Source organism: Micromonospora qiuiae (assembly GCF_016863555.1).
Lineage (GTDB): Bacteria > Actinomycetota > Actinomycetes > Mycobacteriales > Micromonosporaceae > Micromonospora > Micromonospora qiuiae.
The window spans coordinates 1-56338 of record NZ_BOPC01000014.1 but is presented as its reverse complement, the minus strand read 5'-3'; the positions used below and the strand labels follow the sequence as shown (position 1 = coordinate 56338).

The window sequence follows — 56338 nt, the reverse complement described above, 5'->3', positions numbered from 1 at the left end:
TCACCAGCCGCGAACAGGACGGCCGGCCCCGCATCGGCATCGAGATCGAGCAGCAGCAGCCGCACCCGTTCACCCTCTCCTTCGACCTCAAGGACATCGGTGGCCCCAGCGCGGGTCTGATGTTCGCTCTGGGCATCATCGACAAGCTGACCCCGGAGGACCTCACCGGTGGCCGGGTCATCGCGGGCACCGGCACCATCGACGACCTCGGTCGGGTCGGCCCGATCGGGGGCATCCCGCAGAAGCTGGTCGGGGCGAAGCAGGCCGGCGCGACGGTCTTCCTGGTGCCGGCGGCCAACTGCGCCGAGGCGGTACGCAACCGGCAGCCCGACCTGCCGTTGGTGAAGGTGGGTTCGCTCGACGAGGCGCTGGCCGCGCTGGAGACGTTGCGTTCCGGCGGCGAGCCGAACAGCTGCTGAACCCGGGTTGGCGGGGGCCGTACGGTCGAGGCACGGCCGGGCCCCCGAAGGTGCCGCGACACCTTGCGCGGACGCTTTCAGAAACACCCCGTACTCTGGGTGCCTGGTCGGTGCCGATCGAACGAGCGTGCGGAGCCAACAGTGGTCATGCGTAGCAGCAGCCCCCTGCCCAGGATGAGCCGACGCGGACGCGTCACGATCGGTGTCCTGATCGGGGTGTTCGTCCTGTTCACCCTACTCGGCTGGGGTGTTCAGGCCTGGACGGACTGGCTCTGGTTCTCCGAGGTCGACTACACCGAGGTCTTCCGCGGGGTGCTCGTCACCCGGCTGCTGCTCTTCCTGGCCGCCGCGCTGGCGATGGCGGCGATCGTGGGCGGCAACCTCTGGCTCGCGCAGCGGCTGCGGCCCCGCAACCGGCTGCACTCCCCGGAGCAGGCGACCCTGGAGCGTTACCGGATGCTGCTCGGCCCCCGGCTCGGGCTGTGGATCACGCTGGCTGCCGCGATCGTCGGTCTCTTCGCCGGGCTGTCGACGCAGAGCCGATGGAACCAGTGGCTGCTCTTCCTGCACGGCGGCGACTTCGGCGTCAACGACCCGGAGTTCGGCGTCGACGTCGGCTTCTACGTCTTCCAGTTGCCGTTCTGGCGGTTCCTGCTCGGCCTCGGCTTCACTGCCGTCGTCCTGGCCCTGATCGGCTCGCTGGCCATGCACTACCTCTTCGGCGGAGTGCGCCTGCAGGGCGTGGGTGACCGGATGAGCAACGCCGCCCGGGCCCACCTGAGCACGCTGGTTGCGGTCTTCGTCCTGCTCAAGGCAGTCGCGTACGTGCTCGACCGGCGGTCGATGCTGCTCGAGTTCAACGACGGCGTGAACGTCTTCGGCGCCGGGTACGCCGACATCAACGCGCTGCTGCCGGCCAAGGAGATCCTCGCCTACATCTCCGTGGTGGTGGCGATCGCGATCATCGTGTTCTCCAACGCATGGATGCGGAACCTGGTCTGGCCGGGCATCTCCCTGGCGTTGCTCGGCGTCTCCGCGGTGGCGATCGGTGGGATCTACCCCTGGGCGGTGCAGACCTTCGAGGTCAAGCCCAGCGCCCGGGACAAGGAGGCGCCGTACATCCAGCGCAGCATCGACGCCACCCGAGCCTCGTTCGGGCTCGACATCGCCCAGAACTCGGCGTACGCGGCCAGCAACCTGACCCCGCCGGCGAGCCTGGCCACCGACACCTCCGTGGTGCCGAACGCCCGGCTGCTCGACCCGCAACTGGTCAGCGAGACCTACACCCAGCTTCAGCAGGTCCGCGGCTTCTACGACTTCGGGCCGAAGCTCGACATCGACCGGTACACCGTCGACGGCGAGACCCAGGACTACGTGGTCGGCGTACGCGAAATCAACTACGGCGAGCTGACCGCCCAGCAGAGCAACTGGATCAACCGGCACACCGTCTACACCCACGGGTACGGGGTGGTGGCCGCCCCCGCCAACCAGGTGGTCTGCGGCGGGCAGCCGTACTTCGTCTCCGGTTTCCTCGGCGAGCGGGCGCAGGAATCCTGCTCGTCGCCCGCCGACCAGATCCCGGCGAGCCAGCCCCGGATCTACTACGGCGAGCGGATGGAGCCCGGCGACTACGCCATCGTCGGAAAGCCCAGCCCGGACGCCAACCCGGCCGAGTTCGACCGGCCCGCCGGCGAGAGCGGCGAGGGACGCGAGTCGTACTACACCTACACCGGCGAAGGTGGCGTCGAGATCGGATCCTTCACCCGCCGGCTGCTCTACGCGATCAAGGAGCAGGAGGCGAACTTCCTGCTCTCCGAGGCGGTCAACGAGAACTCCAAGCTGCTCTACGTGCGCAACCCCCGGGACCGGGTGGAGAAGGTCGCGCCGTTCCTCACCCTCGACGGTGACCCGTACCCGGCGATCGTCGACGGGCGGGTGCTGTGGATCGTGGACGGCTACACCACCGCCGCCACGTACCCCTACGCCGAGCGGGTCAACCTCCAGCAGGAGACGACCGACGAACTGACCGGCCGGGGCACCATCCAGCTGGCCCGGGAGAACGTCAACTACATCCGCAACTCGGTCAAGGCGACCGTCGACGCGTACGACGGCACGGTCACCCTCTACGAGTTCGACGAGAACGACCCGGTGCTCAAGGCGTGGAACAAGGCGTTCGGCGGTGACCTGATCAAGTCACGCGCAGAGATCCCGCCGTCGCTGGTCGAGCATTTCCGCTACCCGGCGGACCTTTTCAAGGTGCAGCGCAACCTGCTGATCCGGTTCCACGTCACCGCCCCCGGCGACTTCTACTCGGGCCAGGATTTCTGGCAGGTGCCGAACGTCCCGGACGCGCCGGACAGCGGGGTGAAGCAGCCGCCGTACTACCTCTACACCCAGTTCCCCGGTCAGGATGAGCCGCGCTTCCAACTGACCAGTGCGGTCACCCCGAACGGCCGGCAGAACCTGGCCGCGCTCATCTCCGGGTCGTACCAGGACGGGCGGCCGACGTTGCAGGTGCTGGAGCTGCCTGACCAGACCCGGGTCTCCGGCCCGGTGCAGGTGCACCAACAGATGACCAACAACGCCAACATCCGGCAGCAGTTGAACCTGCTCTCCTCGAACCAGGCCCAAGTGCAGTACGGCAACCTGCTCTCCCTGCCGTTCGGCAACGGCATGCTCTACGTGGAGCCGGTCTACGTGAAGAGCAACCAGCAGGACGCGTACCCGCTGTTGCAGAAGGTGCTGCTGTCGTACGGCGATGGTGGTTCGTTCGTGGTGTTGGCCGACAACCCGGCGGACGGGATCAAACAGCTCGTCGAGCAGGGCAAGCGGGCCGCCGCCGGCAACCCACCGCCGGCCACGGAGGAACCGCCGGCTGACGGTGAAAAGCCGAAGGCCAGCCCATCGGCCTCGCCGCCGGCGGACGACGCGCCGCCGCTCGCCGGCGAGCTGGCGGTGGCCGCGAACCAGGTGCAGGCCGCGATCACGGAGGTGCGAGCCGCGCAGGCGTCCGGCGACTTCGAGCGGTACGGTCGCGCGCTGAAGGCGTTGGACGAGGCGCTCACCGCTTTCCAGCAGGCTCAGCAGGCATCGAACGCTGGCGGGGGATCGAGTGCCGCTCCGACTCCAGCGGCCAGTCCGAGCTCCGCTGGTTAGCGATACGGTAATTCCGGCGCAGTTGGGATCTGATACGTAGTCCGGTCCTGATCCCGCGAAAACGGTGGGCCCTCGTTGTCAAACGAGGGCCCACCGATCTTTGCGAGTGCTGATCGAGCTGTCGCCGGGGTGGCCTGCGGGTCAATTGCAAGCGGATAGAACGGATCAGGCAGGAATGCGGCATTGTCCGGATTCCTCTTTCTGCCGGCGGCGCCGCTCGCTGACCAGCCGCGATGCAACGGTCGCGTATTTCCAACCGTCCGGCCCCTTGTATAGAACGGGGCGGATTTGTAGACAGATCCGGTGTCCGATCTCACCGGGGCCTATCGCCCTTTCCTTGTAGTCGTCTCCACCGGTCCTCGGCGCTATCGCGAGTACCTGTTCGCGGCGATGGCACCGCACTACCGAATTCACCTGGTCAACACAATGGAACCAACCTGGGAGCGGCGCTATCTCGTCGGACATACCGTCGTACCCAGCACCGACCTGGACCATGTGCGCGCCGCAGTCGACGGCCTGACCGACGTAGGCCCGATAGACGGGGTGTTGAGCTGGGACGAGGCGCGGGTGTACCAGGCCGCCGCTGTGGCGGAGGCACTCGGCCTGCCGACAACCCCGGCCAAGGCGGTGTGGCGGTGCCGCGACAAACACCAGTCGCGGACGGCGCTGGCCGCCGCAGGCCTGCCCCAACCAGGGTTCGCCCTGGTGGGAACAGTCGACCAGGCCGCCACCGCCGCGGCCGGCATCGGCTACCCGGTCGTGGTCAAGCCGCGCGCGGCAGCAGCCAGTTACGGCGTCGCCCTGGTCGCTGAGCCGGCCCGCCTGGCCGAACACTTCGCCTTCGCCGACACCGCGACCGTGCCGCACATGCCCGACTACGACCAGGCGGTGCTGGTCGAGGAGTACCTGGCGGGACCCGAGGTCAGTGTGGACTCGGTGGTGGTCGGCGGACGCGTCGAGCCGCTCTTCGTCGGGCACAAGGAAACCGGGTACCCGCCGTACTTCGAGGAAACCGGACATCTGGTGTCGCACGGGGATCCGCTGCTGTCGGATCCGGGATTCCGGGCTCTGGTGCAGGACACACACACCGCGCTCGGCTTCACCAACGGCTGGACGCACGCCGAGTTCAAGCTCACCCCGGACGGGCCGAAGGTCATCGAGGTCAATGCCCGGCTGGGCGGCGACCTGATCCCGTACCTGGGCATGGTCGCCTCCGGCCTGAACCCCGGACTGATCGCCGCGGCGGTGGCCTGCGGTCGGGATCCGCTGATCGAGGCCACCCGCGATCTGGTCGCCGGGATCCGGTTCTTCTACGTCGACGCTGACGACACCCCGGTGGACCGGGTGGAGTTCGACCCGACCGCGCTGCCGGCGGAGCTCGACTCCACGGTCGTCCTGGCCGAGCACGGCGCGGTGTTCTCCCCGCCGCCGCGCGGGCTGCTCTCGGGCCGCATCGCGTTCGCCACCGTCGCCGCGCCCACCGCGCAACAGTGCCGGGCGGCGTTGGATCAGGTGGGTGCAGCGCTGCGGGTGTTCCCGCTCATGACGGCGAACGCCCCGTGACCGGCGTGGCTGACCCGAATGCCGGCATCCTGCGCACGTACGCGGAGTCGCCGTTCGCGGTGAAGGCCGTCCTGCTGGGCGTGCTGGTGAACAAGCTGGGTGCCTTCCTGCAGGTGTTCCTGGTGCTCTTCATGACCACCCGAGGATTCACCGACGTGCAGGGCGGCATCGCGCTGGGTGTCTACGGCGTCGGTTCGGTGTTGGGCGTGCTGCTGGGCGGGTCGTTCACCGACCGCTTCGGAGCGCGCTGGACGATCGTGCTCGGCATGGCCGGGACGGCGGTGCTGTTGGTGGCGATGCTCTACCTGAGCATCTACCCACTGTTGCTGGCCGCCGTGCTGCTGGTCGGCGGGATCAGCCAGGCATATCGGCCCGCCGCGGCCGCGATCATAGCCGAGCTGACCCCCCGGGACCGGCAGGTGATGGTCTTCGCCATGTATCGGCTGGCTCTCAACCTGGGCACCACGGCCGCGCCGCTGCTCGGCGCGGTGCTGCTGTCGATCTCCTACGACCTGCTCTTCTGGGGCGAGGCGGTCGCCGCACTCGGGTACGCGGCGATCGCTCTGGTCGCACTGCCCCGCCGCCGGGTCGCGGTGCCCGGCAAGGAGCAGCCGAAGGGGGGGTACCGCGCGGTTCTGCGGGACCGACGGTACTTCGCGTACCTGGTGGCGATGCTGCTGAACGCGGCGGTGTACGTGCAGTACCTCAGCACCCTGCCGCTGGCCATGCGCGACGCCGGTTTCGAGACCTTCTGGTACGGCGTCATGGTCGCGATCAACGGCGCGGTGGTCATCGGATTCGAACTGCTGATGACCAAGGTGGTGCAGAACTGGCGGATACGAAGCGTCCTGACCGTCGGGTTCATTCTGCTGGGCAGCGGGATGGCGCTCTACGCACTCCCCGGCGGCCTGGCGGTGTTCGTCGTGGCGACGTTGCTGTGGACCCTCGCAGAGATCATCGAGGGTCCCACCATGTTCGCCTATCCGGCGATGGCGGGCCCGGAGGAGACGCGCGGCCGGTACATCGCTGCGGCACACGCCATGTTCGGCATTGGCTCTGCCCTGGGTCCGGTCGCGGGCGTGGCGCTCTGGACCGGTATCGGGAACCCTGCCTGGTTGTTGTTCGGCCTTGTCTCCGTGCTGGCACTGGCACCCGCGTGGTACGGCGTCTCGCGGCTCGGATCGGGCGTCTCGGTCGTCCAGGCGACCACCTGAGCCTGAATCACCGATTCTGGGCTTGGATCGCGGGCGTGTCGGGGGCCGGACCAACCGTCGGCCTCGAAATGAGTGCAACCCCTCGACCGTGTCCGACAGGGCGCGGACCGGCTGCCCTGGTCAGAGAGCGGCCGACCGGTGTGAGGTGCGTGTCTGACGGGGTCGTTTTGCAGCAGGCGGCGGTGGTGCGATACGGTGGTTCTACCGACGCGGGGTGGAGCAGCTCGGTAGCTCGCTGGGCTCATAACCCAGAGGTCGCAGGTTCAAATCCTGTCCCCGCTACTACCGCAACAAAGGCCCCGGATCAGTCCGGGGCCTTTGGCCGTTTCTCAGAGGGATCCTGGTGTGGGCTCGTTTCTCGCTGGGGCCCACCCACACCGGGGGTGGGCGATGGGGATGTCGGTGGGTAGGGTAGAGTGGATCTACCGACGCGGGGTGGAGCAGCTCGGTAGCTCGCTGGGCTCATAACCCAGAGGTCGCAGGTTCAAATCCTGTCCCCGCTACTACCGCAACAAAGGCCCCGGTTTCGATCGGGGCCTTTGTTGCGTCCGAGGCATCTCCGGGGCCTTTGTTTCTGTTCGTCCCTGGAGCTCTGATTCCTCGACAGCGTGCGTAACGCCTGTGGACGTTCGCGGCCTGGTCGTCCCGGGCGCGCTCGCCACCCGGCGTCTCGCGCCAGACGATCAACCGCTGAACTCTCCGCCCCCGACCTGCCGAAGTCGGCTCGTGACACGATGCCCGTTCGCCGTTCCGGGTTGCCTCGGTCGGCGAGGATGATCCCATGTCTTCCTTCGGTAAGTGGTGGGGGCGGCTCAGCGCGCTCCTGGGTACGGTCGTGTTGTCGGTGTTCGTGCCGGTCGCCGCGTGGGCCTCGACCGGCACCGGGGAACTGGTTGTCGAGGCCGCCCGGCGACGCGGGCGCGGTTTCGGGTTCTTCGGTTTCCTGAGCATGCTCTGCTGCCTACTGGTGGTGGCCGTGATCGTCCTCCTGCTGATCCGGCTGACCCGCGGCCGCCGGCGCTGATCCAGCCTTCGGTGTTAAAAGGGGGCCCTTCCTCTACCGCAGGCGTTAACAAGGGGCCCTTCCTTGCTCCGGCAGGGGTGGTGTGTACTTGTGGCCGTGGAACTTCTGCACTCTGGCAAGGTCAGGGATCTCTACGCCGACGGGGACGACCTGATCCTGGTCGCTTCGGACCGCGTCTCCGTCTACGACGTGGTGCTGCCGACCCCGATCCCGGACAAGGGCAAGGTGCTCACCGCGCTGTCGCTGTGGTGGTTCGAACAGCTCGCCGACCTGGTGCCGAACCACGTCATCTCCGCCACCGACGTGCCGGCGGAGTTCGCCGGGCGGGCGATCCGCTGCCGCCGGCTGGAGATGGTTCCCGTCGAGTGTGTCGCCCGGGGCTACCTCACCGGCGGTGGCCTGAAGGAGTACGAGAGAACGGGCGCAGTGTCCGGCGTCGAGCTGCCGCGCGGCCTGGTCGAGGCGGCCATCCTTCCGGAGCCGATCTTCACCCCGTCGACCAAGGCACCGCTGGGTGAGCACGACCAGCCGATGACCTTCGACGAGGTGGTGGACAAGGTCGGCGCCCAGATTGCCGAGCGGCTGCGGCAGATGACCATCGACATCTACTGCCGGGGCGCCGAACTCGCCGCCGACCGGGGAGTCCTGGTCGCCGACACGAAGATCGAACTGGGCTGGGCGGCCGATGGGACACTGGTCCTCGGCGACGAGGTGCTCACCCCGGACTCGTCCCGGTTCTGGCCGGCCGAGTCGTACCAGCCGGGGCGCGCGCAGTTCTCCTACGACAAGCAGTACGTGCGGGACTGGGTCGCCGCCAGCGGCTGGGACCGGCGGAACTCCGCGCCCGAGCTGCCCGCCGAGGTGGTGGCGGCCACCCGGGCCCGCTACGTCGAGGTCTACGAGAAGATCACCGGCAACAGCTGGGAATGACCCGCTCACTCCTGCCGGTGCCGGCCGATGTGCTGCTCGGTGGGGACAGTGGCGGAGATGAGGCGCACCGTGGTGCCGGCGGAACCGGTCTCCACCTCCATCGCGTCGGTCAGCTCGCGGGCCAGCCACAGGCCCCAGCCGCCGGCGACGTCGGGCGCCGGCCGGTCGCGGTCTTCGAGGCGCTGGAGGCTGATGCCCGTTCCGTGGTCGGAGACCTCGCAGAGCACCAGCCCGGGCTCCTGCCACAATCGCAACCAACCCTGACCGCCGCCGTGCCGCACGGCGTTGGTGATCAGCTCGTTGACCGCGAGCACGAAGTCGTCGAGGCGATCGTCGCGCAGCCCGGCGGAGCGTGCGTGGGAGGCGACCGAGTGTCGAAGCTCGGTCACCTGGGCCTGGTCGAAGGCGTCGGCGATCAGGAGGGCGTGTTCGATGGGCACCACCGTACGCGGTCTGCGGGGTTGTGCGTTCCTCATGGCCCCGTCCCGACGGAAGATCGCGGAGGTTTACGCGGCATTTTCCACCGTACGTCAGGGTTCCCTCGCACGCGCGGCGGAGGGTGCCGAGAGGGCCTGTGGCATGGTGGCGCACGTGTCCGCGCCCGGTGGTTTCGAGGTCCCGCTCTGGCGGGCCGTCGCGGTGTACCGGGTCGCCTCCCTGGCGTACGTCTGCGTGGTGGTGGCCCGCGACGCGGGCCGATACGCCCACCCGCTCGTCGCCGGTGCGCTGGTGCTGCTGATGGCGGTCTGGACCGCCGTCACCGCGATCGGTTACGCCGTCCCGGCCCGCCGTGGCTGGCCGTTGCTACTGGCCGATCTGGCGGTCGTCCTGGCGATCCTGCTGGTCACCCCCGTGGTGATGGGCCGGGCCGCGCTCGCCGCCGACCTACCGACCCTGTCGGTGGCCTGGCTGGGCGGGCCGGTACTGGCCTGGGCCGTCTCGGGCGGTCGGCGGCGCGGCGCGACGGCCGCGCTCGTGCTCGGCGCGGCCGACCTCGCCACCCGGGGCTTGCTCACCCCGAGCGCGCTCAACGGCGCGATCCTCATGCTGCTCGCTGGTGTGGTGGTCGGGCATGTCGCCCGGCTGGCGGTGACCGCCGGGGAACGGTTGCAGCGGGCCGTCGAGTTGGAGGCCGCCACCCGGGAGCGGGAACGGCTGGCCCGTGACATCCACGACTCGGTGCTCCAGGTGCTCGCCCTGGTGCAGCGGCGGGGCGAGCACCTGGACGGTACGGCCGGCGAACTCGCCCGGTTGGCCGGCGAGCAGGAGGCCGCGCTGCGCGCGCTGATCTCCGATGCCGGGCCGGCCCCCGCCACCGACGCTCCGGTCGACCTGCGCGGACTGCTCGGCCGGTACGCCTCGGCCACCGTCTCGCTGTCCACCCCGGCGACCCCGGTTCCGCTGCCCCCGGTGGTCGCTCGCGAACTGGCCGCCGCGGCCGGCGCGGCGCTGGACAACGCGGCCCGGCACGGCGGTGGGCGCGCCTGGGTGCTGCTGGAGGACGAAGGTTCGGCGGTCACCGTCTCGATCCGGGACTCCGGGCCCGGATTCGCGCCGGACCGACTCGCCGAGGCCGCGGCCCAGGGGCGGCTCGGCGTGGCCCAGGCGATCCGGGGCCGCATGGCCGACCTCGGCGGCACCGCCCGGATCAGCTCCACCCCGGGCAGTGGCACCGAGGTCGAACTCACCGTGCCGAGGAGATGAGGATGAGCGGCGTACGTGTGATGGTGGTCGACGACCACCCGATGTGGCGGGAGGGCGTGGCCCGCGATCTCACCGAGGCCGGCTACCACGTGGTGGCCAGTTGCGGCCAGGGGCGCCAGGCGGTCCGGGTGGTCGCCGCGACCGTTCCCGACGTGGTGGTGCTCGATCTGCAACTGCCGGACATCTCCGGGGTCGAGGTGATCCGGGGGCTGCGCGCGGCGCGGCCCGAGGTCCGGGTGCTGATGCTCTCGGCCAGCGGCGAACAGCAGGACGTGCTGGACGCGGTGAAGGCCGGAGCCACCGGCTACCTGTTGAAGTCCGCCGCGCTGGCGGAGTTCCTGGAGGCGGTGCGGCGCACCGCTGCGGGGGAGCCGGTCTTCACGCCCGGGCTGGCCGGACTGGTCCTCGGCGAGTACCGCCGGCTGGCCGCCGTCGGGCAACCCCGCTCGACCGGGCGCGGAAGCCCGCCGCCCCGGCTCACCGAGCGGGAGACCGAGGTGCTGCGGCTGGTGGCCAAGGGGATGTCCTACAAGCAGATCGCCGAACGCCTCGGCCTGTCCCACCGGACGGTGCAGAACCACGTGCAGCACACGCTCAACAAGCTCCAGCTGCACAACCGGGTCGAACTCACCCGGTACGCGATCGAACGCGGCCTCGACGACTGAACCGCGTCACACCGAGTGCGGCGGTCGGGTCTCGTGGATGGCGAGTTCCTCGGCGCTGGCGCCGCCACCGGCCGCCCCGGCGTCGTACGCGATGGCATCGGTCTCCTGGTTGGTGTGCGCACCTTCGTCCGGTTCGACGAGCCGGCCGACCGTGGCCTCCGCGGTGCCGCCCAGTTGGCCGTGGTCGTAGATCGAGACCGGGGACTTCGGGTCGGAGGTCGGGCCCGGATCGATCACGTCGGCGTCGAGTTGGGCCTGCGCCGCCTGCTCGCGGCTGTCCGCCTCGGCCGCGATGTCCGGGTCGACCGGGCCGGCGAGCGGATCGTCGACCGCCGGCTCGAGCCGCTCCCGGCTCAGCTTGTAGTCCAGCGACTCGCCGTCGAGCTGCTCGTCGGCCGTGGTGCCGAAATGGTCGACGGCCACCGTCGTCGCCCGGTCGCCGGGCAGTTGCGCCGGTGCCGGCCCGTCCGCCTCCCGCCCGGTCAGCACGTCGTCCCCGGCCGTCGAGTCGTCGTCGGCGGTGTCGGGCAGGCCGTCGGCCTCAGGATCGGACACGGGGGTGGGGTACTCGTCCTCGCGCATGCCTGACCACTACCCGCTGCCCTCCCGGCGTAACCGCCGCCGCCCCGGCCGATCGGCGACCAGCAACTGCCGGGCCCCCGGTGGGAGCGTGGACCGTGAGCCACCGGCGGTGGGTCCCCGGTTGCCGTTCCTGCGGGCCCGGCGGGTGATCGCGGCGACCGTACCCACCGCCGTGCCGTCGGCGGCCAGCCCGAAGGCGGCGGACCCGGATCAGATGTCGGCGCCGGCCGTGCCGTTCGGGTCAGGAGAATTCCACACCGGTACCCCGCTGTGCTGGGGGACATGCCGCCAGTCACATGTCGATCTGCCAGGTTTCGGCTCCTCCGGGCCGGGTTAATGGGACGCTCTGACCGGAGGACCACCGCCCTATACGCATGGAGGTGACCCATGCGCGTCGGCCTCGTCTGCGCCCACGCCGCTGCGCCGCCGTCCGGCGACAGCACCGTCGTCGGCACCTACCAGCACATCGCACGGGTGGCCGCCGAACTGGCCGGGCGAGGCCACGACGTCCGGGTGTACACCCGGCGTGACGATCCGGAGGCGGCCGAGAGTGTCGTCGTGGACGGCTACCGGCTGCACCGGGCGCCGGTCGGACCGGTCGCCCCGATACCCACCGCCGAGCTGGTGCCGTACGTGGCCGAGTTGGGCCAGTGGCTGGCCGACCAGTGGACCGGCGACTGGACTCCGGAGGTGGTGCACGGCCACTACTGGATCGGCGGGCTGGCCGCCGCGCACGCCGTCCGGCAGACCGACATCCCGGTGGTGCAGACGTTCCACTCGATCGGCATGGAACAGTTGCGGCACCTCGGCCCGCAGTACGACGGTCCGGGTGCCCGCATCCCGCTGGAGCGCGCGCTGACCAGGGCGATCGACGTCGCGGTCGCCCAGTGCAACGACGAGGTGGACGAGTTGACCCGGATGGGCCTGCAACGTACCTCGGTCGCGATGGTCCCGACCGGCGTGGACACCGATCAGTTCCATCCCGACGGCGAGGCCGCCCCGCGCGAGCAACGGCCGCGAATCCTCTCGGTGGGCGGGCTCTCCCGGGGCCACGGTCAGGACGACCTGATCCGGGCCATGCGGCTGGTCGGCGACGCGGAGCTGGTGATCGCCGGTGGGCCGCCGGCCGACCGGCTGGCCAACCACGCCGAGGCTCGCCGGCTGCGCGAGTTGGCCGAGCGCGCGGGCGTGGCCGACCAGGTGCAACTGGTGGGCGCGGTGCCGCACGATCAGATGGCCACCTGGTACCGCTCGGCCGACGTGGTCGCCTGCACCCCGCGCTACTCGTCGGCCGGGCGGGTGTCGCTGGAGGCGATGGCCTGCGGTGTCCCGGTGGTCGGCTACGCCATGGGTGGCATCGCCGACGCCGTGGTCGACGAGGTCACCGGGAAGCTGGTTCCGCCGGGCGACGTACGCGCCCTCGGGATGACGCTGCGCCGGCTGCTCACCGACAACGCGGGCCGGTTCGCGTACGGGCACGCGGCGGTGGACCGGGTGCGGTGCAGCTACACCTGGGAACGGACGGCGGCCGCACTGGAGCGGCTGTACGAGCGGGTGGTCGGCCGGCGGAAACCGGTCGAGGCGGCTTGAACGTGCCGGGTGTTTGAAAGCCGGGTGTTAAAAAGGGGCCCTTCCTCTACACGAGGCGTTAAAAAGGGGCCCTTCCTTACACCTTGCCGGCGGCGACGACGGTGCGGGTGGCCTCCTGGGCGACGGCGTGGTGGTGCTGCGGTTCGGCGTACCGGGTGAGCCCGATGACCGAGGCGAGGGTGACCAGGAAGCCGATGCCGGCGAGCCACTCCCGGCCCGGCCAGATCTTGTCGTTGAGCAGCAACAGGCCGATGATCGCGGCGGGCACCGCGCCGGCGGCGTCCATGGCGGCCACTGCGGCGGTGGTGGAACCGCGCTGCATCGCCAGCCCGAGCAGGAGCTGGCCGACGACGGAGTGCCCGACGAGCAGGTAGAGCAGCGGGTCGGTGAGGAATGCCTCCCAGCTCGGCGCGGAGGCCAACGGCCGGGCGGCCACCGCGGCGGCGGAGAAGCCCAGCCCGGCCAGCGAGCCGAGGGCCACCGAGCCGGGGGCGCCGCGCAGCCGGACCGCGAAGAAGCCCAGCATCGCGATCACCACCAGGGTCACCAGCAGGGCCAGCATGCCCGCCGTACCCAGCGGCTTCGACGGTGCCGGCTGGGCGGCCAGCACCAGCGCGCTGATCCCGGCGAAGAGCAGCAGGAGCAGCACTATCTCCGCCGCCGGCAGCCGCCACTTCAACACGACCACGCCGAGGATGGCGGTGACTCCCAGCCCCGCCGCCACGCTCGCCTGCACCAGGAACAGCGGCAGGTCCCGACGGGCCAGGAAGGCCAGCACGAACCCGCCCACCTGGCAGACCAGGCCGACCAGGTAGGTGCGGTGCCCGGCCAGGCGCAGCAGCAACCCGGGATCGAAGGAGTGGTGCACGGTGGTCCGGGCGGCGGCGACCGACTGCAACAGGTTGGCGACGCCGTACGCGACGATCATCGCCGCCAGGAAACACCAACCAGCGGTAGCCACCTGGCGAGGATAGAGGTTACCGGGCGTCAGTGCGCGATCGGCCGACCCAGCCTTCCGAGGATGTCGGAATGCAAGGCACCGTTGCTGGCCGCGGCGCTGCTCTCGGCTCCCGCAGGCGCCGGTCGGCCGGCCAGGTCGGTGAAGGTTCCCCCGGCCTCGGTCACGATGGGTACCAGCGCGGCCACGTCCCAGAGCGACAGTTCGGGTTCGACCATCACGTCCAGCGCGCCCTCGGCCAACAGCATGTAGCCGTAGAAGTCGCCGTAGGCCCGGCTACGCCAGGTGTCCCGCATCAGCTGGAGCATCGGCTCCAGCCTCCCGGCCTGCTCCCAGCCGTCAAGCGAGGAGTAACAGAGGCTCGCGTCGGCCAGTTCGCGTACCCGGGAGACCCGGATCTGCTCGCCCCGGCCGGCGTCGGGGCCCGCGTACGCGCCGGTGCCGTGCGCCGCCCACCAGCGTCGGCCCAGCGCCGGCGCGGAGACCACCCCGACGACCGGCCGGCCGTCGACCAGCAGCGCGATCAGGGTGGCCCAGATCGGCACGCCCCGCACGAAGTTCTTGGTGCCGTCGATCGGGTCCACCACCCACTGCCGCGCTCCGGCGGCCGGCGTGGCGCCGAACTCCTCGCCGAGCAGCCCGTCGCCGGAGCGCTCGGCGGCGAGCAGAGCGCGGATCTCCCGTTCCACGGCGGTGTCCGCGTCGGAGACCGGGGTCAGGTCGGGTTTCGACTCGACCCGCAGGTCGAGCGCGCGGAAACGGGCCGTGGAGATGGCGTCGGCGGCATCGGCGAGCCGATGGGCGAGGGCGAGGTCGTCGGCGTATCCGGTCATGCCGGACACGGTAGCGACGCGCCGGCCGACGGGGGCCGCCGACCGCCTCCACTTCGCGCGTCCGCGCGGGTCAACTCGTCTTGCGTGGGTCGGTCTGTCCGCGCGTGTCGGTGTCGCCGCGCGGGTCGGGCTCGCCCGCCCGGGAGGCCAGCAATCGGCGGTACGAGGCCAGCCGGCGCGGATCGGCCCGGCCCTCGGCGACCCAGGCGTCCAGCGCGCAGTCGGCCTCGTCGGCGGTGTGCGGGCAGTTCGCCGGGCAGTCGACGGTGGCCGCCACGAGATCCGGGAAGCCGTGCAGCAGGCTCTCGGCCGAGACGTGTGCCAGCCCGAAACTGCGTACGCCGGGGGTGTCCACGATCCACCCGGGGTCGTCGGCGGCACCGGGCAGGGCGGGCAGCCGCAGCGCCACCGCGCTGGTGGAGGTGTGCCGACCCCGACCGATCGCGCTGACCGCACCGACCGCCCGGTCGGCCTCCGGCACCAGGCGGTTGACCAGCGTCGACTTGCCCACCCCGGAGTGGCCGACGAGCACCGAGAGCCGACCGGCGAGCAGGTCGCGCAGCGCGTCCAGCGGCGAGTCCGGCCGGATCAGCACGTACGGCAGCTCCAGCTCGGTGTAGTAGTCGAGCACCGCCTCCGGGCCGGCCAGGTCGGCCTTGGTCAGGCAGAGCAACGGCTCGATGTCCGCGTCGTACGCGGCCACCAGGCAGCGGTCGATGAACCCGGTGCGCGGCGGCGGGTCGGCCAGCGCGCTGACGATCACGAGCTGGTCGGCGTTGGCGACCACCACCCGTTCCAGCCGCCCTTCGGCGGTGCTGGCGTCGTCCTCGGCGGTGCGGCGCAGCACCGAACGGCGCGGCTCGATCCGGACGATGCGGGCCAGCGTGCCGGACGCTCCCGAGGTGTCACCGACCAGGCCGACCCGGTCGCCGACCACCACCGACTTGCGTCCCAGCTCGCGGGCGCGCATCGCGGTGACCGTCGGTTCGTCCGCCCCGGCGCCGGCCAGCACGCAGGTGTAGCGTCCCCGGTCCACGGCGATGACGAAGGCGTCCCTCGCGTCGGCGTGCCGGGGGCGGGTGCGGGTACGCGGACGCGAGGACCTGCCGGGCCGGACCCGGACATCGTCCTCGTCGTACTCTCGCCGCCTGGTCGCCAGCGCCGCTCCTAACCTGGTCGCTCAGCTCTTGCCGGTCACCATCGCCGACCATAGCGTCGGGAACTCGGGCATGGTCTTCGAGGTGCACGCCACGTCGTCCAACTCGATGCCGGGCACGGCGAGGCCGGCCACCGCCGCCGCGTGCGCCATTCGATGGTCGTCGTACGTCCGGAACATCCCGCCGCGCAGCGGGCGGGGCCGGATCTGAAGCCCGTCGGGCGACTCGGTCACGTCCGCGCCGAGCGCGGTGAACTCGCGGGTCAGCGCCGCCAGCCGGTCGGTCTCGTGACCACGGATGTGGCCCACCCCGGTGAGCGTCGAGGGGGAGTCGGCGAGCATCGCCAGCGCGGTCAGCACCGGGGTCAGCTCACTGACGTCCGACAGGTCGGCGTGCAGGCCGTGCACCCGGCCGCTGCCCCGCACGGTCAGCCCTTCGGTGGTCAGCGTCACCTCGGCGCCCATCTGCTGCAACAGCGGCCGGAGCAGCTCGACCGGCTGGGCGCTGCCGCGCGGCCAGCCCTGGAGCGTCACCTCGCCGCCGGTGACCAGGGCGGCGGCGAAGAACGGCACCGCGCCGGAGAGGTCCGGCTCGATCTCCCAACCGCGTCCGGTCAGCGGGCCCGGCTCGACCACCCAGACGTCGGGCGTGCTGTCGTCGACCGCCGCGCCGGCGGCCCGCAGCATGCGTACGGTCATCCGCAGGTGGGGCGCGGACGGCACGGGCGGGCCGACGTGCCGGACCACCAGGCCCCGGTCGAAGCGCGGCGCGGCCAGCAGCAGCCCCGAGACGAGCTGGCTGGAGGCCGAGGCGTCGATCACCACCTCGCCGCCGGTGACCCGGCCGGTGCCCTGGACCACCAACGGCAGGCTGCCGGGACCGGTGGTGTCGATGCGCACCCCGAGCGAGCGCAGTGCCTCGATCAGCGGCCCGAGCGGCCGGGTGCGCGCGTGCGGATCGCCGTCGAAGGTGACCTGCCCGTTGGCCAGCCCCGCGACGGGCGGCACGAATCGCATGATCGTGCCGGCGAGCCCGACGTCGACGTGCGCCGGGCCGACGAGCGGGTGCGGCCGGACCAGCCAGCGCTCGTCGTCGGCGATCGACACGTGGGCGCCCATCGCGCGCAGCCCCGCGGCCATCAGCTCGGTGTCCCGGGCGCGCAGCGGTTTGGCCAGCGTCGAGGGGCCGGTGGCCAGCGCGCTGAGCACCAGCGCCCGGTTGGTCATCGACTTGGAGCCGGGCAGGCGTAGCGACGCCGACACCGGGTCATTGGCGGTCGGAGCGGTCCACGGCTGTGGCGGCCGGGTCGCGGTCAGATTCCCCACGCCCCCCATTCTGCCGTGTCGCGCGCGGTGCCGGTCGTGTCCCGCGCCACCCCTCCCGGTGGACGGGACATCGCGACGGCCGGTGGCGCGCTAGCGTGTGCGACATGTGCGGGAGGTACGCCACGACCCGGAGCGCCGGCGACCTGAGCAGCCTTTTCGAGGCCGTCGACGAGACCGGCGGCAAGCTCGTCGCCGACTACAACGTCGCGCCGACCGACCCGGTGCCGCTGGTCCGGGTCAGCGCCGAGGGGCACCGGACGCTCTCGCGCGGCCGCTGGGGGCTGGTGCCCGCCTGGTCCCGCTCACCCGCCGGGGCCGCCCGGATGATCAACGCTCGGGCCGAGACGGTCGCGACCAGCCGGGCGTACGCTTCCGCCTTCGCCCGTCGCCGCTGTCTGATCCCTGCGGACGGCTGGTACGAGTGGGTCCGCCGGCCGGGCGGAGCGAAACAGCCGTACTACCTGACCCCGGCAGACGGGTCGGTGCTCGCCTTCGCCGGCATCTGGTCGGTCTGGGGCGGCTCCGATGCTCCGCTGCTGACCTGCAGCGTGTTGACCACCGCTGCGCTCGGCGAGTTGGCCGAGGTGCACGACCGGATGCCCCTGCTCCTGCCGCCGCAGCAGTGGGCGAGCTGGCTGGGCACGGGCGGCGACCCGACCGGGTTGCTCGCACCCCCGCCGCTGGACTGGCTCGCCGGGTTGGAGATCCGGCCGGTGGGGTCGGCGGTGGGCGATGTCCGCAACGACGGTCCGCAACTCACCGCCCGGGTGCCCTCGCCGCAGCCCACGGTGCCGGAGGACATGACGCTGTTCTGATTACCGGGTGCGCATTGTCGGGAGTGATTTGCCGCGGTTACGGGCGAATCGTCGCACAACCGTTTTGGCAACTTCCCGGCAGAGTCTTGTCCTCGCATCGGTAAATGCGATAGAACACAGCGCCGGTGGCGGTGTCGTTCGCGTCCTGTGAACACCCTCCATCGATATCTCTGATCCCACGGGGGAGGTGGGTGGATGACCCGGGCGCGTATGCCCCGTCCGCACGAGGTGGCCGCCGCGCGACGTGATCCGCGACTGCTGCGTGCCCTGCAGGAACGTCGACAGGACGAGGCTTGGCGCACCAGAGGCACGTGCCAGAGCGTCGACCCGGAGACGTTCTTTCCGGCACCGAACGAGCCGGCCGACGCCGCGGTGGCACTGTGCCGCAGCTGCGATGTGCAGGGCTCCTGCCTGGCCTGGGCGCTGGAGGTCGGTGACTGCCACGGCGTGTGGGGCGGCACCACCCCGCGCGAGCGGCGGGCGATGCTGGTCGCCTGGCGCAGCGAGGTGCAGCCCGATCCGGATGCCGTGGCCGAGGCGGGCCCGCCGGTGCGCGACCGGCTGCTCACCCTGGTGCCGTTGAGCTGACCGCAGCACCGTCCGAGCCCGGATCGGGTGGTGGTGCCCGCCGCACCGGGTGCCGGTGGGGCCGTAGGGGCGGTGTGGGGCCGTAGGGACGGCGCGGGGTGGGCGGGCGCGGGTCGCAGAATGGGCCCGTGCCGCACGACGATCTCCTGGACACCCCGCGCGGTCCCGCGCGGGTCGACACCGGCCTGCCCGCCGAAGCCGCCCGGGCGCTGCTGGTCCTCGGCCACGGCGCGGGTGGCGATGTCGACGCCCCCGACCTGCGCGCGCTCGGCGACGCGGCGGTGGCCGCCGGGTTGGCCGTGGCCCGGGTGACCCAGCCCTATCGGGTCGCCGGTCGCCGGGCACCGGCTCCCGCCGGGCATCTCGACGAGGCGTGGACCGCCGTGCTGAGCGTGTTGCGCGACCGGCATCCGGGCGTACCGCTGCTGGTCGGCGGCCGGTCCAGCGGGGCCCGGGTGGCCTGCCGGACCGCGACCGCCGTGGACGCCGCCGGGGTTGTCGCGCTCGCCTTCCCGCTGCATCCGCCGGGGCGGCCGGAGCGCAGCCGGGCCGGTGAGTTGGCGACCGGCGTGCCGACGCTGGTGGTCAACGGCGACCGTGATCCGTTCGGCGTGCCGGAACCGGCCCCGGGGGTGCGGGTGGTGATCCGGCCGGGCGAGCGGCACGACCTACGCGTCGATCCGGCCGCAACGGCCGCCGTGATGATCGACTGGCTGCGCGAGCACGGCTGGGCCCGGGCCTGATCACGTTGACGGGAGCGCGGCGCGGCGCCCCGGTGCCGTTTCCGTCGGTCGGGGCGGGTCGTTGCATCCGTTGGTGTCGCCGTACCCCGCTCCGGGCGGCGGTTGCACCGGGCTCCCAGGCCCTTCCTGGTCCCAGCCCCGGCGCACGGCCGTGGGCGGGACCAGGAACGGGGCCGGAATGCCGCGACCCGCAGTGGGTGTTGAACCTCTCGGACCATCACTGTGCGAGGGGGGTGACCGGTGCCGACCGAGATCCGGAGCCGGGAACGCGACGAGCGGGAGGCGTGGCAGCTCAGGCAGCTGCTCGCCGGCCCGGACTGGCCGGCGACGGTGTCGCCGACCGAGGTGGCGACGGGCACACCCGTCGGAACCGAAACTACTGGTGGGTCGGGACGCGTATCCTCGGCGGGGAAGCATCCGACCCGAGGGGATGTGCGGTTGACCACCGAGAAGACGGACGAGCGCAGGGCCCGGTTCGAGCGGGACGCGATGCCCTTCGTCGATCAGCTGTACGCGGCTGGCCTACGGATGACGCGTAACCCGGCGGATGCCGAGGACCTGGTCCAGGAGACCTACCTCAAGGCGTACGCGGCCTTCCACCAGTTCGAGCAGGGCACCAACTTGAAGGCCTGGCTCTACCGGATTCTGACCAACACCTACATCAACTCATACCGGAAACGGCAGCGGCAGCCGGTGCAGGCGCCCACCGAGGAGATCACCGACTGGCAGCTCGCCGCGGCGGAGTCACACACCTCCAGCGGGCTGCGGTCCGCGGAGACCGAGGCACTCGACCGGCTTCCCGACACCGACGTCAAGGAAGCGCTCCAGCAGTTGCCGGAGGAGTTCCGGCTGGCGGTCTACCTGACTGATGTCGAGGGCTTCTCCTACAAGGAGGTCGCCGAGATCATGGGTACGCCGATCGGCACCGTGATGTCGCGGTTGCACCGCGGGCGTCGTAATCTGCGCAAGCTGCTTGAGGGTTACGCCGCGGAGCGTGGCTTCACCGCCGCGTCGTCGGCCCGGAGTTCGACCGCCGCCAGTGGCCGGGAGGTGTGACGTGAGCTGTGGAGACCCGCACGAGACGGATTGCCGTGAGGTTCTCGCCGAGGTCTACCTCTACCTCGACCTGGAGTGTGAGCAGGAGCGCCGGACGCTGATCCGCCAGCACCTCGACGAGTGCGGCCCGTGTCTGCGGGAGTACGGCATCGAGCAGGAGGTCAAAGCGCTGGTGGCCCGCTGCTGCGGCAACGAGTCCGCACCGGACGAGCTGCGCGAGCGGCTGCGGGTACGCCTCAGCGAGCTGGTCGTGTTCGAAGGCGTCGAGTCGCGCGAACTGGCCGACTGAGCGCACGCCGACAACGACGACGCCGGTGGCCGACGGGCCACCGGCGTCCTGCTGTCCGGTCCGCGGCGCGGACCGGTTCACATGCTCAGGAGTTGGGGCGCTTGCCGTGGTTGGCGGCGCTCTTCCTGCGGGCCTTCTTCTTACGGGCCTTCTTCGCCATGCTGACCTCCTCGTGATGATCGCCTGCCCGGACGTCGGGCCCGGGGCACGCACCGGTCGTCCCTGGGTCGCCGGTCCGACCCGTTGATGCTAGACAACACCCACCGGCATTCTCGGTGAACGTTAGTGGACACCGCACATGATTTGATACGGCGCAGACAGTCGCGAGAGAAGGGGCCCGGAGATGGCCGAGGAGATCCGCGCAGAGATGGTGGCGAACGTCTGGAGGGTCGTCGCGTCGGCCGGGGACACCGTGTCCGAGGGGGACACCCTGGTGATCCTGGAGTCGATGAAGATGGAGATCCCGGTGGTGGCCGAGTCCGACGGCGTCGTGCAGCAGCTCGCGGTGAACGAGGGCGACGTGGTGCAGGACGGTGATCTGATCGCGGTGATCGGTTGAACCGGCGAGGCGGAGTTCCGGATGCTGGCGGTGGACCCGGCGGCGCAGGGCCGCGGTGCGGGCGCGGCGTTGGTCGAGGCGTGCGTCGCGCGGGCGACCGAGCTGGGTTGCACCGCCCTGGCGATCTGCGTACGCGACGGCTACGCCGAGGCGGCCCACCGGCTCTACCGGCGGCGCGGGTTCGTCCGCGTACCGGAGTCGGCGTCGGTGATGCCCGGGGTGCGCTCGACCGGCGGAGAAGCTCTTCAGCGCCGTCTGGTTCTGCTCGGAGAAGCGCATCACCGAGGGCTTCTCGCCACCGACCCCGAGCCGCTCGGCCACCTCGCGTAGGGAGGTGGCCTCGTAGCCCTGCTCCGTGGAGAGTTTGGTGCGGCGGGGCGCACCCGAACGCCTGCGCCAACGCGGTGTGCTGAGCGGCGTCCGGATTCGTGGTGCGGGGTTTGGCGCCGGGGTGGTGATAGCGCAGACGGGTCAGCTCGACAGCGGCCGGCAGCGACATCATCTGGCCCGGGACATCCGCCCCCGGGGGTCAGGGTGGCCGGCAGTCAGGTTGCCCGCATTCCGGTAGCGGAAGGACTCCTACCTCAGGGCGGTGGCGGTGGGCCGGGCAGGCGCGGTCGCAGCGCGCGCACGAGGCGACGTAGCAGGGTACGTAGCCGCTCGCGGGGTCGGACGGTCCGCACTCCGGCCAGCGCCCGGGCCAGCGCGGCGGTGTCCTTGTCCAGGCCGGGGGTGGCCAGGGCCAGGTGGGCCAGCGACAGGGCGGCTGGCGTCGGTCGCTCCCGGGCTGCCCCGGTCGCCGCCGACAGCCGGCCGGCGACCAGTCGGGCCACGTCGGCTCGTACGGACGGATCCACCCAGGCAGCGGTCACCAGTGCGAACAGAGCCGCCTCGGCGAGTTCCTCGACGCCCTCGGCCAGCTCCACCAGCACGCGGCGCCGGGTCGAGTCCGCCCAGGGTTCGTCGGTGCGGTGATGCAGCAGACCGAGGCAGGTCCACACCTGCACGCACCGTATCCACAGCGAAGGGTCCTGACCGGACAGCACCCGACCCAGCGCGGTCTGCGGTGTCTCCGGCGGGTGGGCCAGCAGGCCGAGCAGGTCGGTCAGGTCCAGGGTGGCCAGAGCGACCGCGGTGTCGTACGCCGCCGGCGGGTGCGGCCAGGCCGGATGGGCGAGCTCGCGGAGCCGGCGGGCCGCCTCGGCCGAGGGCGGCGACGCGGCCGGGCGTACCGCCGAAGCCACCGGATCGAGCCCGACGGGGCCGGCGGTCCCGGAAGGATCGGCGGACCGTGCCGGATCGGCGGACCGTGCTGGATCGGGAGCCGGTGCGGGCGGGGTCAGCTGCCCGAGCCAGGGGCGACCGCGGCAGCACTCGGCCAGATCACCGTGCTCGTGTGAGTCGTCCGGGTGGTCCCGGATGAAGTCGGCCAGCTCGACCAGGTGACGTACGTCTCCGTCGCGCTGGAACCGCAGCCGGTGGGCGGTGTGCACGGTGCAGTCGAAGGACGGGTTACGGGCCAACGCGTGCTCGATCCAGCCCAGCGCCTCCTCCAGTCGGCCGTGGTCGGCCAACGTGCCGGCGATGTCGGCGTACACCGCCAGGTCGTCCGGGTCGTGGTCGACGGCGCGGCGGAGCGCGGCCAGCGCCTCCCGGGTCCGCCCGGCGCTGCGCAGCGCGTACCCGAGCCAGACCTCGCCCAGCTTCGACGGCGCTGCGCGTACGCCCTGGGTGGCCCAGCGGACCGCGAGCGTGACCTCGCCCACCCGTCGGGCCAGCGCGGACGCCGTGCCCAGCAGCAGGCCGTGCTCGGGGTGGACGGTGATCGCGTTGCGGGCCAGCGTCAGGTAGGCGGCCAGTGCCGGTCGGTCGGCTGCCGGCACGGGGTCCGGGGCAGCGGCGCAGACCTGCATGATGACCTGGGCCGCCCGATCCGGGCCGATCCGCTCGGCCAACTCGGGAGAGGTGACCCACGGCACTCCCGCCCAGTCCGCCCGCGGCGTGTGGGCGGTGGCGGCGACCAACAGGTCTAGACCCTCGGCGGGATGGCCGGCCGCGGCAAGCAGGTGTGCCCGGGCGACCACCGCACCCACGAAGGTGTGATGTTGCAGCGGAAAGAGGTCCAGCCCGCCGTTTCCGCCGGCCGCGGCGAGTCGGGCGAGGGTTTCGTGCACCTCGGGCAGGGTCGGGGCCCGGACCAGCGCACTCGCGACATGGTTGGCGGCGTGCGCCAGTTCGCCGGCGTCCAGGGCCCGCCGGGCCAAAGCCAGTTCCTCCGTCGCCGGCAACGCCCGGCCGTCCGTTCCCTCGGCCACGTCATCCTCTCGCTGTCGGTACGGGTTGGGCGGTGAGGTCGGGTCAGCGTAGGTGACGGCATCGAGTTTTGGTGATCGTCTGCGCGATGCTGATCGTTAGATTGCTCAATTCGGATCAACGATGCAAGATTGAGCAGTAAATGCGCGGAGATCGCGCAGGGGAGGAGCTTCCGTGACGCGCCCAGGGGGCGGCATGGCCGCCGACATCGACGAGCAGCCGGCGGGTTACGAACGACTGCTCTCCGCTGACCACGCCGATCCGATCGCCCGGGTCGCCGCGGCCGTCGCCGAGCGTCGGCCACGGCACGTGGTGTTCACCGCGCGGGGCACCTCCGACCACGCCGCGCTGTACGGGACGTATCTCACCGAGATCCGTCTCGGCCTGCCGGCCGGCCTCGCCTCACCGAGCGCGATCACCCTCTTCGGTGCCCGCCCGGACTTCTCCGACGCCCTGGTCGTCGCCGTCAGCCAGAGCGGTGGCTCGCCTGACCTGGCCGAGGTGCTCCGGGTCGCCCGGGACGCCGGCGCGCTCACCCTCGCGGTGACCAACGCACCGGACTCGCCGCTGGCGCAGGCCGCCGAGCTTTCCATCGACATCGCCGCCGGGCACGAGCGGGCGGTGGCGGCCACCAAGACGTACACCGCCGAGCTGCTCGCCCTGCTGCTGCTGGTGGAAGGGATCCGGGCCGGGGACGGCGCGCTGCCGGCCGAGGAGCGTCGTGCCCTGGCGCTGCTGCCCGAGCTGGCCGCCCGTACGCTGGCCGACACCACGCCGGCCCAGCTCGCTCCGCGCTACCGGTTCGCCGCCCAGCTGGTCACCACCGGCCGGGGGTACGCGTACCCGACCGCCCGGGAGGCGGCGCTGAAGCTGATGGAAACGTCGTACCTGCCGGCGCTGGCCTTCTCCGGCGCCGACCTGCTGCACGGTCCGCTGGCCATGACCGATCCGGACGTGCCGGTGCTGGCGGTGGTCGGGGCGGGGCCGGGCGGGCGGTCGATGGGCGACGTGCTGCCCCGGCTCGGCGAGCGCCGCGCCGACGTGGTGGTGATCGGCTCCGCCGAGGTGGAGGCAGCCATCCGCCTCGCCGTGCCACCGGTCGACGAGCGGTACGCCCCGCTGCTGGACATCCTGCCGCTGCAGCGGCTCGCCCTCGCCCTGGCCCTGGCCCGGGGCGAGGATCCGGACGCGCCACGAGGGTTGAAGAAGGTCACCGCGACGATGTGACCGGCCGCGTGGCACCCTGGTCGGCGTGTCCACGCTGCGTGACCTTGCCGAGGAGCACACCCGTCTGCGCCCGGCCGACATCGACCACCTGCACCGCCTCGCCGGTGACTGGCAACTGCTGTCCGACCTCTCCTTCGCCGACCTGCTGCTCTGGGCGCCGGTGAACGGCGAGGGGAGCTTCCTCTGCGTCGCCCAGGTCCGCCCCACCACCGCGCCCACCGCGTATCAGGACGACCAGGTCGGACGGATCGTCGGCGGCCCGGAAGTGGCGCACCTGGAGGTCGCGTACCGGCAGGGGCGGATCTGGCGGGAGGGCGACCCGGTGTGGTACGGCGACGTGCCCGCCCGCCACGAGGCGATCCCGGTGCTGCTGCGGGCCGCCGACGGCGAGTCCGGCGAGGTGATCGCCGTGGTGGGCCGGGACACCAACCTGTCCACCGCCCGCACCCCCAGCCAGCTGGAGCTGAACTACCTGACCACGGCCGACGACCTGGCTCAGATGATCGCCGACGGCACCTTCCCGCCGCCTCGGCACCCCGGCGAGACCACCTCGGCGCCGCGGGTCGGTGACGGCCTGATGCGACTGGACGCGAGCGGCAAGGTCACTTATGCCAGCCCGAACGCCCAGTCGGCGTACCGGCGGCTGGGCTACGCCGCCCACCTGGTCGGCGAAGATCTCGCGGTGCTGCACCGCCGGCTCGCCGGCGATCCGCTGGAGGGCACCGACGCCGCGAACGGCATCCTCGCTGCGCTGCGCGGCGAGGCGCCGCCGCGACGGGAGATCGACGCGCGCGGCGCGACCATGCTCACCCGGGCCCTGCCGCTGATGCCCGCCGGAGTGCCGATCGGCGTGCTGGTGCTGGTCCGCGACATCACCGAGGTACGCCGTCGGGACCGAGCCCTGATCACCAAGGACGCCACCATCCGGGAGATCCACCACCGGGTGAAGAACAACCTCCAGACCGTGGCCGCGCTCCTGCGCCTGCAGGCCCGTCGGGTCGGCATACCCGAGGCGCGGGTGGCGTTGGAGGAGTCCGTACGCCGGGTGGCGTCCATTGCCCTGGTGCACGAGACGCTCTCCATGTCCAGCGACGAGGCGGTCGAGTTCGACGGCATCGTCGACCGGGTGGCCAGCGCGGCGACCGAGGTGGCGGCGACCGAGGTGAGCGTCGGAATGCGGCGCAAGGGCAGCTTCGGCGTACTGCCCGCCGAGATCGCCACCTCGCTGGTGATGGTCCTCAACGAATTGCTGCTCAACGCCGTCGAACACGGTTTCCCGCCGGCCGATGAGGATCTCCCGGCGCCGGTGGCGGAGTCGGCGGTGGTGCCCGAGGTGGTGGTCTCCGCGCACCGGTCCCGAAGGACGCTGCACGTCACGGTCGCCGACAACGGGCGCGGGCTGCCGCCCGACTTCGACGCCGACGGTGGACGCAAGCTCGGCCTCCAGATCGTCCGTGCCCTGGTCACCGGCGAACTGCGCGGCAGCATCGAGCTGCGTCCCGGGGCCACCGGTGGCACCGAGGCCCTGCTGACCGTTCCTCTCACCCGTCCCACCCCCTGACCCCACGGCGGATCGTCCGCGTCGCGCCGGAGCGCGGCCTGCCCTTGCAGGGTGGGGGGTCAGGGGGTCAGCGAATCAGGAGGGTGATGGTGAGGTTGGGGCGGAGCCAGATCTGGGTCACGTGGTAGTTCGCGCGTAGGGCGTCGCCCTTGAGGGCGGGGACGGCGGCTAGGGGGTCGCGGTGGTGCCCGGCCAGCACCAGCCAGACCCGGTCGGTGCCGGCGAGACACTCGGCCGGTCGATCGCATTCGGTGGCCCACAGATCGCCCCGGCGATCCTGGTCCGCAACCAGCAGGACGTCCCGGGGCATCTGCTCGCCCAGGTGGTACCGGAGACCGAGGTCGAGGAAGAGCCAGTTGTCCCGGGGCGAGTAGACGACCGCGTCGCCGGCGCGCTGACCCGCCGCGACGATCCGGGCCGCGCCCCGGTAGTCCACCGTCACGGTCCGGGGCCACTCGTGGCTGCGGCGCAGCGCGGCCTGGTCGGGGAGGCCGAGCAGTCCGGCCAGGGCCACCACGACCAGTGCGCCCGGCAATCGCGCGGACGCCAGTGCCCCGCCGGCCAGCAGGCAGGCGAAGGGCACCACGAAGATCAGGTAGCGAGGAACCCACAGCGGTACGACCAGCCCGGCGAGGAAGAGCAGCGACACCGGGAGTACGACGCAACTCGCCGGCAGCACCATCCGCCGACCGGCCCGGACCAGGCCGAACGCGGCGAGCCCGATCAGCACTCCGCCGACCACGCCGCTCTGTGCCACCCCACCCGGCAGCGCCGCCAGGTCCGCGGGGCGGCTGCCGTCCACCCAGTCCAGTTGCCGGGCCCGCTGACCGGAGGCCAGCAGCGCCAGCGGCGCCACGGCGAGCGCCACCGGCACCAGGGCGGCGAGCCATGGCCAGGCCGCCCGCCACCGGTCCGACCGTCCTCGGTCTGGTGGTCCCTGATCCGACTGTGGCCGGTCTGGGCCGGAGACGGTGCCGAGCACCGCTACGGCGTGGGCGGCGAGCACGGTGAGGGCGATCAGGTGGGTCAGTCCCAGGGCGGTGGTGGCGGCGGCGTACGCGGCCCAGCGGCCCCAGCCGGGACGGCGCAGCGCGTCGACCAGCAGCAGGGTGCTCAGCACGGCCAGAGCGGTGGCCAGGGCGTACGGTCGGGCTTCCTGGGCGTACCGGGCGGTGCCGGGTAGCACTGCGAACAGCAGGCCGGCGAGGGTGCCGACGCGGCTGTCGCAGAGCCGTTGCCCGAGCCCGGCGGTCAGCCCGGCCGCCGCCGCCATCGCCAGCGCCGACGGCAGGCGCAGCGCGGCCACCGAGTCGCCGGCGACCGCCACCCAGGCGTGCATGAGCAGGTAGTACGGCACGGTGGCGGCGTCGATGGTGCCGGCCAGCCGGAGCAGTCCGCTCACCGGCCGGCTGGCGGCGCTCCAGGTGGCCAGCTCGTCCCGCCACAGTTGGGCGGCGTCCAACCCGGCCAGCGCCACGACCAGGGTGACGCCGGCCGGCACCAGCCACACCGGGGAGCGCAGGCGCAATCCGCCAACTCGGACGCCCGTTCCGGCAGCTGGGACCGACCTACCGGGCAAATCACCCATGCCGCGAGCCTGCCACAGGGCGGGCTCGCGGGTGCGTCAGCCGTCGCCCGTGATGTGGGATCGCCCACGCGCTCATTGGCCGGGCCGGCCGGGATGTGGGAGCATTCGTGCATGGCTGCCGCCCTAGTCCTTCGCCTTGTGGCCCGTCGCCACGTGGACTACGGCCGCGTGTTCAGCGCCATTTGTCCGGCTCACTGACGACGCCCGACCAATCCTGCCTCGGGCACGCAGCGCGCCGGCCGCCCATGACACCGTTGTTCACGGCCCCCATCGGGAGCCGGCGTGCCGTGCTACCCGACCGAGGCACCGCAGACAACGGAGGACGCCGCGATGGTGGTCAGCGAGATTCCGGCCCACCCCGAAAGTTCCCCGGCGCGAGCCGCTCGGACACCGCGCCGGGCCCGAGGCGAGGGCCAGTGGGCGCTCGGGCACCGCGAGCCGCTCAACCCCAACGAGCGGACCAAAAAGGACGACAACCCGCTCAACGTACGCGAGCGGATCGAGAACATCTACGCGCGCCACGGCTTCGCCTCCATCGATCCCCAGGATCTGCGGGGCCGGTTCCGCTGGTGGGGCCTCTACACCCAGCGCAAGGCGGGCATCGACGGTGGGCGTACCGCCGTGCTGGAGCCGCACGAGCTGGAAGACGAGTTCTTCATGCTGCGGGTACGCATCGACGGCGGTCAGCTCGACCTGGCGCAGCTGCGTACGGTCGCCGAGATCTCCCGGGAGTTCGCCCGGGACACCGCCGATATCACCAACCGGCAGAACATCCAGTACCACTGGATCCGCATCGAAGACATGCCGGAGATCTGGCGGCGGCTGGAGGCCGTCGGGTTGCAGACCACCGAGGCGTGCGGCGACTGCCCCCGGGTCGTGCTGGGCAGCCCGGTGGCCGGGGTGGCCGAGGCGGAGCGGATCGACGCCTCCGCAGCGATCGACGAAATCGTCCAGCGGTACATCGGCGACAAGCAGTTCTCCAACCTGCCCCGCAAGTTCAAGACGTCGATCTCGTGGCTGGTGGACACCCCGTACGAGGCGAACGACATCGCCTTCCTCGGCGTCGACCACCCCGAGCACGGGCCCGGCTTCGACCTGTGGGTCGGCGGTGGCCTGTCCACCAACCCGATGCTGGCCCAGCGGCTCGGCGTCTGGGTGCCCCTGGCCGAGGTCGCGGACGTCTGGGCCGGCGTGGTCGGCATCTTCCGCGACTACGGCTACCGTCGGCTGCGCCACCGAGCCCGGCTGAAGTTCCTGGTCGCCGACTGGGGCGTGGTGAAGTTCCGCGAGGTGCTGGAAAAGGAGTACCTCGGCCGGACGCTGCTCGACGGTCCCGCCCCGGATCTGCCGGAGAAGCCGATCGACCACCTCGGCGTGCACGCCCAACGGGACGGCCTTCACTACGTCGGTGCCGCGCCCGTGGTCGGGCGGGTGTCCGGCAGCCAACTGGCTCAGCTCGCGGACGTGGTCGAGGCGCACGGCAGCGACCGGGTGCGGCTCACCCCGTACCAGAAGCTGCTGGTGCTCGACGTTCCACCGGAGCGTACGGAGTCGCTGGTCACGGCGCTGCGTGGAATCGGCCTGGAGGTCCACCCGTCGGTCTGGCGGCGCGGCACCATGGCCTGCACCGGCCTTGAGTACTGCAAGCTCGCCATCGTCGAAACCAAGGCGCGCGGTGAGGAGCTGGTGGCCCGGCTCGAGGAACGACTCGCCGGAGAGGACCTCAAGGACGCCGACATCTCCATCCACCTCAACGGCTGCCCGAACGCCTGCGCACGTACCCAGGTGGCCGACATCGGCCTCAAGGGCCAGTTGGTGACCGGCCCGGACGGCCGCCAGGTGGAGGGTTTCCAGGTGCACCTCGGCGGCGGGCTGGGCATGGCCGCGGGGCAGACCGCCGGCTTCGGCCGCAAGCTGCGCGGCCTGAAGACGACCGCCGAGGAACTTCCCGAGTACGTCGAGCGGCTGGTCCGGCACTACCTGGCCGGCCGCACCGAGGGCGAGACGTTCGCCAACTGGGTGATCCGTGCCGACGAGGAGGAACTGCGATGAGCGAGCGCAGCGAGCCAATCATTCGGTTCAGTGATCTGAAGCCTTATCGCGACGCCGGGCGTAGCGAGGTGACGCGATGAGCGGCGAGACCCGAGTTGTTCCCTTGTACTGCCCCTACTGCGCCGAGGAGGACCTACGGCCGAGCGAGGCCGGGCACGGCGCCTGGGAGTGCCACGCCTGCGCCCGGGTCTTCACGGTCCGGTTCACCGGCCTGCTCTCCACGGCGGTGAACCGATGAGCAGGTTGGTCTCCGCCGCCGGCCTGGGGCTGGTCGGCACCGCGCCGGCCGTGGCCGGCCGGCGCAGCCCGGCCCAACTGCGGGAACTGGCCGAACGCGCCGGCCGCGAGTTGGAGGGCGCTCCGGCATCGGAGATCGCCCGATGGGCCGCGGAGACGTTCGGCGACCGGTTCTGCGTGACCAGTTCGATGGCCGACGCGGTCCTCGCCCACCTGGTTTCCCGGGTGGCGCCCGGGGTCGACGTGGTCTTCCTCGACACCGGCCTGCACTTCCCGGAGACCCTCGCTGTCCGTGACGAGGTGGCGCGGACGCTACCGGTCAACGTCCGGTCGATCCGGCCGCGACTCACCGTGGGGCAGCAGGACGGCGAGTACGGGCCGCGGCTGTTCAACAGGTCGCCGGACGAATGCTGCCGGCTGCGCAAGGTGGAGCCGCTGGAGCGGGCGCTCGCCGGCTACGACGCGTGGGCCGCCGGGCTGCGCCGTGACGAATCGCCGACCCGCGCCAACACGCCGGTGGTGGCGTTCGACGCCCGGCGCGGCAAGGTGAAGGTCAACCCGATCGCGGCCTGGACCCAGGCGGACGTCGACGCGTACATCGCCCGGTGGAACGTGCCGGTCAACGAGCTGTTCCGGCGTGGCTACGGCTCGATCGGCTGCTGGCCGTGCACCCGGCGGACCAAGGCCGGAGAGGATCCGCGCGCCGGCCGCTGGGCCATGTTCGAGAAGACCGAGTGCGGGCTGCACCTCTGAGCGGCGATCGGGGCCGGCTCGGGGAGCCCGACAGCGATCCCGTGCTCCTGGTCGCGCACGGCAGCCGCGATCCGCGGGCGGCCGAGGCGACCAGGGCGCTGGCCCGAGCCGTGGCGGCGGCCCGGCCCGGCCCCCCGGTGCTGGCGAGCTGGCTCGATCACACCCAGCCCGATCCGGCGCAGGCGTTGCGTCAGCTGGCCGCCGCCGGGCATCCCCGGGTGGTCCTGGTGCCGTTGCTGCTCACCGCCGCGTACCACCGGCGGGTGGACATTCCGGCGGCGGTGGCCGCAGCCACCCGGTCGGGGCCACCGGTCCGGGTGCGGGTGACCGACGTGCTCGGCCCGGCCGCCGCCGAGGTGGACCCGGCGCTGCTCGCTGGGTTGCGGCGGCGGCTGGCCGAAGCGGAGCCGGGCCGGTTCGACGCGCTGGTGCTGGCCGCGGCGGGGACCCGGGACGCCGCCGCACGCGGGTCCGTCGGGCGGGTGGCCGCCGCGTTGGCCGTGGCCCTGGACACTCCGACCCGAGTCTCGTACGCATCGGCGGCGCCACCGGACGTCGGGGTGGCGGTGGCCCGGCTGCGGGCGGCTGGTGCCCGGCGGGTGGCCGTGGCAGCCTACTTCCTGGCCCCCGGCCTCTTCCACGACGCGGTGACGACGACAGCGCTCACTGCCGGTGCCGTAGCCGTCTCCGCGCCCCTGACCGACGCCCCGGAACTGGTCGACCTGGTGCTCCGCCGTGTTGGTCACGAGGCCACCCCGGGCCGAGCTGATCGCGGAGATCGCGGCGTTCTTGATCTCTGATTCTGCCGCTGACCTCATGATCAACCGGTTCGGGCGGCAGCAGAACGCCCCGGCTGGTCGGAGCCAGCCGGGGCGTTCTACGCGGTGCGGTGATGTGGTCAGGCGGAGTGAGCGCGCAGCACCCGGAGGCCACCGCGCCGCTTGACGGCGCGCCGCTCCTCCTCGCTCATCCCGCCCCAGACGCCAGCGTCCTGACCGGACTCAAGTGCCCACTGCAGGCACTGGTCGGTCACGGAGCAGCGCCGGCAGACGGCCTTGGCCTGCTCGACCTGCAGGAGAGCCGGACCGGACGTCCCGATCGGGAAGAACAGCTCCGGGTCCTCGTCGCGGCAGACAGCATGGTGGCGCCAGTCCATGGCGGCAACACTCCTCATTCTGGATGGGTGGCAGACGTTGCTGTTTGGTGCTTTTCCTATATGCATCCGCAATGCCGGTGGTGACGGTTCGCGTCCGCCAATTCGGCGCTGCGTGAGCAGGCTCGTTAGCTCCGGGACCTGCTGGAACGGCTCAGCTTGCTGGGCGCGTCCGGGCAATGTCCCGGTAACTCAAGTTCGCTTGTGAATACTTTCACGAACTTGCGCAATGTCAAGGGTGGCGCTCGGAAAAACTCCGGGCGGTGAGCAAGCCCACAACCCATTTGTCCGGGTTCCGGATCACTCCGGCTACCCGCCGTATCACAGCCGATCATCAATATAGTACAGCCCGGCGGACAATGCTGACATTTCCGACACGGGCCCCGGGGTGTCGCGAGTCGGGCGTCGGAGGCCACCCTGTCGTTTCTACCCCGTGGTGCCGGAGACCTAACAGATTACTCTGAGTGCGGCCGGAACGGAGGTGAATCTGACTTTTTCCCGCTCGCCAAGATAGTCGCCGTCGAGCTGAAATGCCTGGGGATGGCCCGCGACCAGCGTGAACTCAGCCACGTCGTGCAGTCGCAGCACCTGCCGGCCACGCGGATTGGGTGCGCTGGAGAGGAATTGCATCACCGTACGTGTCGTACTGGCGACACCGAGCTGGCGAAAGGCCAACACGTCGAGCCCGAGGTCGAACGACGCCTCCGGGTTCGGGTTGGCCTCCCGGTCCCCGATGTAGGTCCACGGGGCAGTGTTCTGGACGATGGCGGTGGCGAGTTCGCCCGCTGTCGCCTCGCCCGGCTGCTCCAGCCGGATCGCCGGGTGCCGCCGTTCGGGGCCGAACAGGAACTGTGCGGTGAAGGCACGCAAGTAGAGCCCCGGCGAGGAGACCCGGCCCCGCCGGCGAGCCTCCTCGACCCGATGGATCACCGCCGCGTCGAGCCCGAAGCCGGCGCAGAAAGTGAAGTAACGGTCGTCGGCCCGGCCGAGGCCGATCGTCCGGTACCGGCCCAGCCGTAGCCCCTCCAGGATCATGCTGGCGCCTTCCGGCCACTCCCGCGGTAGGCCCAGCGCCCGCGCGAAGACGTTGGTCGAGCCGCCCGGCACGGTGGCCAGGGCGGGCAGGCGTTCCGCGCTCGGCGGTTGGCCACCGGCCGTGGTGGCCGTCATCAACCCGTTGACCACCTCGTTGACCGTGCCGTCGCCACCGAGAGTAACCACCGCGTCGACCCCCTCGGCGGCGGCCTCCCGTGCCAGTGCGGTGGCATGGCCCCGCTGGCGGGTGTAGCGCACGGAAAGATCGACCTCACTGCGTAGCGCCCGGACCAGAACGTCCCGTGCGCGTTCGCTCGTGGTGGTGGCCTTCGGATTGACCAGCAGGACAGCCCGCATGGGCGGCACTGTACTCCGGATCGTCACGGGTATCGTGTCCGCGTGGCCATCGACTCCGTCCCGACCCCCGTCACGCTTCGTTGGGCGGTGCGGCTGTTACGAGGCGAGTCAGTCGCCGTCGGGCTGGTGGCCGCCTGGCTGGTCGTCGCCGACTTCACCGCCACCAGCACCGATCTCACCTCGGCGTTGCTGGTCACGGCGTTCGCCATCGGCGCCGCCGGCGCGCTCTGGGCGCTGGGCGGAGCGCTGCTGCGGCGCCGGGCCGGTGCCCGCGCCCCGGCCATCGTGCTCCAGCTCATGCTGCTGCCGATCGGCTGGTTCATGATCCAGGGAGGGTTGGGCTGGCTCGGCGTACCGCTGATCGCGCTCGGGATCGGCGTTACCTGGCTGCTGGTCAGCCCGCCCACCACTCGAGCCCTGGGCTTCGAGTGAGCTGAGACCGTCACCAACCCGTTGCGCGCCGGGTGAGCAGGGCGATGGTGGCCCGGCCGGCGACCGCGCTGGCCGACGCCGAGGTGGTCAGCGCGGTGAGCACCTTCCACGCGAACGACGACTCGGCCGGTAGCTTGGCGCCCGGTGCGGTCGGCACGGTGACCTCGACGGTCAGCGCGTCCTCGGTCACCGCAAAACGGCAGTCGAGATCAGCCCCCCGGGCTGCGATGGCGAGCAGCATGGCGCACGCCTCGTCGACCGCGATGCGCAGATCCTCGATCTCGTCGAGGGCGAACTGCAGGCGGGCGGCGAGGCCGGCGGTGGCGGTGCGCAGCACGCTGAGATAGCCGCCGTCGGCGGGCACGGTGAGGTGTACGACGTCGTCGGTCGTCGGCTGGCCGGTCAGTTGAGTCACCACTCATCCCCCCGGTCGGGGACTCTACCCGCTCAGGCGGCCGGATGTTCGATGGCCGTCAGCGGCGACGCCCCCGGTGGCGCGGGTGGCCCCGGCACGGGCCTCCCCGCACCGGTAGCCACCGCAGTGGGTGGCCCGGAACGGGCCGAACCGGGGTCCACCGGCCGTGCCGGCGGCCGGTACGCCCGTGCGGGCGCGCCGGCCGCCGTGGACGGCACACTCAGGCCTGCTTGGTCTCCCAGAAGATCTTCGCGATCTCGTCGATCTTCTGCAGCAGCTCGTCGGCCTTGGCCGGGTCGGTGGCGCCCTTGGCACCGGCGGCACCGGCCAGCTTGGTGGCCTCGTTGAACAGTTGGTGCAGGTTCGGGTACTTCTCGAAGTGCGGCGGCTTGAAGTAGTCGGTCCACAGCACCCAGAGGTGGTGCTTGACCAGTTCGGCCCGCTGCTCCTTGATCAGGATGGCTCGGGTGCGGAACTCGGGGTCGGTGTTGGCCTGGTACTTCTCGCAGATCATTTTCACCGACTCGGCCTCGATCCGAGCCTGGGCGGGGTCGTAGACACCGCAGGGCAGGTCGCAGTGCGCGCTGGCGGTCACGCGAGGCGTGAGGATGCGCGGAAGTCGCATCGGGATCCTCCATGGGAAGTTTGCGATGATCCAAGACGACATTACTCCTGGAGGTGGTCCCCGAGGCCGCTGGAGGTGAAACCGGTGCCCGCGTCCCGGCTGCGGTGGCCGTTATCAGCCGTACTGGTGACCGGCCCGTCCATGGCGCCCACGCTGCGCCACGGCGACGCGGTGCTGGTCCGCCGGGGCGGTCGCGCCGTCCGCCCCGGTGATGTGGTGGTCGCGGTCTTCCGCAGCCGCCCGGACCTGCTCGTCGTCAAGCGTGCGGTCCGCCCCGCCGACGGTGGCTGGTGGCTGTACGGGGACAACGATCTGGTCACCGACGACTCCCGGGCGTACGGGGTGGCCGACGTGGTCGGCCGGGTGGTGGCCCGCTACTGGCCACGGCCCGCTCTGCTACCGTCCCGTCGGTTATGACCCTGGTCACGTGTCTGCGACGCTGCTCCCATATGCTCGGAGATGCCCGGGTGACCCCCCGCACCGCGCGCCGCCGCTCGTCGCCTCACCGTGCGCCCGACCGGTCGGTCCAGCTGCTCGACAGATCCTGGAGTCACCATGTCTTCGTCCACCGTGGACCCTGCTGATCCCGTTTTCCAACTGCATCGAGGCGGCAAGATGGCCGTCGTCTCGACGGTCCCGCTGACCAGTCGGGACGACCTTTCCCTCGCGTACACCCCGGGGGTGGCTCGGGTCTGTGAGGCCATCGCCGCCGATCCGATGCTCGCCCACGACTACACCTGGGCGTCGAACACCGTCGCGGTCGTCACCGACGGTTCGGCCGTACTCGGCCTCGGCAACATCGGCCCGCGCGCCGCGCTGCCGGTGATGGAGGGCAAGGCCGTGCTGTTCAAGCAGTTCGGCGGGGTCGACGCGGTACCGGTCTGCCTGGACACCCAGGATGTCGACGAGATCGTCGCGGCGGTGACCGCGCTCGCGCCCTCGTTCGGCGGGATCAACCTGGAAGACATCAGCGCGCCCCGCTGCTTCGAAGTGGAACGCCGACTCGACGAGGCGCTGGACATCCCGGTGTTCCACGACGACCAGCACGGCACCGCGATCGTCGTGCTGGCGGCGCTGCGCAACGCGGCCACGCTGCTCAACCGCAAGCTCGGCGACCTGCGGGTGGCGGTCAGCGGCGCGGGCGCCGCCGGGGTGGCGGTGACCAGGATGCTGGTGGCCGGGGGAGTGGACCCGGACCACGTGGTGGTCTGCGACTCCAAGGGGATCATTTCCGCCCACCGCCCCGGCCTGACCGGCATCAAGGCCGAACTGGCCGAACTGACCAACGCCGACGGCCGCCAGGGCGACATCACCGAGGCGCTGCGCGACGCCGACGTCCTGATCGGGGTCTCCGGAGGGCAGATTCCCGAGCAGGCAGTGGCCGGGATGGCCCCCGACGGGATCGTCTTCGCGCTGGCCAACCCCACGCCCGAGGTGCATCCCGAGGTGGCTGGGCGGCACGTCGCGGTGGTCGCCACCGGCCGCAGCGACTACCCCAACCAGATCAACAACGTGCTGGCCTTCCCAGGCGTGTTCCGGGGTGCCCTGGCGGCCCGCGCCACCCGGGTCACCGACGCCATGAAGGTCGCGGCGGCCGACGCCATCGCCTCCGTGGTGGCCGAGGCACTGACCCCGGAGGCGATCGTGCCCTCCCCGCTCGACCCGCGGGTCGCCCCTGCCGTCACCGAGGCGGTCGCCGAAGCCGCCCGTCGCGGCGGCGTCGCCCGCGCCTGAGGTGTAAGGAAGGGCCCCTTCCTAACGTCTCGTGTATAGGAAGGGCCCCTTCTTAACGCCCGCTCAGCTTGTTACCGTGCGGATCATGCGTGCCGCCTTCGCCTCCCGCCTCGACGACGCCGACCCGCTCGCCGCACTCACCGTCGGTGAGCAACCCGAGCCGAGCCTGCCCGATGACGGCTGGGTGGTCGTGCGCGTCACGGCCAGCTCGCTCAACCACCACGACCTCTGGTCACTGCGTGGGGTTGGGCTGCGCGCCGAGCAGTTGCCGATGATCCTGGGCTGTGACGCGACCGGGGTGGACCCCGACGGCAATGAGGTGGTCGTCTACCCGGTGGTGGCCACTCCCGGTGACCCGCGCGGCGTATCGATCCTCTCCGAGCACTTCCCGGGCACCCTGGCCGAGCGGGTGGCCGTACCCCGATCGAATCTGCTGCCGCTGCCGGCGGGCCTGACGGCGATCGACGCGGCGTGCCTGCCGACCGCCTGGCTGACCGCGTGGCGGATGCTCACCACCAAGGGCCGCGTCGACGAGGCCGACGCCGTGCTGGTCCAGGGCGCCGGCGGCGGCGTGGCCACCGCGGCGGTCGTGCTGGCCGCCGCGATGGGCAAGCGGGTGTACGCGACCAGCCGGGACGCGCGCAAGCGAGAGTTGATCGCCGAGCTCGGCGCGACCGCGCTCGAACCCGGCGCGCGGCTGCCCGAACGGGTCGGCGTGGTCGTCGAGACCGTCGGCGCGGCCACCTTCGACCACTCACTGAAGTCCGCCGCGCCCGGGGCCCGGATCGTGGTCGCCGGCGCGACCGCCGGGCATGAACCGAAAGTCAACCTGCGCCGGGTCTTCGCCATGCAGTTGGAGATCGTGGGCACCTCAATGGGCACGCCGGATGATCTGACCGACCTGCTGGCATTCTGCGCGGAACGGGGGGTGCGACCCGTCGTGGACAGCGTGGTGCCGTTCAGTCGGGTGGAGGACGCCTTCGCCCGCCTGCACTTCGGAGACGTTTTCGGCAAGGTCGTCATCGACCACACCGTCTGAGCCCGGGTGCACGCTGCGCGCCGGGGCGTTAAAAGCGAGCACCCGGGTCAGCGCGTACGACACGTCGGCGGGCTGGTTGAGCACATCGAGCACCGTGCGGTCGCTGGACCGCTAGGTGTGCGGAAAGGCGGCCACCACGAAACGGGCCGCTGCCCAGCGGGTCAGCAGCTCAGCGTAGTCGTCGGGCCGGCCACCCAGCCCGGCCGCTGCTCCGATTCTGCCCCGCGCTGCGACCGTCCTCCGCCGATCCCACCGCGCCGATCTTGCAGTTCTGGTCGGCGAAAAGTCCCCTTTGAGGGGAAATGTGGAGACGGAAAGTGCAAGATCGCGGGGTGTCAGCGGGCGGGGCGAGACTCGAAGGTGGTGATGTCGGGGAGCAGGGTGTGGGTGGGAAGGCGACGGGCGGCCTCCGGGTCGCCGTAGAGGGTCCACCGGAGGAAGTCGGTGGTAACGCCGAGCACCTGGGCGAATCCGGGCCGGCCGGGGATGAGGTACTCGCCGTGCCCCTGGCCGGGCAGGCTGAAAAAGAAGGCGGGGCCGGGCGTACGGTGGTAGGCGGCCCGGCCGACGTTCAGTGGCACCACCGAGTCGGCGGTGCCGTGCACGAAGAGCATGGGCGCGGACGGTCCCGCGAAGCTGCCCGCCATTCCACCGCCGGCGATCACGATGCCGGCCCGCAGCCTGGCCGGGTGCCCACTGGTGAACATACCCGCCGTGGTGAAGCCGCCCGCCGAGTGACCGGCCGCCGCCATCCGCTGCACGTCGAGATGGCCGGCGAGGGGGTCACCGCGCCGGCGGTCGAGCTGGACCAGGTGCCGGATCACCCGCCATCCGTCGGCCGGCTGATGGCGTACGTCGGCCCGGGAGAAACGGGCCGCGCCGCGCCGGGTGTGCGGGTACGCCGGAGCGGCCACCACGAAACCGGCGGCGGCCCACCGGGCGATCAGCCCGGAGTGCAGCTCGGGCAGGCTGGCCAGGCCGTGGCTGTAGAGCACCACCGGGAACCGGCCGTCGGCCACCCGGCTGCCCTGCGCCGGGTACCAGAGGGTCACCGGCAGGGGGCGCGCCGAGCCGGGGTCGACGACGAGCGTCCGGACGGCCACCGCGTACTGCAGTTGGGGTGCCCTTCGGGTCGGCGGGACCTGACCGGCCGGGTCGCCGGTCGGCGCGCAGCCGCTCACCCAGGCCATCAGCAAGGCCACCGCTGACGCGACGAGCCGCCGTGGAATTCCCACGGCATCACGGTAGGACCCTCGCGCACCCGCCGGGCCCGGTTGCCCAGGTGCTGCCCGTCACCGCTCGGGCACGCGCCCCGCCGGTCTGTGGCGCGCGGGGTCTCAGCCGGCCGCTTCGGCCACCGCTCTGGCCTCGCGGGCGATCTCCCGCTCCTCGTCGGTGCCGATGACGTAGACCGCCACCTCGGCGTCGTCCGGCGAGATGAGCCGGTCGCCGCTGCCCGCGTTGCGCTGCGGGTCGACGGTGATGCCCAGCCGGCCGAGACCGGCCAGCGCGGCCGCGCGTACCGGTGCCGCGTGCTCGCCGACGCCGGCCGTGAAGGCGACCGCGTCCACCCGACCGAGCAGGGCGTAGTAGGCACCCACGTAGCTGGTGATCCGCCGGCAGTAGACGTCGAAGGCGAGCGTCGCCGCCTGGTCCCCGGCCGCCCGCCGGGCCAGCACCTCGCGCATGTCGTTGACGCCGGTCAGCCCGAGCAGGCCACTGCGGTGGTTGAGCAGGTCGTCGATCTCGTCGACGCCCAGCCCGCCCTCCCGGCGTAGGTGGAACACGATGGCCGGATCCAGGTCGCCGCTGCGGGTCCCCATCACCAGCCCCTCCAGCGGGGACATCCCCATCGAGGTGGCGACGCTGCGTCCACCGGCGACCGCGCAGGCGCTGGCGCCGTTGCCCAGGTGCAGACTGATGGTGTTGACCTCGGCGTACGGGCGGCCGAGCAGGTCGGCGGTGCGCCGGGAGACGTACGCGTGCGAGGTGCCGTGGAAGCCGTACCGTCGGATGCCGTAACGCTGCGCGACCTCCTGGTCGATCGCGTAGGTCGCGGTGGAATCGGGCAGCGTGTGATGGAACGCCGTGTCGAAGACGGCGACCTGCGGCACTGCGGGCAGCGCCTCGCGGGCCACCGCGATGCCGGTGAGGTTGGCGGGATTGTGCAGCGGAGCGAGCGGTATCAGGTCGGCGATGGCGGCCAGCACCGCGTCGTCCACCAGCGTCGGCGCGGTGAACCGTCGACCGCCGTGCACCACGCGGTGACCCACGGCGGCCAGCCGGGTCAGGTCCAGTCCGGCCAGGATCTGCCGGATCGCGGCGGCGTGGTCGCCCGGGCCACCGCCCGGTTCACCGATCCGCTCCACGATGCCCCGGTCGAGCACGTGTTCCCCGTCGTAGAGCCGGTACTTCACCGAGGACGAGCCGCTGTTGAGTACGAGTACCTTGCTCACGAGAGCGCCTGGTCGGTCGTGGCCGGTGCATCGGCGAGCGCGGCGGCCTGGATGGCGGTGATCGCCACGGTGTTCACGATGTCCGGCACGGTAGCTCCTCGGGAAAGGTCGTTCACCGGCCGGCGCAGGCCCTGCATCACCGGCCCCACGGCCACCGCCCCGGCCGAGCGCTGGACCGCCTTGTAGGTGTTGTTGCCGGTGTTCAGGTCCGGAAAGATGAAGACCGTGGCGCTGCCGGCGACCGTGCTGCCGGGCAGCTTCGTCGCCGCCACGGCCGGGTCGATCGCCGCGTCGTACTGAATCGGTCCCTCCACGGCCAGCTCGGGCCGGCGCTGGCGGACCAGGGCGGTCGCCGCCGCGACCTTCTCCACGTCCGCGCCCGCGCCGGAGCTACCGGTCGAGTACGACAACATCGCCACCCGAGGTTCGATGCCGAACCGGGCCGCGGTGTCGGCCGAGGAGATCGCGATGTCGGCGAGCTGGGCGGCATCCGGGTCGCGGTTGACCGCGCAGTCGCCGTACACCAGCACCCGGTCGGCGAGCAGCATGAAGAAGACGCTGGAGGCGACGGAGACCTCCGGCACGGTCTTGACGATCTCGAACGCGGGGCGGATGGTCGCCGCGGTGGTGTGGGTGGCGCCGGAAACCATGCCGTCGGCGTGGCCGGCTGACACCATCATCGTGCCGAAGTAGTTCGGCTGCGCCACGATGTCGTACGCCAGTTCGACGGTGACGCCCCGGTGCGCGCGCAACTTCGCGTACGCCTCGGCGAACTCCTCGCGCCACGGGCTGGTCGCCGGGTCCACCACCCGGGCCGCACCGATGTCGACGCCCAACTCCCGGGCACCCCGGGCGACCTCCTCGGGACGGCCGAGCAGGGTCAGCTCGGCCACGCCCCGGCGCAGCAGGATTTCCGTGGCACGCAGGACCCGTGGCTCGGTCCCCTCCGGCAGCACCAGGTGCCGGCGTCGCGTCCGGGCCCGGTCGATCAGGTCGTACTCGAACATCAACGGGGTGACCCGCTCGGAGCGGCTGACCCGCAGCCGGCCGGCCAACTCGGCCGTGTCGACGTGTGCCTCGAAGGCGCCGAGAGCGGCCTCCACCTTGCGCGGGTTGCCGGCGCTGGGCCGGCCCTCGATCCGGCTCGACGCGGCCACCGTATGGTAGCTGTCGCTGTTCACCGAGAGCACCGCGAGCCGGGCGTTCAGCGCCGCCACCAGCCGCATCGCCCGGGGGTCGGGCGGCACCCCCAGGGTGAGCACCAGCCCGGCCAGGGACACCTGACCGGCGACGTGCGCTGCGGCTGCCGCCACCAGCAGATCGTCCCGGTCGCCGGGCATGATCAGTAGCGCGCCCTCGGTCAGGTGGTCCAGCAGGGTCGGCACGTGGGCCGCGCCGACCACGTAGTCGAGCACGTCCCGGCCGAGCGCGGTCTCGTCACCAGCCAGCAGGGTGGCGTCGAGCGCCGCCGCCACCTCGGCCACCGTCGGTGCCGACACGCTCGGCACCTCCGGGATCGCGTACGCGGGGACCGCCAACCGGGGCATCGCCATGGCACCCGGAACCCGGTTGGCGAGCACTGCGAGCACGGTCGCGCCGAGGTCGGCCACGTCGTGGTAGGCACCCCGGGCGGCGGCGGTGATCGTGTCGGGCGACTGCTCGAACCCGTCCACCACGGGCACCACGACGCTGCCGAACTCGATGGCGAGCCGGGCGTTGAAGGCCAGCTCCCGGGGGCCGTCACCGGCACCGGCGCCGGCGAAGTCGCTGCCCACCACGACCATCGCCGGGAACTGCCGCTCCACCTCCCGGTAGCGTTCCACGATCCGGGAGATCAGCTCCTCCCGGCGGCCGTCGGCGACCAGGGCGGTTGCCTTGGCGTAGGTGGTGCCGTGCAGCTCCGTGACCGGCAGGTCGACCCGATAGCGCTCGGTGAGCAGGGCGAGGATCGGGTCGGGCGGGCCCGGCGCGACCAGCGGCCGGAACACTCCGATCCGGCCGACCTGCCGGGACAGCAGCTCGGCCAGTCCGAGGGCGACAGTGGATTTCCCCCCGCCCGAGCCGACGCTGGTCAGGTACACGCTGCGGGCCACGGCACTCACGCTACCCGGATATCGGAGGATCTCGCCCGGGCCCTCGGCGCCACCGTACGCGGGCCATCCGGTCGCCCGGACGGGCGGGCCGAGTGGCCGGACCGCCGACCTGCCCCTCCACCGAGAGGATCTTTATTTCGGGCCGTCCGACCAGGGTCGTTACAGCGGTCCGGACGGCCAAGCCTCCGCCGGCCGGATCGCGGCCGGGGCTTTCGATCCGGCGGTGGCGGGATTCGGGCAGGGGGTGCGGGACGGGTGCCCTCGGGTGCCACCTACCGGCCGACCCGACCGTCGCCGTCCGCAGCGATCCGGTCACTGCGGCTCTGGTCGGACGATTGCCGGATGCAATTTGCGTCCCAAGCCGAGGTGCCGCCGACAGGTCGAGGAATGCTCGCTTCTAGACTGCGGCCCCATGAAAGGGGACCGCCTGGCCGGCGTCGATGCGGAAGCCAACGCGCTGAAGGGCTGGCAGCTGGCGGGACAGGACGCGACGGTCGTGCAGCCTGCCGTGCCGGCCGCGAGGGTGGCGCCGCCGGCCGTGGACGCACCGACCGTGATGCTGGTACGGGTCGACAGCCCCACCACCGTGATGGCAGCGGTGCCCGAACCCCCGCCCGTCTTCGTCGACCCCACCGGTCGACGCCGCTCCTGGCTGCGGTGGATCGCGTACGGCCTGGGGCTGGTCGGGTTGCTCTACACCGGACTGGTCGTGGCGAGCTTCGCCGGCGCTCCGGTCAACGCCAGGCCGGTGCTGCCCTTCGTGGAGCCGACCCAGCAGCCCTGGCAGCCTCCTCCCGCGCCCACGCTGCCCGCCGCCGAGGCACCCCCGACGACCGCACCGGCCACGCCGACCGCCGCCACGACCACCCGCACGTCGGTCACGCCCTCGCGCGCCCCGTCGACCCCGGCCACCTCGAGGGCACCCAGCCGGGGCCCGTCGTCGCCGGCTGGGCCCCGTACGCCACGGCCGACCGCTCCGCCGACGACACCCGGCGTCGAACCGACCGTCGAGCCGCCCCCGACCATCGATCCGCCGGCCGGTGCAGGCGCTGCTGCCCGTGTCGATGGCTGAGCCGTCGCGGCAGCCACCCCGCCGGGGTCGGCGGGGCCGTCGCGTCGTACCGCCACCGAGCTGGACCCTGCTCGGCGTGCTCGGCGCGGTACTGGTCGGCGTGCTCATGGTCGGCGCGTACGCCAACGCGTCGTTCGCCCCGGACCGCCGGCAGGTCCAAGGCGGGCAGCACGAGGTGCCCGACTCCGTGACGACCGGTGGCCCGATCATCAGCATCACGGACGGGCAGCACCGCTCGTACCGGTTGCCGCCACGCACCATCGCGCTCACCTTCGACGACGGACCCGATCCGGTGTGGACCCCGGAGGTCCGACGGGTGCTGGACGCCCACCGGGTCCCGGCGACCTTCTTCGTGGTCGGTTCGCAGGTGGCTCGCCATCCCGAACTGGTCAGGGAGTTGGCCGCCGACGGCCACGAGATCGGCGTACACACCTTCACCCACCCGGACCTGACCGTCCTGCCCGGGTGGCGGCGCCGGTTGGAGTACGACCAGACCCAGTTGGTGATCGCCAGTGCCGCCGGGGTACGTACCTCGTTGATCCGGTTCCCGTACTCCTCGTACGCGGCGTCCATCGACGACCTGGACTGGCCGGTGTTCAACCACGCCGGCGACCTGGGCTACCTGAACGTGCTCAACGACACCGACAGCCGGGACTGGGCGCTGCCCGGGGTGGATCAGATCCTCGCCAACGTGACACCTTCGGGGTACTCGGGCGCCATCACGCTCTGGCACGACGCGGGCGGCGACCGGGCCGAGACCGTCGCGGCCCTCGACCGGTTCATCCCGCTGATGAAGGAACGCGGCTACCGGTTCGTCACGGTGACCGAGGGGCTGAACCTCGCCCTCGCCGAGGCCGGCGTCGACCACCGGGTGGAATCCGGCCTGGCGGCCGGCCCGGACGAGCGCTGGCGCGGCCGGATGCTGATCTGGGCGGTGCAGGGCGCGGACCGGACGCTGGGCCTGCTCGGGTGGATCTTCGTCGCGGTGGGCGTGCTCACCGTGGGGCGGACCGTCCTGCTGTTCGTGCTCGCCGGTCGGCACGCCCGCCGACGTCGCGCCAAGGACTGGGCATGGGGGCCGCCGGTGACCGAACCGGTGTCGGTGATCGTGCCCGCGTACAACGAGAAGGAGGGGATCGCCGCTGCGGTCCGCTCCCTCGCCGGCGGCGATCACCCAGGCGGGATCGAGGTGATCGTCGTCGACGACGGCTCCACCGACGGGACGGCGGAGATCGCCGAAGGGCTCGGGCTGCCCAACGTACGGGTCGTCCGCAAGCCCAACGGCGGCAAGCCGAGCGCGCTGAACACCGGGGTGGCCCTGGCCCGACACGAGCTGATCGTGATGGTCGACGGTGACACCGTGTTCGAGCGGGACTCGGTGCGGCGACTGGTCCAGCCGTTCGCGGACCCGCAGGTGGGCGCAGTCGCCGGCAACGTCAAGGTGGGCAACCGCGACAGCCTGATCGCCAAGTGGCAGCACATCGAGTACGTCATCGGCTTCAACCTCGACCGCCGGCTCTACGAGTCGCTGCGCTGCATGTCCACCGTGCCCGGGGCGATCGGTGCGTTCCGGCGGCAGGCGCTGACGTACGCCGGCGGGATGACCGACGACACGCTGGCCGAGGACACCGACATCACCATGGCCATCGGGCGGGCCGGCTGGAACGTGGTCTACGAGGAGACGGCGCGGGCGTGGACCGAGGCGCCGACCACCCTGGGACAGCTGTGGAAGCAGCGGTACCGGTGGAGCTACGGGACCATGCAGGCGATGTGGAAGCACCGCCGGTCGCTGACCGACGGCGGCGCCTCGGGCCGGTTCACCCGCCGCTGTCTGCTCTTCCTCAGCCTGTTCGGGGTGCTCCTACCGTTGCTGGCGCCGGTGATCGACCTGCTCGCGCTGTATGGGCTGTTCTTCCTCGACCGGACCGCGACGGCGGTGGCCTGGCTGGTCATGCTGGGCTTGCAGATGCTGACCGCAGCGGTGGCGTTCCGGCTCGACCGGGAAAAGCTGGGCGTGCTGTGGGTGCTGCCGTTGCAGCAGTTCGCGTACCGCCAGTTGATGTACCTGGTGATGATCCAGTCGATGGTCACCGCCCTGACCGGTGGCCGCCTGGGCTGGCAGAAACTCCGCCGTACCGGCCTGACCCCCACCCCCTCTCAGCCCTCTGCTTCGGCCCCGAGCTGACGTGGGCGCCGCCCGACCTGCCCACGCGAGGGGTCAGGGGCGGGCCAGAGAGATGGCGTACTCGGGCCAGAAGCCGCCGCTGGACGGCTCGCCGGGGCGGCAGTCGCCGTCGGACTCGCCGGGGAACTTGATCCAGAGCAGAGCGTCCACCCGGTCCAGGCCGGTGTCGGTCGTCGGGTCCTCACCGATCGCCCGGCCGGGCGGGTTGCACCAGCTCGGCGCCCCCTTGACCCGGTCCGCCGGGTACGGGCCGTTGCCGTTGCGGCTGGTGTCGATCACGAAGGTCGTGGCGCCGCCGAGCGCGTCGGAGATCCGGTGCCCGTAGGCAACGTTGTCCTCGGTGCGGAAAAAGTTCGCCACGTTGAGCGCGAAGCCATCGGCCTCGGCCACCCCGGCCTGACGCAACGCCGTCGCCAGACCGTCGACATTGGAGATCCAGCCCGGATGGCCCGCATCGAGGTAGACCCGGGCGGTACCGGTGCTGGCCAGTACGGCGACCGCGTCGCGCAGCAGCGCGAGCCGGCCGGCGGAGTCGCGGACACAGCCAGCCACCGCGTCCGGCAGTGCGCCTGGTTCGAGAACGACGATCACCGGGCGGCCGGCGATGCCGGCGGCAACATCGCGAATCCAGGACTGGTACTCGCTGCCGGTGCCGGCCCCGCCTCGGCCCTTCCGGCCACAGTCCCGCTGCGGCACGTTGTGCACCACCAGCACCGGGATCTGGCCGGCGATCGCGGCCTGCCCCAGAAAGGCATCGACCTCGTCGCGGGCCGGGCCGCCGGTGAGCCACTTCGCGCTCGGCCGGCTGCCGATCGCCCGCAACGCCTCCGCGTCGGCCGTTTCGCCGCGCGCCGCACGCCGCTCCGCCTCCGCTTCTGCCGGGTTCGCGGGGTCGACGTAGAACACCGACGGCGGGGAGGGCAGCGGCGCGGAACCGGCCGCCTCGGCCACCCGTGGCGCCGAGGGGGAGCCGCACCCGCCCAACAGCAGCGCCAGGGCTGCGCCGGCCGCCGCGACGCCACCGCGCCGTACGCCGGCAGCACCGAAAGTGGCCGACAGCCCCGCCCCGCTCCGGGCCGCGGCGGGGTCCCGCGCCGTGGCCGTCCAGGCGGCAGCGGTCGTACGGGGAGCCGGGCGCTCAGGCGGGGTGGTGCGCACCGCGATCAGTCGTCGTCTTCGTCGTCGAGGCGGGCGAGCCAGGTGGCGAACCGCTCGACCGGGGTCTCGAACTCCGGATTCAGGTCGACGAAGTCCCGCAGCCGTTCGCCGAGCCACTCCATGCTGACCTGCTCGTCACCGCGCCGCTCGACCAGTTCCTCGATGCCCCGGTCGGTGAAGTACATCGCCTACTCGCTTCCTCACCGGTGGCGTTCCGGTGAAGCCGGCCGGTCCCGCCCCACGGAAGTGGGGCGGGACCGGGATGTTCTCGTCAGGACCGAGGGAAAACCGCCTCGATGAGCGCGCTCTGCTCGACCTCGTGCATCTTCGCCGAGCCGACGGCCGGTGCGGCGGCGGCCGGGCGGGAGATGCGGCGCAGCCGGAGCCCGTCGAGGTGCTCCAGCAGGTTGAGCGCGACGAACGACCAGGCGCCCTGGTTGGCGGGCTCCTCCTGCACCCAGGCGAAGTCCTCGGCGTTCGGGTACTGCGCGAGCGCGGCCCGGACCTCCTCCGCCGGCATCGGATAGAGCTGTTCCAGGCGGATGATGGCGGTGTCCGTGACGCCGCGCTCCTGCCGGGCCTGGAACAGGTCGTAGTAGACCTTGCCCGAGCAGAGCAGCACCCGCTTGACCTGCTCCGGAGCCGGAGCGGCCCCGTCGCCGAGCACGGGGGAGAAGGTGCCCGTGGTGAAGTCCTCCACCGACGAGACGCAGAGCCTGTGCCGCAGCAGGGACTTCGGCGTGAACACCACCAGCGGCTTGCGCTTGGGCGAGAGGGCCTGGCGGCGCAGCAGGTGGAAGTAGTTCGCCGGGGTGGTCGGGATGGCCACCCGCATGTTGTCCTCGGCGCAGAGCTGGAGGAACCGCTCCGGGCGGCCGGAGGTGTGGTCCGGACCCTGTCCCTCGTGACCGTGCGGCAGCAGCAGGGTGACCGCCGAGCGCTGACCCCACTTCACCTCGCCGGAGGAGACGAACTCGTCGATCACCGACTGGGCGCCGTTGACGAAGTCGCCGAACTGCGCCTCCCAGCAGACCAGCGCGTCGAGGTTCTCCACCGAGTAGCCGTACTCGAAGCCCATCGCGGCGTACTCGCTCAGCAGCGAGTCGTGCACGAAGAACCGGGAGCGCTCGCCGTCACCGGTGAGCGACTGCAACGGCAGGTAGTCGTCGCCGGTCTCCGCGTCGACCACCGCGGCGTGCCGCTGGACGAAGGTGCCGCGGCGCGAGTCCTGCCCGGCGAGGCGGACCGTTATCCCGTCGTGCAGCAGCGCGCCGAAGGCGATGATCTCGCCGAAGCCCCAGTCGATGTTGCCCTCGACGGACATCTTGGCCCGCCGGTCGAGCAACTGCTGGATCCGCTTGTGCGGGGTGAAGCCCTCCGGCAGGTTGACGTGCGCCTCGCCGATGGCCCTGATCACGGACGCGTCGGTCGCCGTCTCCACCTGCGGCTCCGGCTCGTCCTCCCGCTTCGGGCGGCTGAGCTGGCGCGGCGTGGTGGCGGCGTCGCGGGTGGCCTTGAACACCCGCTCCAGCTGCGCCTGGTAGTCGCGCAGCAGCTCCTCGGCGTCCTCCACGGTGATGTCGCCCCGCCCGATCAGCTCCTCGGTGTAGAGCTTCCGGACCGACCGCTTCGAATCAATGATCTTGTACATCTGAGGGTTGGACATCGACGGGTCGTCACCCTCGTTGTGCCCGCGCCGGCGGTAGCAGACCATGTCGATCACGACGTCCTTGTTGAACGTCTGGCGGTACTCGAAGGCCAGCCGGGCGACCCGGACCACGGCCTCCGGGTCGTCGCCGTTGACGTGGAAGATCGGCGCCTGGATCATCCGGGCCACGTCGGTGCTGTAGAGGCTGGAGCGGCTGTACTCCGGGGCGGTGGTGAAGCCGACCTGGTTGTTGACCACCACGTGCACGGTCCCGCCGGTGCGGTAGCCGCGCAACTGGGAGAGGTTCAGCGTCTCGGCGACCACGCCCTGGCCGGCGAAGGCGGCGTCACCGTGCACCGCCAACGGCAGCACGGTGTAGCCCTCCAGCTTGAGGTCTATCCGGTCCTGCTTGGCCCGGACTATTCCCTCCAGCACCGGGTTGACGGCCTCCAGGTGCGACGGGTTCGCCACCACCGAGACCTTGACCGAGTGCGCGCCGTCGGGCGTGGTGAACTTGCCGTTCTGGCCGAGGTGGTACTTCACGTCGCCGGAACCCTGCGTGGAGCGCGGGTCCAGATGCCCCTCGAACTCCGAGAAGATCTTCTCGTACGGCTTGCCCACGATGTTGGCCAGCACGTTGAGCCGACCCCGGTGCGCCATGCCGATCACGACCTCGTCCAGGCCGTTCTCGGCGGAGGCCTCCAGCACCTCGCCGAGCAGTGGGATCAGCGACTCGCCACCCTCCAGCGAGAAGCGCTTCTGGCCGACGTACTTGGTCTGCAGGAAAGTCTCGAACGCCTCGGCCGCGTTGAGCCGGTTGAGCACGTGCTTCTGCTCGTCGGCCGGCGGCTTCTCGTACTTGCGCTCGACCCGTTCCTGGATCCAGCGGCGCTCCTCCGGATCCTGGACGTGCATGTACTCGATGCCGACCCGGCGGCAGTACGAGTCCCGCAGCACGCCGAGGACCGAGCGCAGCTTCATCCGCTGCTTGCCGGCGAAGCCGTTCACCGGGAAGGTCCGGTCCAGGTCCCACAGGGTCAGCCCGTGCTGGAGCACGTCCAGGTCGGGGTGCTTGCGGATCTTGAACTCCAGCGGGTCGGTGTCAGCCATCAGGTGGCCGCGGACCCGGTAGGCGTGGATCAGCTCGTGCACCCGCGCCGTCTTGTTGATCTGGCCCTCGCCGTCGACCGCGACGTCGCGCACCCAGCGCACCGGCTCGTACGGAATCCGCAGCGAGGTGAAGATCTGGTCGTAGAAGCCGTGCTCGCCGAGCAGCAGCTCGTGCATGGTCTTGAGGAACTCGCCGGACTGCGCGCCCTGGATGATCCGGTGGTCGTACGTGCTGGTCAGCGTGATGACCTTGCTGACCGCCAGCTCGGCCAGGGTGACCTCGCTCATGCCCTGGTACGGCGCCGGGTACTCCATCGCGCCGACGCCGATGATCGCGCTCTGGCCCTGCATCAGCCGGGGCATGGAGTGCACGGTGCCGATGCCGCCGGGGTTGGTCAGCGAGATGGTGGTGCCGGAGTGGTCCTCCATGGTCAACTCGTTGCGGCGGGCGCGCCGGATGACGTCCTCGTACGCCTGCCAGAACTGCCGGAAGTCCATCTTCTCGCAGCCCTTGATGGAGGGGACCACCAGGTTGCGGCTGCCGTCGGGCCTGACCAGGTCGATGGCGATGCCCAGGTTCACATGCTCCGGACGGACCATCGCCGGCTTGCCGTCCACCTGGGCGAAGGAATTGTTCATCTCCGGGTGTGCGGCCAGCGCGCGGACCAGCGCGTAACCGATCAGGTGGGTGAAGCTCACCTTGCCGCCGCGTCCCCGGGCGAGGTGGTTGTTGATCACAATCCGGTTGTCGACCAGGAGCTTGGCCGGCACGGCCCGTACGCTGGTGGCGGTCGGCACGGCCAGCGAGGCGTCCATGTTCTGCACGATCCTGGCGGCCACCCCGCGCAGCGGCGTGGCCTGCGGCCCGGTGGCGCTCGGCGCGGTCTTCGCCGGTTCGGCCTTGGCCGGCTGGGCCTTCGCCGAAGTCGGCTCGGTGCGGGGCTCGGCCTTGGCGGGGGCGGCGGTCTTGGCTGCCGGCTCGGCCTTCTTGGCTGCTGGTTCGGCCTTGGCCGGCTGGGCCTTCGCCGGGGCCGGCGCGGTGCGGGCGGCGGCCTTGGGGGCCGGCTCGGTCTTGGCGGTCGGCTCGGCCTTGTGGGCCGGGGCTGCGGCGGGCTGCTTACGGGCGACCTCGGCCGGGGTGCCGGCACCCTCGGTCGTGGCAGCCGTGCCCGGACCCGGGCGGTAGTCGGCGAAGAAGTCGTGCCAGGCTGGGTCGACGCTGCTGGGGTCGGCAAGGTAACGCTGGTACATCTCCTCGACGACCCACTCGTTCGGGCCGAAACCCGCCAGTGGGTTCTCCTGCGAAGTTTGCTGGGTCGACACGGCCGGTAATCGCCTCTTTCACGCGGGTTTGTGTGTCACGCGGCGTCCCGTGCCGCCGTAGCGGGACACAGGACGGATCCAAGGCTACGCGGTACGGATCCCTGCGGCATTTCCGCCTCCACTGCGTGGCCGGATTCACAGAAGATGCCAGAAGTTTGGTAAGCGCTGCGTGTTTCGTTGCTTGCTGTTATGAGATGACCGGCCCGGTTCGCCGGCTGTCACCGGTGAACCGGGCCCTGCACCGGTCGTCGCGTCGGCCCAATCGGGCCGCCAGCGTCAGGAGATGCCGCCAGCGTCAGGAGATGCCGCCAGCGTCAGGAGATGTCGCGGCGCCGGGTGATCAGCACCCCGGCGACGCCGCTGACCACGGCGTACCCGATCAGCACGAGCGCGCCGACCCACCAGGCCGGAAGCATCTCGCTCTCACCTGGCGTGATCATGACCTGGGACGCGGCCGCCGGCCAGATCACCTGCCACTTGATCACCGCCATGTTGTCCAGCCAGTTCGCCAACAGCAGGAAGAGCAGACCCACCACCTGCGTGCCGATCAGGTAGAGCACGGAGGCGGTGATCACCGCGCCCAACTGGTTGGTGATCAGCGTGCCGATGCCCACGCCGAGCACGGTCCAGATGGCGTACGCCATCAGGTTGAGCAGCAACGCCCGCTGGACCTCCCACTCGCCGAGCAGGGTGCCGTAATCGTTGAGGGCCAGGAAGGCCGCCCCGGCGCCGAGGTCGATCAGCGTGGTCACCAGCCAGAACGCGAAGCCCAGCAGGCTGGCCGCGATGAGCTTGCTGGCGATCACCGCGGTGCGCCGCGGGGTGGCCAGGAAGGTCGTGGTCGCGGTCTGGTGAAAGAACTCGTTGGTGACCATCAGGATGCCGATGAGCATCACGAACATCAGTCCGAGGTACTGACCCGAGGTGTAGAGGTTCGCCGCCTGCGCCGGAGCGGACGCCACGTCGCCGACGACGCCGAACTCCTCCCCGCCGCCGCTGACCGTCTCGTTGAACAGCCAGGCGTTGAAGGGGAACGCCAGGGCGATCGACAGGAACGCCCCGAGGGCCAACCACCACCAGGTGCTGGTCGTACGGATCTTGATCAGTTCGGAGCGGACCAGGTTGCTCATCGAATGCCCGCCTTTCCGGCCGTCAGTTCCAGGAACACGCGTTCCAGGTCGGGTCGTTCGGTGGTCAGCTCGTGCAACTCCACGCCGGCGGTCAGCGCCGCTCGGCCCACCGTCGGGGCGTCCACCCCAGCGATCAGGAGTCCGCCGTGCTCGTCGGTCTCCACCTTGGCCGGCCCGCCGGCCAGCGCCGTGGTCAGCGCCTCCGCCTGCGGGGTGCGGACCCGGACCCGGGCGCCCTGCGCCATCGACCCGATCACCTGGTCGACCGGGCCCTGTCGGACCAGCTGACCGGCCGCGATGATCACCACGTCGTCGGCCAGGAGCTGCATCTCCGACAGCAGGTGGCTGGAGACCAGCACGGTGCGGCCCTCGGCGGCCAGGCCCTTGAGGAACCCGCGCATCCACCGGATGCCCTCCGGGTCCAGCCCGTTGGCCGGCTCGTCGAGGATGAGCACCCGCGGGTTGCCGAGCATCGCGGCGGCGATCCCGAGTCGCTGTTTCATGCCCAGCGAGTAGCCCTTGAACTTGCGCTTCGCCGCCGGAGTCAGCCCGACCATGGCGAGCGCCTCGTCGGCGCGCTGCCGGGGTAGCCCGGCCGCCGCGCAGATCACCCGCAGGTGGTTGATTCCGGTGCGGCCCTTGTGCGCGCTGGACGCCTCCAACACCGCGCCGACGTGGCGCAGCGGGTCGGTCAGGTCCGGGTACCGGCGGCCACCGATAGTGGCCGCTCCGGCGGTCGGGGTGACCAGGTTCAGCAGCATGCGCAGGGTCGTGGTCTTGCCTGCGCCGTTCGGACCGAGGAAGCCGGTGACCCGGCCCGGTTCGACCGTGAACGACAGGTTGTTGACCGCGAGCACGTTGCGGTACTGCTTGCTCAGGCCGGAAACCACGATCTGCGCGTCATTGTTGGGGCGTGGCTGCCCGTCGGACATCATTCTCCTCCCGTGGCGCCGGGGTGCGCCGTTGCACAGCGTGACGGTAGTGGTCAACCAAATCAATCGGGCGCGCTCCGGAGATCGTCCTCCGCCGCAGGCAGGAGTCATCTCATCCCCAGGTACGACCCGATCGACCGTCGTCCCTACCGGGCGATCCAGGTGGCGCGGGCCCGGCCGAGCAGATCGCCGTCCGGCCCGTACAGGCTGGTGTGTACCAGCGCCTTGCGTCCCTCGGTGGTCACCGCCACACCGGTCACCACACACTCGTCTCCGGGGCGGGGTAGCGCCTCGACCAGGGCCGTGATCCGACCGAGCAGGTAGGGCCGGCCGGCTCCGATCACGGCCCAGCCACCGGGGCAGTCCAGGGCGGCCCAGACGGTGGCAAGCCTCACCTGCTCCGGCGCCCGGAACGGCGCGGCCGTCCGGCCGTCCGGCAGCGGTCCCGGGAAGATCCGCAAGCCGTCGGCGCGTTGCGGCCCGCAGACGTAGCAGCCGGGAAAGGGGTGCTCCAACAGACCGGGGTACGCCGCCGAGGCGGCCCGCGCCGTCGCCAGGTCGACCGGCGGCACCAGATCGTCGAACCGCTCCGCCGGCCGCAACTGCGCGATCAGCGCACCGGTCGGGTCGTGCACCTGCCCGTCGGTGAGCGTCAGCGGGGTGTCCAGCGGCGGCGGCCGGCGCAGGGTCACCTCCACCGGACCGCGAACGCCGTACGCCTCGGCGAAGATCCCCGCGCTCCAACCGCCGTTGCCCGAGCCGGGTGGGCCGTTGAACCGTGCCTCGATGATCATCGGACTCCTCCCGCCGCGCCGGCCGTTCGCCGGCACCCCGGCAGCCTCGCACGCCCCCGATCAGGGCACCGGTAGCGGGTCGACCGAACGCCGGCCAGTCCCGCTCACAGGGTTTTTCCAGGCTCCGCCCAGCAGAGGCGCAGCGATTGCGCGGATGATGGGCGGCATGGCCGCTACCCAGACCGAAGCGCGACTGCTCGTCGTCGAGGACGATCCCAACATCCTCGAACTGCTCTCCGCGAGCCTGCGTTTCGCGGGCTTCGACGTGGCCACCGCCACCAGCGGCTCGGCCGCGCTCAGCGCCGCCCGCGACCACCGGCCCGACCTGGTGGTGCTCGACGTGATGCTGCCGGACCTCGACGGCTTCGAGGTGATCCGGATGATGCGGGAGGGCGGCACGCGCACCCCGGTGGTTTTCCTCACCGCGCGGGACGCCACCGACGACAAGATCCGCGGCCTCACCCTGGGCGGCGACGACTACGTCACCAAACCGTTCAGCCTGGAGGAGCTGACCGCCCGGATCCGGGCGGTGCTGCGCCGCACCAGCAGCGGCGAGCAGGCCCCGGCCCGGCTCACCTTCGCCGACCTGGAGCTGGACGAGGAAACCCACGAGGTGTACCGGGCCGGCCACCGGGTCCAGCTCTCGCCGACCGAGTTCAAGCTGCTGCGTTACCTGATGCTCAACGCCAACCGGGTGCTGTCCAAGGCGCAGATCCTCGACCACGTGTGGAACTACGACTTCCGGGGCGACGACAACATCGTCGAGTCGTACATCTCGTACCTGCGGCGCAAGGTCGACAACGTCGAGCCCCGGCTGATCCACACCCTGCGTGGGGTGGGCTACGTGCTGCGCAAGCCGGCGGCGTGAACGCGTTACAGCAGGGCAAGACCCGGCTGCGCGCGGTGCCACTGCGGGTCAAGCTGGTCGCGGCCGTCCTCGCCCTGGTCGCCGCCGCGCTCCTCGTGATCAGCGCGCTGACCACGTTCTTCCTGCGCAGCTACCTGGTCGACCAGGTGGACGCGGAACTGGCCGACGCCGTCGGCACCCTGGAGAACGAGCTGTACGGCAGGCCCTGGGCGGAGCTCGTCTTCCGGCAGGACAGCGTCGTGCCGACCGACTACGTGGTGGTGATCACCAACCGCAACTCGGGCGAGGTGGAGGACTACGGGTTCGACAGCCGCCGGTTCAGCGAGGCCGACCTGCCGCCCTGGCCGGACGACGCGGCCGGGTTCGCCCGGCTCGCCGGTAAACCGTTTTCCACCAAGTCCAGGGGCAGCGAGGTTCGCTGGCAGATGTTCTACACCGAACTGCCCAACGGGCAGTGGGTGGCCATCGGACAGCACCTGACCGACGTCGACCGGGCGGTCACCCGGCTGGTCTGGATAGACGTGCTGGTGGGTGGGGCGGTGCTGATCCTGCTCGCCTCGATCGGCGCGGCGATCGTCCGGACCAGCCTCAAACCGCTGGTGGAGATCGAACGTACCGCTGCGGCCATCGCCGGCGGCGACCTCAGCCGGCGGGTGCCCGATCCGGAGGACGGTGAACCCTGCCCGACCTCCGAACTGGGGCGGCTCTCCCGGGCGTTGAACGCGATGCTCAGCCAGATCGAGATGGCCTTCACCGCCCGCGCGGCCTCGGAGTCCGCGGCCCGGTCCGCCGAGGCCGCCGCCCGCGAGGCCGCCGAGGCGGCTCGCGCCTCGGAGGGCAGGGCCCGCCGCTCGGAGGAGCGGATGCGGCAGTTCGTCGCGGACGCCTCGCACGAGTTGCGTACCCCGCTGACCACCATCCGCGGCTTCGCCGAGCTGTACCGGCAGGGTGCCGCCCGGGCCCCCGAGCAGACCGCCGACCTGCTGCGCCGGATCGAGGACGAGGCCGCTCGGATGGGTCTGCTGGTGGAGGATCTGCTGTTGCTGGCTCGGCTGGACCGCGAGCGGCCGCTCTCGCTCGCCCCGGTGGAGTTGCCGGTGCTGGCCGCGGACGCGGTGGAGGCGGCCCGGGCGATGGCGCCGGACCGGCGGGTCGAGTTGGAGATCGAGTCCGGTTCCGGGCCGTTGGTGGTGCGCGGCGACGACGCGCGGCTGCGGCAGGTGATCGGCAACCTGATGACCAACGCGCTGCGGCACACGCCGCCGCAGGCGGCCGTCACGCTGCGGCTACGAACCGAACCGGACAACCTGGCCGTGATCGAGGTGGCTGACACCGGCCCGGGGCTCACCACGGAGCAGGCGGAGCGGGTCTTCGAGCGCTTCTACCGGGCGGACGCCTCGCGTACCCGCCGGCTGGGCGGGAACACCGGTACCGGCCTCGGCCTGGCCATCGTGGCCGCGCTGGTGACGGTGCACCAGGGCGCCGTCGAGGTGACCGAGACACCTGGCGGGGGCGCCACCTTCCGGGTCCGGCTGCCGCTCTCTCCGGACGTCGACATCGATCAGCAGTGATTTTCAGCAAATCCTCAGGTCAGGCTAAGGCGGATCGCAGAGCGATGGGGGAGGGTAGGGACATGACCGAGTACGAGTCCGAGCCGCGCCGACCGGCCCGCACCGACGCCGAGTCGTCGCACTCCGAGCTGTCCCGCGCCGAGCACGCGTGGGCCGACTCCTCATCCGTACCAGCGGACGATTCCACCGCCGAGGCGCCGACCGTCCCGGTCCGTGCCGTCGAGGCGTCGTCCGGTCCCGGCGGGCCCGACGGCGAACCGACGACGCCGGGCGGCCCCACCGCAGCCCCGCCGCCCTCGGCGCCGCC

Annotated in this window: 51 protein-coding genes, 2 tRNA genes and 2 pseudogenes (1 of these 55 cut by a window edge); 33 read left to right on the top strand and 22 right to left on the bottom strand. The window is 71.6% G+C overall.

What is annotated here, in order from left to right; all coding sequences use genetic code 11:
- From Vqi01_RS05950 to Vqi01_RS05915, 8 genes are all read left to right on the top strand, one after another.
- Nucleotides 1–419: the 3' end of a YlbL family protein gene (locus Vqi01_RS05950; RefSeq protein ID WP_204033513.1), read on the top strand. It extends 595 nt beyond the left edge of the window; 419 of the gene's 1014 nt are visible here — the last part of the coding sequence; its start codon lies beyond the left edge, outside the window; the stop codon is at nucleotides 417–419.
- Between the two features lie 147 nt (nucleotides 420–566).
- On the top strand, nucleotides 567–3575 hold the full coding sequence (locus Vqi01_RS05945) for a UPF0182 family membrane protein (RefSeq protein ID WP_204033512.1): 3009 nt from the start codon (nucleotides 567–569) through the stop codon (nucleotides 3573–3575).
- Between the two features lie 303 nt (nucleotides 3576–3878).
- Nucleotides 3879–5138 carry an ATP-grasp domain-containing protein gene (locus tag Vqi01_RS05940; RefSeq protein WP_239098211.1) on the top strand — a complete coding sequence of 420 codons (1260 nt, stop codon included), beginning with the start codon at nucleotides 3879–3881 and terminating at the stop codon, nucleotides 5136–5138.
- A 5-nt stretch (nucleotides 5139–5143) separates the two neighbouring features.
- Nucleotides 5144–6352, top strand: a complete 1209-nt coding sequence (locus tag Vqi01_RS05935; RefSeq protein ID WP_204033511.1) for an MFS transporter — start codon at nucleotides 5144–5146, stop codon at nucleotides 6350–6352.
- Between the two features lie 208 nt (nucleotides 6353–6560).
- Nucleotides 6561–6634 (top strand) — tRNA-Met (locus Vqi01_RS05930).
- 147 nt (nucleotides 6635–6781) lie between these two features.
- A tRNA-Met gene (locus Vqi01_RS05925) sits at nucleotides 6782–6855 on the top strand.
- A gap of 278 nt (nucleotides 6856–7133) precedes the next feature.
- The gene (locus tag Vqi01_RS05920) at nucleotides 7134–7376 is read left to right on the top strand and encodes a hypothetical protein (RefSeq protein ID WP_204033509.1); all 243 of its coding nucleotides are present in this window, start codon (nucleotides 7134–7136) and stop codon (nucleotides 7374–7376) included.
- Nucleotides 7377–7472: 96 nt separating this feature from the next.
- Nucleotides 7473–8306 carry a phosphoribosylaminoimidazolesuccinocarboxamide synthase gene (locus tag Vqi01_RS05915; RefSeq protein ID WP_204033508.1) on the top strand — a complete coding sequence of 278 codons (834 nt, stop codon included), beginning with the start codon at nucleotides 7473–7475 and terminating at the stop codon, nucleotides 8304–8306.
- Between the two features lie 5 nt (nucleotides 8307–8311).
- On the opposite strand, the gene Vqi01_RS05910 is transcribed toward Vqi01_RS05915, so the two are convergent.
- Nucleotides 8312–8782, bottom strand: a complete 471-nt coding sequence (locus tag Vqi01_RS05910) for an ATP-binding protein (protein WP_204033507.1) — start codon at nucleotides 8780–8782, stop codon at nucleotides 8312–8314.
- 115 nt (nucleotides 8783–8897) lie between these two features.
- Here Vqi01_RS05910 and macS point away from each other — a divergent pair, with 115 nt between their 5' ends.
- Together macS and Vqi01_RS05900 are read left to right on the top strand one after the other, a co-directional pair.
- Nucleotides 8898–10010, top strand: coding sequence for a MacS family sensor histidine kinase (macS, locus tag Vqi01_RS05905; protein WP_372444316.1), 1113 nt, complete (start codon nucleotides 8898–8900; stop codon nucleotides 10008–10010).
- A gap of 2 nt (nucleotides 10011–10012) precedes the next feature.
- Nucleotides 10013–10675, top strand: coding sequence for a response regulator (locus Vqi01_RS05900; protein ID WP_204033505.1), 663 nt, complete (start codon nucleotides 10013–10015; stop codon nucleotides 10673–10675).
- Nucleotides 10676–10681: 6 nt separating this feature from the next.
- Here the strand turns inward: Vqi01_RS05900 and Vqi01_RS05895 are convergent, their stop codons facing one another.
- Nucleotides 10682–11257, bottom strand: coding sequence for a DUF5709 domain-containing protein (locus tag Vqi01_RS05895; RefSeq protein ID WP_204033504.1), 576 nt, complete (start codon nucleotides 11255–11257; stop codon nucleotides 10682–10684).
- Nucleotides 11258–11644: 387 nt separating this feature from the next.
- Between Vqi01_RS05895 and Vqi01_RS05890 the strand changes: the two genes are divergently transcribed.
- The gene (locus Vqi01_RS05890) at nucleotides 11645–12847 is read left to right on the top strand and encodes a glycosyltransferase (protein ID WP_204033503.1); all 1203 of its coding nucleotides are present in this window, start codon (nucleotides 11645–11647) and stop codon (nucleotides 12845–12847) included.
- Between the two features lie 76 nt (nucleotides 12848–12923).
- On the opposite strand, the gene Vqi01_RS05885 is transcribed toward Vqi01_RS05890, so the two are convergent.
- The 4 genes from Vqi01_RS05885 to aroA all read right to left on the bottom strand — a co-directional run bounded on the left by Vqi01_RS05885 (nucleotide 12924) and on the right by aroA (nucleotide 17120).
- Nucleotides 12924–13775: a DMT family transporter gene (locus tag Vqi01_RS05885; protein WP_239098215.1), complete on the bottom strand. Its 852-nt coding sequence runs from the start codon at nucleotides 13773–13775 to the stop codon at nucleotides 12924–12926.
- Nucleotides 13776–13834: 59 nt separating this feature from the next.
- A complete protein-coding gene (gene hisN / locus Vqi01_RS05880) occupies nucleotides 13835–14638 on the bottom strand; it encodes a histidinol-phosphatase (RefSeq protein WP_204033500.1) in 804 nt (267 codons plus the stop codon).
- Nucleotides 14639–14708: 70 nt separating this feature from the next.
- Nucleotides 14709–15680 carry a ribosome small subunit-dependent GTPase A gene (rsgA, locus tag Vqi01_RS05875; RefSeq protein ID WP_239098214.1) on the bottom strand — a complete coding sequence of 324 codons (972 nt, stop codon included), beginning with the start codon at nucleotides 15678–15680 and terminating at the stop codon, nucleotides 14709–14711.
- 138 nt (nucleotides 15681–15818) lie between these two features.
- The gene (gene aroA / locus Vqi01_RS05870) at nucleotides 15819–17120 is read right to left on the bottom strand and encodes a 3-phosphoshikimate 1-carboxyvinyltransferase (protein ID WP_204033498.1); all 1302 of its coding nucleotides are present in this window, start codon (nucleotides 17118–17120) and stop codon (nucleotides 15819–15821) included.
- 104 nt (nucleotides 17121–17224) lie between these two features.
- Here aroA and Vqi01_RS05865 point away from each other — a divergent pair, with 104 nt between their 5' ends.
- From Vqi01_RS05865 to rsrA, 5 genes are all read left to right on the top strand, one after another.
- Nucleotides 17225–17935 (top strand): SOS response-associated peptidase, encoded by a 711-nt coding sequence (locus tag Vqi01_RS05865; protein WP_204033496.1) that lies wholly within the window; start codon nucleotides 17225–17227, stop codon nucleotides 17933–17935.
- Between the two features lie 195 nt (nucleotides 17936–18130).
- Nucleotides 18131–18523, top strand: a complete 393-nt coding sequence (locus tag Vqi01_RS05860; protein ID WP_204033495.1) for a WhiB family transcriptional regulator — start codon at nucleotides 18131–18133, stop codon at nucleotides 18521–18523.
- Between the two features lie 128 nt (nucleotides 18524–18651).
- On the top strand, nucleotides 18652–19266 hold the full coding sequence (locus Vqi01_RS05855) for an alpha/beta hydrolase family protein (RefSeq protein ID WP_204033494.1): 615 nt from the start codon (nucleotides 18652–18654) through the stop codon (nucleotides 19264–19266).
- Between the two features lie 240 nt (nucleotides 19267–19506).
- The gene (locus Vqi01_RS05850) at nucleotides 19507–20322 is read left to right on the top strand and encodes a sigma-70 family RNA polymerase sigma factor (protein ID WP_204033493.1); all 816 of its coding nucleotides are present in this window, start codon (nucleotides 19507–19509) and stop codon (nucleotides 20320–20322) included.
- A 1-nt stretch (nucleotide 20323) separates the two neighbouring features.
- Nucleotides 20324–20611 (top strand): mycothiol system anti-sigma-R factor, encoded by a 288-nt coding sequence (gene rsrA, locus Vqi01_RS05845; protein WP_204033492.1) that lies wholly within the window; start codon nucleotides 20324–20326, stop codon nucleotides 20609–20611.
- 85 nt (nucleotides 20612–20696) lie between these two features.
- Here the strand turns inward: rsrA and Vqi01_RS31515 are convergent, their stop codons facing one another.
- On the bottom strand, nucleotides 20697–20771 hold the full coding sequence (locus tag Vqi01_RS31515; RefSeq protein WP_372444317.1) for a 50S ribosomal protein bL37: 75 nt from the start codon (nucleotides 20769–20771) through the stop codon (nucleotides 20697–20699).
- A 183-nt stretch (nucleotides 20772–20954) separates the two neighbouring features.
- On the opposite strand from Vqi01_RS31515, the gene Vqi01_RS05840 reads away from it, so the two are divergent.
- Nucleotides 20955–21170 carry a biotin/lipoyl-binding carrier protein gene (locus Vqi01_RS05840; RefSeq protein ID WP_204033491.1) on the top strand — a complete coding sequence of 72 codons (216 nt, stop codon included), beginning with the start codon at nucleotides 20955–20957 and terminating at the stop codon, nucleotides 21168–21170.
- A gap of 3 nt (nucleotides 21171–21173) precedes the next feature.
- Nucleotides 21174–21368 (top strand): annotated as a pseudogene (locus tag Vqi01_RS05835) (GNAT family N-acetyltransferase); the annotation flags it as partial.
- Between the two features lie 386 nt (nucleotides 21369–21754).
- Here the strand turns inward: Vqi01_RS05835 and Vqi01_RS05830 are convergent.
- Nucleotides 21755–23485 carry a tetratricopeptide repeat protein gene (locus tag Vqi01_RS05830; protein ID WP_204033490.1) on the bottom strand — a complete coding sequence of 577 codons (1731 nt, stop codon included), beginning with the start codon at nucleotides 23483–23485 and terminating at the stop codon, nucleotides 21755–21757.
- Nucleotides 23486–23678: 193 nt separating this feature from the next.
- Between Vqi01_RS05830 and Vqi01_RS05825 the strand changes: the two genes are divergently transcribed.
- Entirely contained in the window at nucleotides 23679–24710 is a 1032-nt protein-coding gene (locus Vqi01_RS05825) for an SIS domain-containing protein (protein WP_204033531.1), read from the top strand.
- A 25-nt stretch (nucleotides 24711–24735) separates the two neighbouring features.
- On the top strand, nucleotides 24736–26271 hold the full coding sequence (locus Vqi01_RS05820; protein ID WP_204033489.1) for a sensor histidine kinase: 1536 nt from the start codon (nucleotides 24736–24738) through the stop codon (nucleotides 26269–26271).
- A 67-nt stretch (nucleotides 26272–26338) separates the two neighbouring features.
- On the opposite strand, the gene Vqi01_RS05815 is transcribed toward Vqi01_RS05820, so the two are convergent.
- Nucleotides 26339–27859 carry a glycosyltransferase family 39 protein gene (locus Vqi01_RS05815; protein WP_204033488.1) on the bottom strand — a complete coding sequence of 507 codons (1521 nt, stop codon included), beginning with the start codon at nucleotides 27857–27859 and terminating at the stop codon, nucleotides 26339–26341.
- Nucleotides 27860–28189: 330 nt separating this feature from the next.
- Between Vqi01_RS05815 and Vqi01_RS05810 the strand changes: the two genes are divergently transcribed.
- The 4 genes from Vqi01_RS05810 to Vqi01_RS05795 all read left to right on the top strand — a co-directional run bounded on the left by Vqi01_RS05810 (nucleotide 28190) and on the right by Vqi01_RS05795 (nucleotide 31701).
- Nucleotides 28190–29911, top strand: a complete 1722-nt coding sequence (locus tag Vqi01_RS05810) for a nitrite/sulfite reductase (RefSeq protein ID WP_204033530.1) — start codon at nucleotides 28190–28192, stop codon at nucleotides 29909–29911.
- Nucleotides 29912–29987: 76 nt separating this feature from the next.
- Nucleotides 29988–30149: a hypothetical protein gene (locus Vqi01_RS05805; protein WP_204033487.1), complete on the top strand. Its 162-nt coding sequence runs from the start codon at nucleotides 29988–29990 to the stop codon at nucleotides 30147–30149.
- The gene (locus Vqi01_RS05800; RefSeq protein ID WP_204033486.1) at nucleotides 30146–30901 is read left to right on the top strand and encodes a phosphoadenylyl-sulfate reductase; all 756 of its coding nucleotides are present in this window, start codon (nucleotides 30146–30148) and stop codon (nucleotides 30899–30901) included. Before Vqi01_RS05805 ends, Vqi01_RS05800 begins: the two co-directional genes overlap by 4 nt.
- Complete coding sequence (locus Vqi01_RS05795; protein WP_239098210.1) at nucleotides 30883–31701, top strand: sirohydrochlorin chelatase; 819 nt, start codon at nucleotides 30883–30885, stop codon at nucleotides 31699–31701. Before Vqi01_RS05800 ends, Vqi01_RS05795 begins: the two co-directional genes overlap by 19 nt.
- Before the next feature lie 98 nt (nucleotides 31702–31799).
- Here the strand turns inward: Vqi01_RS05795 and Vqi01_RS05790 are convergent, their stop codons facing one another.
- Both Vqi01_RS05790 and Vqi01_RS05785 read right to left on the bottom strand, forming a co-directional pair.
- On the bottom strand, nucleotides 31800–32057 hold the full coding sequence (locus Vqi01_RS05790; RefSeq protein ID WP_007072794.1) for a WhiB family transcriptional regulator: 258 nt from the start codon (nucleotides 32055–32057) through the stop codon (nucleotides 31800–31802).
- 444 nt (nucleotides 32058–32501) lie between these two features.
- The gene (locus Vqi01_RS05785; protein WP_204033485.1) at nucleotides 32502–33446 is read right to left on the bottom strand and encodes a diacylglycerol/lipid kinase family protein; all 945 of its coding nucleotides are present in this window, start codon (nucleotides 33444–33446) and stop codon (nucleotides 32502–32504) included.
- Between the two features lie 42 nt (nucleotides 33447–33488).
- Here Vqi01_RS05785 and Vqi01_RS05780 point away from each other — a divergent pair, with 42 nt between their 5' ends.
- On the top strand, nucleotides 33489–33878 hold the full coding sequence (locus Vqi01_RS05780; RefSeq protein ID WP_204033483.1) for a hypothetical protein: 390 nt from the start codon (nucleotides 33489–33491) through the stop codon (nucleotides 33876–33878).
- Between the two features lie 10 nt (nucleotides 33879–33888).
- On the opposite strand, the gene Vqi01_RS05775 is transcribed toward Vqi01_RS05780, so the two are convergent.
- Both Vqi01_RS05775 and sodN read right to left on the bottom strand, forming a co-directional pair.
- Nucleotides 33889–34293 (bottom strand): ATP-binding protein, encoded by a 405-nt coding sequence (locus tag Vqi01_RS05775; protein ID WP_204033482.1) that lies wholly within the window; start codon nucleotides 34291–34293, stop codon nucleotides 33889–33891.
- 220 nt (nucleotides 34294–34513) lie between these two features.
- Complete coding sequence (gene sodN, locus Vqi01_RS05770; RefSeq protein ID WP_189044952.1) at nucleotides 34514–34918, bottom strand: superoxide dismutase, Ni; 405 nt, start codon at nucleotides 34916–34918, stop codon at nucleotides 34514–34516.
- A 75-nt stretch (nucleotides 34919–34993) separates the two neighbouring features.
- Here sodN and Vqi01_RS05765 point away from each other — a divergent pair, with 75 nt between their 5' ends.
- From Vqi01_RS05765 to Vqi01_RS05755, 3 genes are all read left to right on the top strand, one after another.
- Nucleotides 34994–35335: a S24/S26 family peptidase gene (locus tag Vqi01_RS05765; protein WP_372444315.1), complete on the top strand. Its 342-nt coding sequence runs from the start codon at nucleotides 34994–34996 to the stop codon at nucleotides 35333–35335.
- Between the two features lie 138 nt (nucleotides 35336–35473).
- Nucleotides 35474–36652: an NAD(P)-dependent malic enzyme gene (locus Vqi01_RS05760; RefSeq protein WP_204033481.1), complete on the top strand. Its 1179-nt coding sequence runs from the start codon at nucleotides 35474–35476 to the stop codon at nucleotides 36650–36652.
- A gap of 76 nt (nucleotides 36653–36728) precedes the next feature.
- A complete protein-coding gene (locus tag Vqi01_RS05755) occupies nucleotides 36729–37691 on the top strand; it encodes a zinc-binding dehydrogenase (RefSeq protein ID WP_204033480.1) in 963 nt (320 codons plus the stop codon).
- Nucleotides 37692–38026: 335 nt separating this feature from the next.
- Here the strand turns inward: Vqi01_RS05755 and Vqi01_RS05750 are convergent, their stop codons facing one another.
- The 3 genes from Vqi01_RS05750 to pta all read right to left on the bottom strand — a co-directional run bounded on the left by Vqi01_RS05750 (nucleotide 38027) and on the right by pta (nucleotide 42249).
- The gene (locus Vqi01_RS05750) at nucleotides 38027–38881 is read right to left on the bottom strand and encodes an alpha/beta hydrolase family protein (protein ID WP_204033526.1); all 855 of its coding nucleotides are present in this window, start codon (nucleotides 38879–38881) and stop codon (nucleotides 38027–38029) included.
- Between the two features lie 147 nt (nucleotides 38882–39028).
- A complete protein-coding gene (locus Vqi01_RS05745) occupies nucleotides 39029–40147 on the bottom strand; it encodes an acetate/propionate family kinase (protein WP_204033479.1) in 1119 nt (372 codons plus the stop codon).
- Nucleotides 40144–42249: a phosphate acetyltransferase gene (pta, locus tag Vqi01_RS05740; protein WP_204033477.1), complete on the bottom strand. Its 2106-nt coding sequence runs from the start codon at nucleotides 42247–42249 to the stop codon at nucleotides 40144–40146. Before pta ends, Vqi01_RS05745 begins: the two co-directional genes overlap by 4 nt.
- A 403-nt stretch (nucleotides 42250–42652) precedes the next feature.
- Here pta and Vqi01_RS05735 point away from each other — a divergent pair, with 403 nt between their 5' ends.
- Together Vqi01_RS05735 and Vqi01_RS05730 are read left to right on the top strand one after the other, a co-directional pair.
- The gene (locus tag Vqi01_RS05735) at nucleotides 42653–43312 is read left to right on the top strand and encodes a hypothetical protein (protein WP_204033476.1); all 660 of its coding nucleotides are present in this window, start codon (nucleotides 42653–42655) and stop codon (nucleotides 43310–43312) included.
- On the top strand, nucleotides 43305–45497 hold the full coding sequence (locus tag Vqi01_RS05730) for a bifunctional polysaccharide deacetylase/glycosyltransferase family 2 protein (protein WP_204033475.1): 2193 nt from the start codon (nucleotides 43305–43307) through the stop codon (nucleotides 45495–45497). The genes Vqi01_RS05735 and Vqi01_RS05730 overlap by 8 nt, the downstream gene beginning before the upstream one ends.
- A 33-nt stretch (nucleotides 45498–45530) precedes the next feature.
- Here Vqi01_RS05730 and Vqi01_RS05725 read toward each other — a convergent pair whose 3' ends face one another.
- The 6 genes from Vqi01_RS05725 to Vqi01_RS05700 form a co-directional block, all read right to left on the bottom strand.
- A complete protein-coding gene (locus Vqi01_RS05725; protein ID WP_204033474.1) occupies nucleotides 45531–46655 on the bottom strand; it encodes a glycoside hydrolase family 6 protein in 1125 nt (374 codons plus the stop codon).
- Between the two features lie 5 nt (nucleotides 46656–46660).
- On the bottom strand, nucleotides 46661–46840 hold the full coding sequence (locus Vqi01_RS05720) for a DUF6104 family protein (RefSeq protein WP_204033473.1): 180 nt from the start codon (nucleotides 46838–46840) through the stop codon (nucleotides 46661–46663).
- Between the two features lie 86 nt (nucleotides 46841–46926).
- Nucleotides 46927–50736 carry a multifunctional oxoglutarate decarboxylase/oxoglutarate dehydrogenase thiamine pyrophosphate-binding subunit/dihydrolipoyllysine-residue succinyltransferase subunit gene (locus Vqi01_RS05715; protein WP_204033471.1) on the bottom strand — a complete coding sequence of 1270 codons (3810 nt, stop codon included), beginning with the start codon at nucleotides 50734–50736 and terminating at the stop codon, nucleotides 46927–46929.
- Nucleotides 50737–51050: 314 nt separating this feature from the next.
- A complete protein-coding gene (locus Vqi01_RS05710) occupies nucleotides 51051–51866 on the bottom strand; it encodes an ABC transporter permease (RefSeq protein ID WP_204033470.1) in 816 nt (271 codons plus the stop codon).
- A complete protein-coding gene (locus tag Vqi01_RS05705; RefSeq protein ID WP_204033469.1) occupies nucleotides 51863–52798 on the bottom strand; it encodes an ABC transporter ATP-binding protein in 936 nt (311 codons plus the stop codon). The genes Vqi01_RS05710 and Vqi01_RS05705 overlap by 4 nt, the downstream gene beginning before the upstream one ends.
- A gap of 146 nt (nucleotides 52799–52944) precedes the next feature.
- Nucleotides 52945–53592: a hotdog fold domain-containing protein gene (locus Vqi01_RS05700; RefSeq protein ID WP_204033468.1), complete on the bottom strand. Its 648-nt coding sequence runs from the start codon at nucleotides 53590–53592 to the stop codon at nucleotides 52945–52947.
- Nucleotides 53593–53758: 166 nt separating this feature from the next.
- On the opposite strand from Vqi01_RS05700, the gene Vqi01_RS05695 reads away from it, so the two are divergent.
- The 3 genes and pseudogenes from Vqi01_RS05695 to Vqi01_RS05685 form a co-directional block, all read left to right on the top strand.
- Entirely contained in the window at nucleotides 53759–54460 is a 702-nt protein-coding gene (locus Vqi01_RS05695) for a response regulator transcription factor (RefSeq protein ID WP_204033467.1), read from the top strand.
- Nucleotides 54457–56031, top strand: a complete 1575-nt coding sequence (locus tag Vqi01_RS05690) for a HAMP domain-containing sensor histidine kinase (protein WP_204033466.1) — start codon at nucleotides 54457–54459, stop codon at nucleotides 56029–56031. The genes Vqi01_RS05695 and Vqi01_RS05690 overlap by 4 nt, the downstream gene beginning before the upstream one ends.
- Before the next feature lie 62 nt (nucleotides 56032–56093).
- Nucleotides 56094–56338 (top strand): annotated as a pseudogene (locus tag Vqi01_RS05685) (peptidase S1); the annotation flags it as partial.

What these genes read in the sequence shown, in the direction of transcription:
- Vqi01_RS05945 (WP_204033512.1), top strand. Translation starts at nt 567, where the DNA reads ATGCGTAGCAGCAGCCCCCTGCCCAGGATGAGCCGACGCGGACGCGTC.
- Vqi01_RS05920 (WP_204033509.1), top strand. Translation starts at nt 7,134, where the DNA reads ATGTCTTCCTTCGGTAAGTGGTGGGGGCGGCTCAGCGCGCTCCTGGGT.
- Vqi01_RS05910 (WP_204033507.1), bottom strand. Translation starts at nt 8,782, where the DNA reads ATGAGGAACGCACAACCCCGCAGACCGCGTACGGTGGTGCCCATCGAA.
- Vqi01_RS05900 (WP_204033505.1), top strand. Translation starts at nt 10,013, where the DNA reads ATGAGCGGCGTACGTGTGATGGTGGTCGACGACCACCCGATGTGGCGG.
- Vqi01_RS05895 (WP_204033504.1), bottom strand. Translation starts at nt 11,257, where the DNA reads ATGCGCGAGGACGAGTACCCCACCCCCGTGTCCGATCCTGAGGCCGAC.
- Vqi01_RS05890 (WP_204033503.1), top strand. Translation starts at nt 11,645, where the DNA reads ATGCGCGTCGGCCTCGTCTGCGCCCACGCCGCTGCGCCGCCGTCCGGC.
- Vqi01_RS05885 (WP_239098215.1), bottom strand. Translation starts at nt 13,775, where the DNA reads ATGATCGTCGCGTACGGCGTCGCCAACCTGTTGCAGTCGGTCGCCGCC.
- hisN (WP_204033500.1), bottom strand. Translation starts at nt 14,638, where the DNA reads ATGACCGGATACGCCGACGACCTCGCCCTCGCCCATCGGCTCGCCGAT.
- Vqi01_RS05865 (WP_204033496.1), top strand. Translation starts at nt 17,225, where the DNA reads ATGTGCGGGAGGTACGCCACGACCCGGAGCGCCGGCGACCTGAGCAGC.
- Vqi01_RS05860 (WP_204033495.1), top strand. Translation starts at nt 18,131, where the DNA reads ATGACCCGGGCGCGTATGCCCCGTCCGCACGAGGTGGCCGCCGCGCGA.
- Vqi01_RS05840 (WP_204033491.1), top strand. Translation starts at nt 20,955, where the DNA reads ATGGCCGAGGAGATCCGCGCAGAGATGGTGGCGAACGTCTGGAGGGTC.
- Vqi01_RS05825 (WP_204033531.1), top strand. Translation starts at nt 23,679, where the DNA reads ATGGCCGCCGACATCGACGAGCAGCCGGCGGGTTACGAACGACTGCTC.
- Vqi01_RS05815 (WP_204033488.1), bottom strand. Translation starts at nt 27,859, where the DNA reads ATGGGTGATTTGCCCGGTAGGTCGGTCCCAGCTGCCGGAACGGGCGTC.
- Vqi01_RS05810 (WP_204033530.1), top strand. Translation starts at nt 28,190, where the DNA reads ATGGTGGTCAGCGAGATTCCGGCCCACCCCGAAAGTTCCCCGGCGCGA.
- Vqi01_RS05805 (WP_204033487.1), top strand. Translation starts at nt 29,988, where the DNA reads ATGAGCGGCGAGACCCGAGTTGTTCCCTTGTACTGCCCCTACTGCGCC.
- Vqi01_RS05800 (WP_204033486.1), top strand. Translation starts at nt 30,146, where the DNA reads ATGAGCAGGTTGGTCTCCGCCGCCGGCCTGGGGCTGGTCGGCACCGCG.
- Vqi01_RS05790 (WP_007072794.1), bottom strand. Translation starts at nt 32,057, where the DNA reads ATGGACTGGCGCCACCATGCTGTCTGCCGCGACGAGGACCCGGAGCTG.
- Vqi01_RS05785 (WP_204033485.1), bottom strand. Translation starts at nt 33,446, where the DNA reads ATGCGGGCTGTCCTGCTGGTCAATCCGAAGGCCACCACCACGAGCGAA.
- sodN (WP_189044952.1), bottom strand. Translation starts at nt 34,918, where the DNA reads ATGCGACTTCCGCGCATCCTCACGCCTCGCGTGACCGCCAGCGCGCAC.
- Vqi01_RS05760 (WP_204033481.1), top strand. Translation starts at nt 35,474, where the DNA reads ATGTCTTCGTCCACCGTGGACCCTGCTGATCCCGTTTTCCAACTGCAT.
- Vqi01_RS05750 (WP_204033526.1), bottom strand. Translation starts at nt 38,881, where the DNA reads ATGGCCTGGGTGAGCGGCTGCGCGCCGACCGGCGACCCGGCCGGTCAG.
- Vqi01_RS05735 (WP_204033476.1), top strand. Translation starts at nt 42,653, where the DNA reads ATGAAAGGGGACCGCCTGGCCGGCGTCGATGCGGAAGCCAACGCGCTG.
- Vqi01_RS05730 (WP_204033475.1), top strand. Translation starts at nt 43,305, where the DNA reads ATGGCTGAGCCGTCGCGGCAGCCACCCCGCCGGGGTCGGCGGGGCCGT.
- Vqi01_RS05720 (WP_204033473.1), bottom strand. Translation starts at nt 46,840, where the DNA reads ATGTACTTCACCGACCGGGGCATCGAGGAACTGGTCGAGCGGCGCGGT.
- Vqi01_RS05710 (WP_204033470.1), bottom strand. Translation starts at nt 51,866, where the DNA reads ATGAGCAACCTGGTCCGCTCCGAACTGATCAAGATCCGTACGACCAGC.
- Vqi01_RS05705 (WP_204033469.1), bottom strand. Translation starts at nt 52,798, where the DNA reads ATGTCCGACGGGCAGCCACGCCCCAACAATGACGCGCAGATCGTGGTT.
- Vqi01_RS05700 (WP_204033468.1), bottom strand. Translation starts at nt 53,592, where the DNA reads ATGATCATCGAGGCACGGTTCAACGGCCCACCCGGCTCGGGCAACGGC.
- Vqi01_RS05695 (WP_204033467.1), top strand. Translation starts at nt 53,759, where the DNA reads ATGGCCGCTACCCAGACCGAAGCGCGACTGCTCGTCGTCGAGGACGAT.